Consider the following 57,671-nt stretch of genomic DNA (forward strand, 5'->3'; position numbering starts at 1 on the left):
TGGGTTGCCATATTGATCTCTGGCATTTCTGCCAACATAAGCGGCGCTATATTTCCTGATGTAGTAGAACCTACTTTTGTCACTTGTGGAAATTCGGCGAGCTCCATCAAATGAAAAATATGATCACTATTCTCGTGAAACTTATCTGTATGCAATTCATCGTTTACCCATAGATATATCAAAATAGAGCATGTTAATGCAGTGGATAGTCCAATGATATTTATAAAAAAAGATGCTTTGTATCTTTTAATACTTCTTATATACAAAATGAAATGATGTCTCAACATAGCTGTAATTTTTTGATTGATAATGAGTTATTCTGTACGTAAACTTTTTATAGGGTTCTGTAATACCGCTGAAATTATTTTGCTGCTCACTGAAAAAAGCACTATAAATAAAGCCAGCATTCCTGCTATAATGAAATAGGTAAATTTGATTCCCTCATGATATGCAAAAACATGTATCACTTTGTTGGCGATGAAATAAACCGTAACAAGCCCTAGTGTTGTAGCGATACTAAATAATATCATGTACTCTTTAAGCAGTATTAGAAAAATGTTTTCTACATTGGCTCCCAATACTTTTCGTATGGCGATCATTTTTTGCTGTGTCTTTAATGAAAAAGAGACCAGGCTATACAGCCCAAGTACTGCCAATAGGATGGCCAACACCGAGAAAAAAATAAAAATATTGATGGTACCTTTTAATGAATTCAAATAATTACTATCAAATTCATCATCCAAAAATCTAAACTCTATAGGGTTTTCGGGAAAATTGTTGTTAAAAAGTGTATTGACTAATGCTTGGGTTTCTGCCCTTTTATCTGAAGCTACTTTTATGGTTACATATGAGCTACCAGAACTTTTATCCATAGAAAGGATCATAGGTGGGATTTTCTTAAATGCCGTATAATCGTTAAAATCCTTTACCACACCGATTACTTTTAAACGACCATTATCAATTTCTTTACCTAAGGCATTTTTCCATCCGAACAATTCTAGAGCTGTTTGATTTATAATGCAAGCACTTTGGATATCTGTAGCATAATCTTCAGAAAAACCTCTTCCTTCTGTTAGTGTCATTTGATAGGTATTCAAAAAATCGTAATCTACTCTATGTAACCTAATCATAGCCTTTCCGTTAGTTGTATTTCCTTCCCAATCCATACTCTGATTACTTCCTCCGCCGAATGGAGCAGAATCTGATATAGAATAATTAAGAACATTAGGATTTTGTAGTAATTGCTCTCCTATAGTATTAAGTACTTCTCTGTTTTCATCATTTGTAATTTCTACATGTGACACCAATAAATCCTCTTTTACAAACCCAATATCTCTTTGTTCTATATATTTAAACTGTTCTATAATAAGTATTGAAGTAAATACCAATGGTATTACTAAAACTAACTGAAAAACAACTAAGGCTTTTCTTAAACCTGCACGACGTTTTATTGATGAATTACCTTGAAGAAAAGAGGAGATTTTTAAAGATGAAAGAAAGAAAACCGGGTATAAACCAGCCAAAATACCTATTAGAAGCGTTCCAAGGGAAGCATATACAAAAAACGGCCAATCTTGACTAAAAATAATCGATAAATTCTTTCCCACAATTTTATTAAAGAGTGGAAGAAATAATACTACCAAACCAATAGCAAGAATAAAAGAAATAGATACCATAACTAAGGACTCAGTAATAAACTGATATCTTAAATGACTTTTTGTACTCCCCATCACCTTCTTAATTCCTATTTCTAATTCCCTTTTCATGACCTGGGCGGTAGATGAATTTATGTAATTTAGCAGAGTGATTAAGACTGTGAAAATTACAACAGCAAGAAAAAGATACAAGACTGTAATCTCACTTCTATTGCCCCCACCTCCTCTTACCTTAGAAGTTTTCATATAAATATCGTTAACAGGTCTTAGACTAAGCAATTCCTCAATCCCATCTTCTAGTGTAAGATGATCTGCTAAAACTCCTTTTATTTTTTCTGATACATTATCAATTCTTGCATTACGATCCAACCGAACATAAACAGATGCATTATTTGCATTCCATCCTGCATCAAGCGTATTTTTTGTTATAGTTTCATACGAACTAAAAGAAAGTAGATAGTCAATCTTTAAGTGAGAATTATCCGGATAGTCAGTAAATATGCCCGTAACTATACAGTCATATTTTTTATCAATACGTACTGTTTTTCCAATAATATTATTCTCTGGAGAAAGCTTCTTGGCTAATGATTCTGACAATACTATACTCATCGGGTTTTCTAAAGCACTGTACTGATCACCTTTTACGAGTTTTAGTGTAAATAGTTTAAAAAAATTATGATCTGCAAACAATCCATTTTTCTCATGATACATTGCATCATTAATACTTAGATAATTTGCTGTAGTTCTTATACTGGTAGCATTAGTGATTTCTGGAATAGAACTTTTTAATTCACTTGATAATGCGTAAGGCGAACTATCCCAAATATCACTTTGGATACTACTTACATATGTTCTTTCTACTCTAAAAAGCTTATCATAATCATTATGAAATACATCATAACTATTCTCATGGCTGATATAAAAAAGCATCAAAATCACAGCCGATAAACCAATAGTAAGCCCACCGATATTTACAACAGAATACCCTTTGTTTCTTTTTATATTTCGCCAGGCGATTTTGATATAGTTTTTAAACATAATTATTCTTTTTTGATATTTTACTCCGTTCGTAAGCTTTTTACGGGGTTGACTATAGCGGCCTTAATGCTTTGATAACTTACTGTCAATATCGAAATACAAACAGCAAGAAAAGCTGCTATAACAAATACCCACCAACTAATTTCTATTCGATATGAAAAATCTTCTAACCATTTACGCATAGCAAACCATCCTAAGGGAAGAGATATCAGTATTGCTATCCCAACAAGTTTCAGGAAATCAATGGTAAGTTTATATGTAATATGACTTACACTAGCTCCCAATACTTTTCTCACACCTATCTCTTTGGTTCGTTTTTCTGCATTAAATGCCGCCAGACCAAATAACCCAAGGCAAGCAATTAAGATAGATAGAATGGTAAATATGATAAAAATTCGACCTAACCGTTGTTCTGCCCGATAGGTCGTATTGAAAGATTCATCCATAAAATAATAATTAAAAGGCTGACCTGGAGATATTCTGTTCCAGATTGTTTCAATTTGTGCTATGGTATTAGAGAAATCTCCTGCATTTAGTTTTACTGCCATTGATCCAAAACTATTATTCAGAGAAAGTCCTAACGCATCAATATCCCTTCTTAAAGATTCATAATGAAAATCTTTAACAACCCCAATTACTGTTCTAAATACGACCTCATCTTCTCCATAATCAGATGATAATCTCATCCCCAATGCTTTTTCTGGGGTCACCCCCAAGATTGCCACTGCAGATTCGTTTAAGATCATGGCTGTTGAATCTGTACTAAATTGTCGATTAAAATCACGGCCTGCAATAATTTCTAAGTTTAGAGTTGACACATAGTCAAAATCAACATCCCAATCATTCATATTGATTGCTTTTTCATGATCATCTTTTAATCCTTCTCGATAAAATGTACTATTCCCTCGAAATGAAGGTGTTGGTAAAAATCCGCTAATCGAGGTACTTCTTACCTGACTTAATTGCTGTACCTCTTCTTTAAAAGATGCTATTTCATTTTCGGTAACATACACATCATCTATAATTAAAACCTGATCTTTTGTAAATCCTAAATCCTTGTTTTGAATAAATTTTAATTGCTGAAAAACAACTAGAGTACTTACAATCAAAAAGATAGAAATAGCAAACTGAAAAACAACAAGAGAATTTCTGATTTTTCCTCCTCCAATATTATTTTCTGCTATACCTTTCATTGCCTGAATAGGTTTAAATTTTGACATAAAAAATGCAGGATAACTCCCCGAAAAAAGACTTAATAACATTACTGAAGCCAGTAAAATCAACCAGAAAAAAGGATTGGTAAATGGTATAGAAATTTCTTTCCCTGCAAGTTCGTTAAAAAAAGGAAGTGCTACAGAAGCTACTATAATAGCTAATACTAATGATATAAAAGAAATTAAACCAGATTCTATTAGAAACTGCCTAATGAGCTCTGATTTGTTAGAACCTAAGGTTTTGCGAACTCCTACTTCTTTTGCTCGTTTTAGAGAATGAGCAGTAGACAGATTCATAAAATTAACACTTGCCAGAATGATTAGAAATAATGCAATAAAAGAAAGGATATAAACATTTTGAACATCGCTATTTACACTTAATTCTGGATATCTGTTAGAATATAGATGAATATCCGTTAGGGCTATAGTACTAAAATTAAGATAGTTTCCAGACGCCAAAAACTGTTCTTCTGTTATCCCTGGTGCATAATTTTGAACACCCGGAATTACGTAGGTACCTAATGCAGATTCTAAAAAAGTATCAAAATCTTTAATATCTGATCCCGATCTCAGTTTAATAAAAGTTGGATAATTATGGTTTCCCCATTCGGTAGAAAAAGAATCTTCATTTCCCGCCATTGCAATAAAAATATTGTGGTTTCTAATAAAAGAGTTCTCTGGCATATCATCTATAACTCCTACCACTGTATAGGTATCCCTATTATCTAATATCATATTTTGCCCTAAAGCTTCGCTTATCCCAAAGTGTTTTTCTGCTGCTGTTTTGGTTAGGATCAAAGTATTAGGTTCTTTTAGAGCTGTCTTGGGGTTTCCTACCAACAAATCAAGACCAAACATCTCGAAAAAAGTAGTATCCACATAAGTTATTCCAACCTCTTTAACATTTAACTCGGCATCACTTTTTCTTACAAACATACTCCCCAAATTCCTAAATCGCGTAGCTACTTCTATCTGTGGATAATCTCTTTTCATCGCTTGGGCCATTGGAGCTGACACCTCTGAATATTCTTCGGCATTTCCTCCAAACTTCACATCTACATTTATCCTATAAATGCGATCAGCATCTGCGAACATTTTATCAAAACTTAATTCATCGTAGATATATAAACAAATAAGTAATCCTCCAGCCATACCAATGGCAAGTCCAAATGTGTTTAGGAAAGTAAAAAAAGGTTGTTTTTTAAGACTCCTCCATGCTATTTTTAAATGATTTTTAAACATAACCTTTGTTTTTTGATTGATACCGAAACAAGTTCAGTATAAGTTGATGAATTATTCTGTTCGTAAGCTTTTTATAGGGTTTACTATCGCTGCTTTTATAGCTTGATAACTTACTGTTATAAGTGCTATTACAAGAGCTAAAATTCCCGCTAAAACAAATGTCCACCACGAAATGTTTACTCTATAATCAAAATCTTCTAACCAATTATTCATGAAATACCAGGAAATAGGCACCGCCAAAATGATAGAAATTAAAACCAGTTTTATGAAATCTATCGAAAGAAGTGTAGTAATACTCCTAACCGATGCCCCTAAAACTTTTCTAATCCCGATCTCTTTAATTCGATTTTCTGCCATGTAACTGGCAAGACCAAATAGCCCTAAACAAGAGATAAAAATGGTAAGCAATGTAAACATGCTTACAAGTTGACCTGTTCTTTTTTCGCTATCAAACTTTCTAGCATATTCCTGATCGACAAATTGGTATTCAAAGGGGTACTCAGGATTATACTTCTTAAAAACAGTTTCTACCTCGGCAAGGCTTTCTGAAGTATTACTGGTTGTATTAAGTTTTATATGGATTACATTAAAACCTGCTTTAGCACCTTCTATAACCATTGGTTGAATTCTTTGGAAAGGAGAATCTAATACAAAATCCTTTGTTACTCCTACAACATGCCATTCTATTCCATTATCCTTAATAATCTGGCCAATGGGTTCATCAAAATTCATGAGTGCTACTGCAGATTCATTAATGAGCGCTGCGGTAGAATCTGTTGGATATTTGTTTAAATCAAAATCACGTCCTGCAACAAGTTCAATACCAAGTGTCTCTTTTATATTTTCATCCGCAGCAAATCTTTGAACAATGCGCTTATTTTCTTTATCTTTTCCCATCCACTCAAAATTCCAGGTATTACTCCAACCCTCTGTCACAGGCGAACTGGTTCTTGTTATAGAAGTAACAGCATTAGATGCCATAAGTTCCTCCTTAATAAGCGAATAGTTTTTTTCTGCATCCCCTTGAATTATTGAGTAAATCAAGTTGTTTTTTGCATAACCTGTTTGTCTATCTTGTACCTTTTTCAACTGTTGCATAACAATAATGCTCGAAGTGATTAATATAATGGCCGCAGAAAATTGAAGGACTACCAAAACTTTTCTTGGTGTAACCCCCATTTTTGACTTTGCAAAAGTTCCCTTTAATACCGAAGAAGGCTTAAATCTAGAAAGAAACAATGCAGGGTAACTACCCGCTAGAAGACCTGTAAAAACTATTACTACTATAGTTGATCCCCAAAACCAAATATTAGTCAAATCCAATGATAATGGCTTTTCTACTAATGTGCTAAAATGAGGTAAGGCTATTAAAACCATAATAAAAGCAAATACTGCTGCAATGAATGATATCAGTACGGATTCTCCTAAAAACTGGCTTACAAGGGTTAATCTTCTCGCTCCTACAACTTTACGAACACCTACTTCTTTTGCTCGTTTTTCACTACGAGCTGTACTTAAATTCATAAAGTTGATACAAGCTATTATCAAAATAATAGCAGCTATAATCCCAAACATTCGAATGATATCGATTCTACCTCCTATTTCTTCACCATTTTCAAAATTTGAATACAACCAGGAACGCGTAAATGGATACAAATAAGTAACCATTTCTGGAGAATCTTTATCATATACTTTTCTTAAGTTTTTAATTTTTTTAGAGAATGAGTTGTAGTCTACTCCTTCTTTGAGCATCACATAGGTAGCAATAGAATTATTACCCCAATATTTATCGTCTGAGCCTCGTTGTTTTAAATAGGCCCAAGGCATTAAAAAATCAAATTCAAAATCTGTATTTGAAGGTAAATCCTTTAAAATACCTGTGATCATAAAACTATCTGCATTATCTACCTTAACGGTTTTACCCACTGCTTCTTCATCCCCAAATATCTTTTTAGCAAAAGATTCTGTAATAACCACCGAATTAACCCCCTCCAAAACGGTTTCTAAACTACCTTCTACTAGCGGAAAACTAAATATTTTTAAGAAATCGGGATCAACAATTTTACCTGTACTCTTTATTCTTTTATCATCTTTTGCAAATAAAAATTCAGAGTCCCAATTTACTCTTGCAATGTGTTCTACATCGGGATAATCTTTTTGTATGGCAGATGCCATAACTTTAGGTGTAGAATTCCAGGTCCATATTTCACCGCCCACAGGATATTGATTATATACTTGATAGGTACGATCTTTATGTTCATGAAATTGGTCAATACCTATTTCAAAATTGATCCAGATGACAATAAGCGCTGTAACAGCCAAACCAATGGATAGTCCAACAATATTTAATACCGAGAAACTCTTATTTCTGAGTAAATTTCGCCAAGCAATTTTTAGATAATTTTTTAACATGATTCTCGTTTTTTCTATACATTCATTATTCTGTACGTAAACTTTTTACGGGGTTCGTTAAAGATGCTTTGATCGATTGAAAACTCACAGTTACCAAGGTAATTCCGACCACAGTAATTCCTACAAGTACAAAAATCCACCAACTAATACCTGTGCTATAGGCAAATCCCTGTAACCATTCGTTCATAGCCCACCAAGCTAATGGAAAAGCTAACAGAATGGCGATCAAAACCAGTTTTATAAAATCTTTTGAAACCATTCCCACAATATTAATCACACTTGCTCCCATTACTTTTCTGATACCAATTTCTGAAGTACGTCTTGCAACCGTCAAAGTTGCTAATCCAAACAGCCCCATACAGGCAATAAAAATAGCCAGTAGAGAAGCAATATTTACGATCGATTTTGAGCGCATCTCGTTTTTATATTGGGTAGATAGCGCTTCATCCAAAAAAGAATATTCGAATTCTTGAGATGGATTGATCTTTTCCCAAGTATCTTTCAAAACGGCGATACCAGTAGTCATATTTTGGGTATTCAGTCGTACTGAAATTCTTGGTTGTGAATTATATTTCGAACTTGCATTCTCAATGGTCTCTAAAACAGGGCTTGGATTTATAGTGAGCATTAATGGCTCAATGCTATGATTGAGTGATTTAAAATTAAAATCCTTCATAACACCTAAAATTTTTATCTTGAATTTATCATAGGAGTTTCCCACAGGATTTTGGAGTCCGAATGCCTTAACAAAAGTTTCGTTGACCAATACACCATTTTGAGCGTCACTAGCATTCCCTTCTTGAAAATCCCTGCCTTCCTTAATTTGAATATTATATGTTTTCAAAAAGTCATGATCTACCGCATTAAAATTAAATTCACGGTATGAATTTTTACTATCGGTAAACCCTAATTCGGCCCATCCATTTTCGATGAAACTAAATATTGACCTTGAAGCTTCGGTAACTACGGGTTGCTTTCTAAGTTCAGCAATGTATAAGTCACCAAAGGTATCAGCCTGTTCTCCCGACATGTTGGTAGGCACTACTACTATTGTATCTTTTTGATATCCGAGATCTTTATTGACCAAATAGTCTATCTGTCTCCCTATTACCAAGGTACCAATAAGCATCACTATAGAGGTAACAAATTGAACTACTACTAAACTTTTCCCAAACAACCCCATAGAAGTTCCTTTTCCCATTTTTCGTCTTAAAACTTCCATTGGATTAAATTTTGAAAGTACTATAGATGGATAAATCCCAGCAATAAGAGCAATAAAAAGGACGAGACCAGATGCTATACCTAAGAAACTGATATTGAATGATAAATTCAATTGTTTATTTGTAAGGTCATTAAAGGTATTTAGAAGTATAAAAGAAAGAAGTATACCGACGAGTACGGCTATCAAAGTAACTAATAAGGCCTCTCCCCAAAACTGCCGTATAATTTGCTTGCGAAATGCACCTAGAACCTTACGTACTCCAACTTCAGTTGCTCTTGAAAATGAACGTCCTATCGCTAAAGTCACAAAGTTAATACAAGCTAAAAGCAGTACCAGAAAAGCGATACACCCCATTACATAAGAGTACTTTGGATTAGAAATAGGTTCAAACCCTGGTGGTAAAGAAGTATCCAAATGTATTTCAGTAAGTGGTTGTAAATTTAGAAAGAATGTATTCTCCTTATAATTATCATCTAGGTATTGTTTGATTATCGTCGGAAATTTGGCTTCTAATTGGGTAACAGATTGACCTTCTTGTAATAATAGGTAAGACTCTACAGATACATTGAACCAGCTTTCTCTTGCTCTTTCACTAAAAAACAAAGCTTCATTTTCTAAGGAAACAAGAATTTCGAATTGAATACTTGATTCTTCAGGAGGATTGGCTACTACAGCAGAAATTTCGAAAAACTTAATCTCTTCATTAAATTCTAAAGCCAGGGATTTTCCAATAGGATTCTCATCACCAAAGTATTTTTTTGCAGAAGATTCGCTTAATACCATAGTATTAGCCGTTGCAAAAGGATTCGCAGTGTTACCTTTTAAAATATTGAAATCAAACAGTTGAAAAAAGCTAGGGTCTACCGCTCGTATCGATTCGTTAAATTCATTATTGTTTCCTTTTACCAAACTATTGAATCGAAATACCCGACTTCCCTCTTCAATTTCGGGAAAATTAGTTTTAAGAACTTCTACCATTGACACTGGTGTTGTAGTATTTACAAAATCTTCTTTTGGTCCATAGTTCTCATATTGCCATACCCTATAAATTCTATCCGCTTTTGAATGAAAGTGATCATAACTAAATTCATTTTCTACAAAGAGTGCTATTAATATAAAACAGCATACTCCAACAGATAATCCAGCTATATTAATGATGGTATACCCTTTATTTTTTACTAGATTTCTCCAGGCTATTTTGACATAATTTTTAAACATAACTGTTTGTTTTTTGACTTTGATACTAAAACAAGTTCAGCACGAGTTGATGTATTATTCTGTACGCAAACTTTTTAAAGGCTTGATTAAAGCCGCTCCAATAGATTGATAGCTAATTGTGAATATTGCGATAAGTAAAGCTATGATAGCTCCTTCTACAAATAATTCCCATCCAATGCTCATCCGATAAGCAAAATCTTCTAACCACCTAGACATCATATACCAGGCAATAGGAATCGAAATAAGTACCGCGACAAAAATTAGTTTTAAAAAATTTATAGTGAGTAGTTTATAAATACTCCTGAAACTGGCGCCTAAAACCACACGAATACTTATTTCCTTTTTTCGTTGTTCTACCATAAATGCAGATAAAGCAAAAAGACCTAAACATGCTACTAATATGGCTAGAAAGGCAAAGGCATTAAAAATCTTACCTATACGTTGTACATCCTCATGCATAAGAGCAAAATCCTGATCTAAAAAAGTATATCTGAAAGATTGATTTGGAACTTTCGTTTGCCAGACAGCAGCAATTGACGATAAAGCACTATCAATCTGTGCCGAGCTTAATTTAACAGAAATAATACCTTGACTATTTCCAACAGCCATGACTAGCGGAGTGATATCTTCTTTTAAATTGTTTAAATGAAAATCTTCTACCACACCTATAATAGTCTTGGGTCTTCCATTTGTAATTATTTTTCCAATGGGGTCTTTTAAACCTAATTTGGTAACCAATGTTTGATTTATAATGACATTCTCGATTGAATCCGATGCAAAATCAAGAGAGAAATCTCTTCCTTCCTTTAATTTAATTCCCAAAGTTTTGAGATAGTCATGGTCTACTCTCCAAATTTGTCCACCAATAGTTGTTTCTCTCTTACCATCTTCCCAAAACTGATTAGTATTTCTTTTCGTTCCTTCTATAGGCAGATATTCACTTATAGTTACATGCTTTACTTCTGGAAGTTGTAAAAGTTGATCTTTAAAATTTTCTACCTCATCACCCAAGGTACTTGTACCCTTTACGACAAGCACCTGATCTTTGCTATACCCTAATTCTTTATTTAGGATGAAATCCATTTGTTGATGGATAACCAAAGTCGAAATAATTAATACTATAGAGGTTGTGAATTGAAATATAACCAGTCCGCTTCGCAATTTTCCACTTTTACTTCCTATACTTAAAGACCCTTTTAAAACTTGAATTGGTTTAAATGAAGATAAATAGTATGCCGGGTATAATCCAGCTAAAAAACCAATAAACAATGAAGAAGCCACCATTATTAAGATAAACCACCATTGATCCCAGGGAATAAATAGACTTTTTGAAGCAACAGAATTAAACATAGGTAAAAGCAGCCACGCCAACCCGATACCGATCACAAAAGAACCTAAACTAAAAAGAATAGACTCTACCAAAAATTGTGAAACCAGATTGTGTCTAAATGCACCTATTGTTTTACGCAAGCCAACTTCTTTTGCTCGATTTGCAGATTTAGCGGTAGAAAGGTTAATGAAATTAATACATGCTAGTATTAGAATAAATCCGGCGATTGCAGCAAAAAGCCATGTAAAGCGAATATCACTATGCTTTAAACCATCTTGAATACCTCTTGACCTTAAGTGTATTTCATGAACAGGTTGTAATTTATATTGTAATGATTTTAAATATTTAATATCGTCAGCATTTCCATTTTCCTGCTCTATAGGTATAAGATACTTCTCTACTACTGAAAGAAGTTTTTGCTCCAATTGTTGAGCATTGGTCTGATCATTTATCTTAATATAAGTGTAATAATTAGTTGCTCTCCAATTTTCGTTCTCACCGGGATAAAAATCTCTCCCTTCCATTGTTATGATAAAATCATAATCGAAATGTGATTTTGCTGAAGTATTTTTCATTACTCCAGTAATCTTATACGGTTTATTGGTATCGTTATCTAAAATTAAAGTATTACCTACTGCATTTCCATTTGGAAAATACTTATCTGCCTTATCTTGCGAAATAACAATAGTAGCTGGTTCTGAAAGTGCATTTTCTATCTTTCCTTCTACAAACGGAATTTCAAATAATTCTAACAGTTCCTGATCTGCAAATATGAAGTTACTTTCAAAATAATTTTGTATCTCCCCTTCTATACGAAGTTGCTTATTTCCGGCACCAAAAAGTTCACTGGTTAAATACCTACCTGATTTTTCTATTTCGGGGAAATCTGTTTTCAACGCCTTAGCAAAAGGTGCTTGAAACCAAGTTACTCTTTCTTTATCTCCATCATATACCCCCTCAGAATAAACTCTAAATACGTTATCTTTTTCAACAATATGTTGATCATAACTCAACTCATCTTGTATAAACAATGCAATCAAAGCACAAGCAGCAATACCTATAGCTAAACCTCCTATTTTTATAAAAGTGAAGAGTTTTTCATTTTTTATAGTCCTCCATGCTATTTTTAAATAATTCTTAAACATAACTGTTTGTTTTTTGATTGATTCTGAAACAAGTTCAGAACAAATTGGTGTATTATTCTGTACGTAAACTTTTTATTGGATTAACGGTAGCTGCTTTTATTGCCTGATAACTAATAGTAACCATGGTAATGGCAATAATTGCCCCTATGGCCAATACAAAGACCCACCAATCGATAGTGACTCTATATTTATAATTTTGAAGCCAGTTATTCATCGCATACCAAGCCAGTGGTGTAGCTACTATTCCTGCAATAAAGATTAGCTTTAAGAAATCTTGAGTGAACAACAATAAAATATCTCCAACTTTACCCCCAAGAACCTTTCTGATACCAATTTCTTTCCTACGTTGAGCAACGAAAAAAGAAATCAATCCGTACAGCCCTAAACAGCTAATAAATATGGCTAATCCAGAAAATAATTTTGACATAGATAAAAAGCGCTGTTCTTCTTCATATTGTCTTGCTACACGCTCATCCAGAAAATTAAATTCATATATATATTTAGAAAAGACTTCTTTCCAACGTTGTTCAATTCCAGTCAATGCCGCATCTGCATTTTGACTGTCTATTTTGATTGCTATTTCATTAAACGCATTTGATTGAGGAGCGATAAAAACAGGACTAATTCCTTCATGAAAGTTTTGATCATGAAAATTCGCTATCACCCCTACTATTGAGGCTTTAATATCACCACCATTAAGTTCTATGTGTTTGCCTATAAGCTCTTCTGATGATGCGAGGCCTAATTTTTGCGCAACCATCTCATTCACCACTACTTCGGTGATAGAGTCACGAACATAAAAATTACGACCTGCTATCAACTCAAGATTAAAAGTGTTTATATAATTTTCATCTGCTAATTTTGCAGAGATAGAAAATTCTTCATACTCAGCTTTGTTATTATATCGAATACCTGTAATCCAGTTACTGTCTGTTCCTCCCGGACTTGTTAGGCAAGCTGAAGTATTTTTAACTCCAGAGATTTTCCCGATACGTTCTAGTAAACCATTTAACTTAATACGTTCTATGTTTTCGGGGATATCTACCATAACAATGGCATCTTTATCAAATCCTAAATCTGCATTAATCGCGTAGCTAATTTGTTTTCCTATAATTACAGTAGCTACAATTAAAACAATAGAAATTGCAAATTGTACAGTTACCAAAACTTTACGGGTCATTTTACCTCCAGTATCCTTTTGAGTTAACTTTCCTTTAAGCGCTAATGTTGGAAGAATTCTGGCTAATAAAATACCTGGATAACTTCCTGCAAAAAGAGAAACAAAAATCAATAACCCCAGTACAAAACCAATGACCTTAACATCGAGTAAGGATATTACAGAAAGGTTAAGTGTAAATAAGCCATTAAAAGATGGTAAAACAGCTATGACAATGATTAAACTAAAAATCAGTGCAAACAAACTGATAATAAATGTTTCTGAAATGAACTGCCAAAAAAGATGCTGTTTGAAACTGCCTAATACTTTTCTGATTCCGATTTCCTTAGAACGAGTAAAAGCCTGAGCCGCAGAAATGTTGATAAAGTTGATACAAGCTATTGTAATGATAAAAAATCCTATTAATGTAAAAATCCATAATAGACTTACATTAACTCCTCCGTACTTATTATCAAAATGAATATCATCGAGTGATTGAAGTTTATATCGATGAACATTTTTACTGGTTGGACGATGCTTATCAACTAATTGAATCAAGTTTTTCTCAATCTCGGCAATATTTTGATTTGGATGAAGTAAAGCAAAACACATCAAACTACTATTAATCCCTCCCCAAGATTCACTATAAACAAAACGATCATAGTGTTTTAGAGTTTCGTAAGAGAGAAATATGTCTCCTTGAATCACGGTATTTTCTGGTAAATCTTTAAGTACTCCAATAATCTGAATCGTTTCTTTGTTTCGAACTACTACTGTTTTTCCTAAAGGATTTTCATCACCGAACATTTTTTTTGAGAATCTTTCTGTAATGTATGCTGTATTGGGTTGGTCTAAAGTTTGATCTCCTAGTTGTTCAAGCAATGGGAAATTTAATATTTCAAAAAAAACAGGTTCTGTAAAAGCAACATTCTCCTGAAAGCGTTGTGATGTTTTATTGCCTGTACCATTAATCTGCCAGCCTTCTCTAGTAAAAATTTTTGTTACTTTTTCTGCATAATCATAATCAGTTTTAAAACCTTTTGCAAACCCTGGTGGTACAGCTGCATCATAGCCAACCTCATCACGATGTTCTTCTGTTACTACCCTGTAAATTCGATCAGAATTGTTATGAAAATTATCGAACTGTAAATGATGATTTACAAATAGAAAAATCAAAATAGCACAGCTAAATCCAAGTGATAATCCTAAAATGTTAATGCTGGCAAATACTTTTCGTTTTTTAAGATTTCTCCATGCTATTTTTAAATGATTTTTAAACATAACTGTTCTTTTTTGATTTTCAGAATTTGATTGATACTGAAACAAGTTCAGTAGGAGTTGATGAATTCTTAGTTCATTTTTTGAATGGTTGCTTCTCCTAAAACTATTCCTTTATTAACTGTAGGGTTTCCGTTGTAGGCTACGGTTGTTTCTCCAAAAGCAGTAACTTTTAATCTATCAGACACATTTACTCTAAAATGACTTTCGCCATAGGCGGTAATCTTTGTATTTTCATTACTCATACCCAAAGTATTTATTTCTCCTTCGCCATAAACTGTATATTTCTGGTTATTTGCTACTCCTTCTTTAATCTCTAAATAGCTTTCTCCATAAATAGATACTTGTAATGAATTTAATTTTACAGCATTCATTGTCATTTTACCTTCTCCGTACATTTTTAATCTAAAGTCATCTCTTTCTATTGGGCTTTCACATGTAATTATCTCTTCTCCACGAATCGAAAGCTCTTTAAGTTGAGTATATGTAACCGTAGCTGTTATCATGGTACCTTTATAAATAGGCACTTTTCTTTTCCATCCATTTTCTTTTATTGTAATGTGCTTAGTTGTCATTTTAGCATCATCCAAATAGATACGAAGTGTTCTTCCTATGACTTCTATATTGATTTTATCTTCTGGTAAACGAGCATTATCTATGGTAACTTTTTCACTATTACCTTCTTTAAAATGTACTTGAATATGTGGACTAACAATTACATTATCAAAGTGATCTACACTAATTGTTTTTGATTGACTATATCCAGTCATCATAGAAATAACTGAAATTAGCAGGGCTGCGAGATATAAAGATATTTTTGCCATGAGTTTAATTTTTAAGTGTGTTTTACTATATATTATGCGTTAACTTCGAACGGTTTATTTTGACTTTCTGTAACAATTTGCCCATCAAATAAATTAATCACTCGGTGAGCATAATGAGAATCTCTATCAGAGTGTGTTACCATAACAATTGTGGTACCTTCCTGGTTGAGTTCTGTAAGCAGGTTCATTACTTCGATTCCGTTTTTAGAATCCAAATTCCCTGTAGGTTCATCGGCTAAGATTAGTTTGGCATTTGTTACTACGGCTCTTGCAATAGCCACACGCTGTTGTTGTCCTCCTGATAGTTGCTGCGGAAAATGCTTCTCTCGATGTGCAATTTTCATTCGCTCGAGCACTTTTTTTACTTTTTGTTCGCGCTCGCTTTTTTTCATATTGAGATAAATCAATGGAAGTTCTACATTTTCAAAAACCGTGAGTTCATCGATCAGATTAAAGCTCTGAAATACGAATCCCAGGTTTCCTTTTCTGATTTTGGTACGTTGATTTTCTTTTAACCCCCCTACTTCTTGATCGTTGAAGTAATAATACCCTTCATTTGGGTTATCCAACATCCCGATAATATTAAGTAAAGTAGATTTTCCACAACCCGATGGCCCCATAATAGCAACAAATTCTCCTCCTTCAACTTTTAGGTTTACACTATTTAAGGCAAGAGTTTCTACTTCTTCTGTTCTAAAACTCTTTTTTAAGTTTTCTATCTTAATCATTTTTTGATTGATTTATTTTAATACTATTTTTTCAGCGTCACCAAAACTATCATAGTTAGATGTGATTACTTTTTCTCCTGCTTCTAATCCTTCGAGTAATTCATAATATCTCGAATTTTGTTTTCCGATTCTAATTGATCTTTTCCAGGCTACTTCTCCAGAAGCATCTACTACAAAAATCCATTGCCCTCCTGTACTCTGAAAAAAGCTTCCTTTGGGCAAAAGAAGGGCATCATTAGATGCTCCTAATTGTAGTTTGATATTATAGCTCTGTCCTGTTCGTATCGTCTCAGGTTTTTGATCTGCAAAAACAAGATCAACTTTAAATTTTCCATTACGTACCTCTGGGTATACTTTTCTAAGACGTAGTTGGTATTCTTTACCATTTCGATCCAAAACAGCCGTCAGGTCTCTTTTTACTCTATCAATATAATGCTCATCAATATCAGCTTCTATTTTGTAGTCTGTTAATACATTTATTTGCCCAATTCGTTCTCCTTGTCTGATATTTTGTCCAATTTCTGCATCTAAAAATCCTAATTGTCCATCAGCGGGAGCTCTTACATTTAAATGATCGATTCGTTCATACACCATCGATAGTGTTTTTTTCATACGTGCCAAGTCACCATCTAATTCGCTAAGTGATGTATTGCGTAACACCTTATCTTGTTCTGTTTGGATTTTGATAATATCATATTGTTTCTGCGAGAGTTCATAATTCTCTTTTGATGTTAGATACTCTTCTCTAGAAATCAACTCATCCTCAAACAACGCTTTATTTTGTTCGTAGTTTCTTTTTAGTTTCTGTAATTCATATTGCGAATTCACCAGGTCTTTACGACCTTCTACTTGTCTCGAGTCAAATGTAAGTTTGGTAGATCGCAAATCATTTTGTTTTAGAGCAAGATTGTTTTCACTAGCTAATATTTGCTCATAAAGTCCTCTATTCTCTAAAGTTAATATGATATCTCCTTTTTTGACCATCGCACCTTCTTCGATCATTTTTTCTGTTACTCGTCCCCCTTCATAAGCATCCATATAAATTGTACTTATTGGTGCTACCGATCCATTAATTGTAATATAATCATCAAATTTTCCGAAAGAAACCTCGGTAATCGATAACTTTTCTTTTTCTGTTCTAAAAGTTGCTGCTGAGTTACCAAATACCATTTTCCATCCTACAAAAAATAGAATTACACCAATAACAATATATCCATAATGTTTAGGTCTTAATCCTTTTTTCTTTTCAATCTTTATATCCATTTTATTGTGTTCTATTTATGTTAAATACAGGTAATCCTTTATAAAAATCTAAGGTACTTTCATTTACTTTTAAGCGCAATTGTACCTGTAAGTTTTCATTCTGCGAATTTGCCAATACATTTTTGGATTGGTTAAGTTCTATAGCGCTAATCAATCCTTTTTCATATCGTTTTTGTGCAATGTCAAAGGCTAATATTTGTGCTTTCATTCTTTGTGAACTCTGCTGATATTCTGTTTCTAAGGCAGTACCCTCCTGAACAAGTTGCTGAATAAGTTGATATAGCTCCTGTTTCTGAATTTCAAAAGTATTTTCTGCACGCATTACAGCTACTTTTTGTTGTTTTACACGTGAGCGATTAGACCAACCATTACTAATAGGTATCGTAATCGAGACACCAAAAAACTGCGCTGCATTATCTTTTATTTGAGTATTGAAAGGAATAACCTCTCCTGTATCGTCATTTATACCATTATCAACATATCTGGATCCATACCCCGCAAACAACGATAAAGAAGGATACAGATTTCCTCTTTCGACAGCCAACTGTCTTTTGGCTGCTTTTGCTCTTAGCTCCTGTGCTTTTATTATAGGAATAAAGCTCTCTGCTTTGGCAAAAATAGAATCCTTATCTTTTTGGAGATCAACCTCATTTTCATTGGTTTCTATAGTAGAGGACAAAATAGAAATGTCTGTAGTACCTTTTAGATTCATTTCCTGAATCAAGGACAGTTTTGCTGCTATAATATTATTCTCGTTTTGAGTTACTAATAATTGATCTGCTAATAGTGCTGATTCTGCTTCATAGACATCAGCTTTTGCCTTTTGTCCTATCTCAACTTGTTTTTTTACTAAGTCATAATTATTTTGTGAGACTTTTTCTTGTTCCTTAGAAATCGTTAACAAACCTTCCATAAACTGGATATCATAAAAAGCAGACATGACTCTAAATGCTAACAAGTATTTTTGTTGAAGAGTCTCTTCATTAGTCGCACTATATAAAAGCTTTGTAGCCTTTATCGTATTTACTTTTTGAAACCCTCGAAACAAATCAATTTGAGCATTTAATTGATATGCGTTTGAAACAAATTCGTTATTCTCAAAAATGTTAGTGTTAGGGTTTGGAGATCGACCAAAGTTTTTAATGTAATCTGCACTCGCATTAATACTCGGCAACAAATTTCTTATCGACTGTCTATACGTTTCTTTATTCGCATCCTGATTGTATTTAAAATCGTTAAGCTGTAAATTATGCTCTATTGCATACTTTACACAATCATCTAATGACCATAATTCTTGCGAATACATCGTATTTGATATTAAAATCAAGAGAAAATATAAGATTTTGTTTCTATAATTTATCATGTATAAACACTTAAATAACTTTTTGATGCCAATCCTATATCCTAATCTCGTGCCAAAAACACAAAAACTTATAAATCAAGTGGTTATGTATAAAAATACAATATTACTATTTTTAAAATGTAAAATTATTATACAAATAGTGTCTAATAATTTTACACCTTTGTCCAAGTCCTATTTCAAATTTGTAGTTTTACTTCGTTAAGTTAAATATGCTAACTATGCAGGATGCAAAAATTTTAATCATTGATGACAACAAGAGTCTTCTAAGTGCTTTAGAAATTCTTTTGCAATTTGAATACAAACACATCGAAACGATTTCTAACCCAAATCAAATTCCTTCTTTACCTAATTTAAGTGATTTTGATATCGCTTTGTTAGACATGAATTTTTCTGCAGGAGTTAATACTGGCAATGAAGGATTATTTTGGCTTAAAGAGATTAAAAAAAAAGCTCCCCTCACTTCGGTAATTATGATGACCGCATATGGAGCAATTGATTTGGCAGTAAGAGCATTAAAAGAAGGGGCTACTGATTTTATATTGAAACCCTGGAATAATGAGAAGTTACTTGCTACTATAAAATCAGCATATTTACTGCGTAAATCTCTTAAAGAAGTACAAGAATTAAAACAAAAAGAAAGCCATTTAAAACAGGTTATTAATCAGGATGGCAACTATATTATAGGAAATTCCAAAGCGCTAACATCTGTATTAAATCTCGTTCGTAAAGTCGCTAAAACAGATGTAAATGTCTTGATTACGGGAGAAAATGGAACTGGTAAAGAATTGATCGCACGCGAATTGCATAGAATGTCCTCTCGCAAAAATGAGGTTTTCATCGGTGTTGATATGGGGTCTATATCAGAGACATTATTTGAAAGCGAACTTTTTGGTCATACCAAAGGTGCCTTTACAGACGCCAAAGAAGATCGAGCCGGAAAGTTTGAGGCTGCAGATAATGGATCTTTATTTCTTGATGAAATAGGAAACTTATCTTTACAAACTCAGGCAAAACTACTATCTGCAATACAAAATAGAACTATTGTAAGAGTAGGATCAAATAAGTCTATTCCTGTAAATATACGTTTGGTTTGTGCTACCAATTGCAATCTTAATCAGATGGTCGAAGAAGGAATTTTTAGAGAGGATTTATTATACCGAATCAACACTATCCATATAGAAGTACCTCCGTTAAGAGAGCGAGATAAAGATATTCTCGTATTAGCAGATTTTTATTTAAAAAAATACGCGACAAAATATGGCAAACCATCCCTTAGGATAAATACTTCTGCCGAAGAAAAATTATTAGGTTATCGTTGGCCGGGAAACGTACGTGAACTACAACATACTATTGAAAGAGCTGTCATCCTATGTGAAGGAAATGTCTTGAAACCTACTGATTTCTTATTGAGTACTACTATTGGAATTTCTTTGGACAAGGGTCCAGAAACACTTGATGAAATGGAGCAATTAATGATTGCAAAAGCACTTGATAAGCATAACGGAAATTATAGCGCTGCAGCCAGTGAGTTAGGCATCTCAAGACAGACACTATATAACAAAATTAAAAAATCAGAGAAGTAATGGTAAGTCGCAGGTTTTATCTACAACTAGTTTCAAGGATAGTGGCTATTTCTTTTACCGGATTAATATTAGCCTTTATTTTCTTACAGGAATTGTATGTACTATCTGCTCTTATTATTCTTTTTCTCGTTTTACAAACCATATTCTTAATCAAAAACCTAAATCATAACAATCGTAAAATAGCTTACTTTTTTAATTCTATCAAAAATGAAGATTTCACTCTACGATTCCCAGAAAATGGTGCTCCAAAATCATTTAATGAATTAAATAAAAGCTTAAATACTCTTAATGAAGTAATACAAAAAATATATCTAAAAAATCAAACACAAGAACAATACTATCAGGAAATATTAAAACACGCAGAAACTGGTATTTTAACATGTAATGATAATGGGCATATTCTTTTTAGTAACCCTAAGGTCGAAAAATTACTTAATTATACTCCTTTAAATCATGTAAAACAACTAGAGCAGGTTGACAAAAAATTATATGAACTCTTTAGTACTATTGAACCATTTGAACGTAAACTTTTTCAGCTTACCAATGAACGTGAAACTATAGAACTTGCTATTAAATCTTCTAAAATCATTTTAAACGGAAAGGTTCTAAAATTAATTACCATTCAGGATATTCATAGCGAACTTGATAAAAAGGAAACAGATTCATGGATAAAACTTATTCGAGTATTGACTCACGAGATTATGAATTCTGTGACCCCTATTACTTCTATCTCAGAATCAATTTTACGGTATTATAAAGATGAAAATGGGATAATCCCTGCCATTCAGGTAGATGAAAATAAGATACAAAATACTGCCAAAGGACTTGAAGTAATTAAAAATCAAGGAAATGATTTAATGAGTTTTGTACAATCATATCGTAGCTTTTTAAATGTACCGATTCCTGATAAAAAGATAATCAAGGTTGATGAGTTATTAGAAAAAGTAAGCGTCTTAATTAGTCAGGAAATCGGTTTTGATACTATTTCTTTTAGTATATATAAAAACGCTGATGATCTTGAGATTTATGCTGATGAAAAACAAATCACTCAAATACTTGTAAATCTTTCTAAAAACGCTATTCAATCATTAACTGGGACAAATGAAGCTACCCTACAATTCATTTTAGGCATCACTTCTGATAGAGAAAAATATATCACTGTTAAGGATAATGGCCCTGGGATTCCTCAAGATATTATGGATCAAATATTTGTTCCTTTCTTCACTACAAAACAAGATGGTACGGGTATCGGTCTTAGTCTTTCTAAACAAATTATGCATTTACATGGAGGAAATCTAATCGCTCGTTCTATTCCAAATAGCGAGACTTCATTTACCTTGTTTTTTAAATAAAAAATACGATCATTTTACCTTATCCAATCGTAGTGTTTTAATCAAAGCATCAAAATAAAGGTCTTCCTGCTCAGGGACAATAATAACTTTATACGCTGTATTTTTTATGACATAATGTGATGAAGTTTCTGGATCTAATGTATGAGAATGAAGGTTAACAATTTTCTGGATAAAATCATTGATTAAAAGTACTTCATCATAACTTACCTCTCGTCGAAATGTAGGCTTATCACTTTTATACACTAAATAATCATTTCTAAAACTTAATGACTCTTGTCTACCATCTAAACGATTAAATTGAAAAGTAAAATCTTTTGAAGCAAATATAGTGTTGATATGTTCTACAGTAGGTTCTACGCTACGTGCACAGCTTATTGTGCATATCAAAAATAGAAGTAGTATAATTCTCGGCATTCCTAATCTTTTTTTAGTTAGTCGAAAGATTACTATTAAATACACATAAAAATACCGTAATTAGACATCAGTTTGTCTAAATACGGTATATAATATTATGATTTATCGTTAAAAACGACCAGGCACTTGTATTATTTTGAAGCTAATCGTTTTACAGAACCTTCAAAATCGATATCTTCCAGATTACTAATTAGTAATCCAATCCCTCCAGATTTTGAAGAAATTATATATTCTGTTTGAAATTTTCTGTCTTTTTTATACGCTTTTAAATATTTTAATTTTACAACTTTAGAAGTTGGCGTAAAGAAAAATCGACCATGAATTCTTTTGTATTTCACTTCTTGAATATTGGCTTCATCTTGTAATTGATCACTAAGCGATTGCACGACTCTAGCGGCTCTATGCTCATCAAATTGATAGAAGTCACAAGTATAAATAAATACGTAATTCTCTACATTTGTATCGTCAATAAAAAGTTCAAAATCTACTTTTTTATCTTCTACTTTTTTTAATTCCTGTAAAGCAACCGTTTTAAATTTAGGTTTGTCTTTTAAAGAATCTAATCTTGTTCTAAATTCTTCTGGTGTAGCTTTTACATAATCGCTTGTAAGAACAATCGTATTATTCTTAAATTCGATCTTATTTTTTGAAAATTTAGAGAACCCCTCCTTTTTTTCAGGAATTAGTTCACACCCTACTAAAAGTAGTGCGGTAATCGTCAATAGTAGAAATTTTTTCATAAGGCATTTGTGTTAAATTGTCTAACATGTATCTTAAGGGCATAAGTAATTGTCTTGCAAGATAATAAAAAAAAATCAATTTACGACCATTCAACCGGATTTTTGAGCACTTTAACCAATTTTTCCTCTTCACTTTCCGGTTTCGGCACATGATCATATCGCCATTGTACATGTGGCGGAAGACTCATCAAAATACTCTCTATCCTCCCATTAGTCCTAAGTCCGAACAATGTTCCTTTATCATGAACCAGGTTAAATTCTACATATCTACCACGTCTGATTTCTTGCCAATCTCTTTGTTCTGGAGTGTAAGATATTTCTTTTCTTTTTTCGACAATTGGTATATATGCGTCTAAAAAACTGTTACCTACCTCAGTTACAAAATCATACCAGTTTTCTATTGACATTTCATCATTTGCTTTACAATAGTCAAAAAATAACCCACCTATACCTCTTCCTTCTTCTCGATGTGCATTATAAAAATACTCATCACATTTCTTTTTATAAGTAGTATAAAAATCTGGGTTATGCAGATCACAAGATCTTTTGCAAACTTGATGAAAATGCTTAGCATCTTCTTCAAATAGATAATATGGTGTTAGATCCTGGCCTCCTCCAAACCAACTATCCACTATAGCCCCTGTTTTATCATACATTTCAAAGTATCTCCAATTAGCATGTACTGTAGGCACCATAGGGTTCTTAGGATGTAAGACTAGTGAGAGGCCACAGGCAAAAAAGTCTACATCACCTACATTAAAATAACTTTGCATGGCCTTTGGCAAAGCACCGTGTACACCAGAGATATTAACTCCTCCTTTTTCGAATACATTTCCATTTTCTATGACACGTGTTCTACCTCCTCCTCCTTCTGGCCTTTCCCAAAGATCTTCTTTAAATTTAACTTTACCATCAATGTGTTCTAACTTAGAGGTAATGGTATCCTGAAGTTCTTGTATATATTGATAAAATTTTTCTCTCATTCGTAAAATTAGTTTTATACTATTCTCACCACTGTGAAAATCTATTCTTTAATTTCTTTAGGTTTTTCTGAGGTATTATCTTTTATTGCTATCAGTTTCTTTTCTTCTAAAATCTTAACAGTTTCTGTGGAGGCTGCTACTACAGAAATAGGTAAGGTGATGATAAATCCTAATATTGGTATAAAGAGCATCAATACAAATACGATTCCGTTACCGATAGCTACTCCTCTGTTTTTTCTTACAAACTGAATGCTTTCTTTGTAGTTAAAATGGCGCTCCATAGTATAATCCATATTACCAAACCCTACATAATAGGCTTGTATTAGAAAGATCAATATGGTAAATACAATTCCTATCACAGGTATAAAACTTAGAATAACCAGTGGAATCATAAACAATAATTCTTTGGATAAGTTTCGTAGGTTAATCCGAATACCCCTTAATAGTTGTTGTCTAAAAGAAGTCTCACGATGTACATGTTCTGTTTGGCCTAAAAGGTGGTTTTCTACCTTTTCTGAAACAGGACTCATAAATGGGGCAGATAATGCCATTACTATATGCTTGTATAATATCAACCCTAAAACTAATATCAAAAAGCCTCCTAAGTATGTGCTAATGGTTGCAAAAGTCTCTGCTCCCCATTCCCATACCCAAATTTGTGATATGAACGCACCAAGATTATCTGAAAAGAAGTATGCCAGTGCTACAAAAGATAATCCTGTAACAACACTAATTAAGATAGGAATTGCAAAATATTTCCATAACCCAAGTTGTGAAATGAGTTTAAATGTTCCAAAATAAGCTTTGATTCCGTTGAAAATGTTCTTGAACATAAATAACTATTTTTGATACTGAAATAAATCCAGTACAGATTGATCATTTACTTTTATAAGTACACTTTTAGTAAATTTTGTTTCAATATTCACTAAATGCTTTATTAATCTTCCGAAAGATAAACCAAATCCTTTTTATGATCTAGTATACTATCTATCTCAATTATTTTTTTAGCATTTTTTGTGTTTTCTTTTAAAACGGCTATCATTTCTTCTTCAGAATTATCAATCATAGCATAGAAAATAGCTCTTCCAATTTCATTATTATGTAAATCCATTGCAGTTTCTAATGGATCATTAGGCGCCAGTTTTTCGTGTAGATCAGTTATTTTTTTGGCCCAGATTATAGATTTTTCTCTGCTTTTTGTAACCCTGAACGTTCTCTGACATATCAACAGGTTCCATAGCCCATGTCGAAAAGCGTTTGCTTTTCCGTTTTTATGATGCTTTTTTTGATATAGTAAATCACAAACCTTTATGGTTTGCCTAGTCGCTTTTAATGTTGGATAAATCAATAAAGGTTGTAAAATTAATATGCGTGCAAGTCTAAAAATTTGACGAATACTTAATCCTCTTATTACATTCCAGACATTCATACCTACATCCCATACTCCTTTACAGCATCTACAAATGCTTGTGCGTTTTCTACAGGTATATTAGGTAAAATTCCGTGCCCCAAATTAGCTATATATTTATCTTTACCAAAGGCATCAATCATCTGTTTCACCATCTTTTTGATATCGGCTGGTGGAGATAATAATCTAGAAGGATCAAAATTACCCTGTAATGTGATATTACCACCTGTAAGATATCGTGCATTACGGGCAGAACAGGTCCAGTCTACTCCCAATGCCGAGGCTCCAGAGTTTGCCATTTCCTGTAAAGCAAACCAGCATCCTTTTCCAAAAACAATAACTTCGGTTTCATCTTTTAATGCATCTACAATTTGTTGAATATATTTCCAGGAGAACTCCTGATAATCTACAGGAGATAACATCCCTCCCCAACTATCAAATATTTGCACTGCATTTACTCCAGCAGCCACTTTTGCTTTTAGATATGCTATTGTTGTATCTGTAATCTTTTGTAATAATTGATGCGCTGCCTTTGGTTGTGCAAAACAAAGTTCTTTGGCTTTATCAAAATTCTTAGACCCTTGACCTTGCACTGCATAACATAAGATTGTCCATGGTGAACCCGCAAAACCGATTAAAGGAACACGATTGTCAAGTTGCTCTTTAGTAAGTTTAATAGCGTCCATAACATATCCAAGTTCTTCATACACATCAGGGACAACAACTTGCTCTACATCTTTTAAAGATCGAATAGGATTTGGCAACCAAGGTCCAATACCGTCTTTCATCTCAACTTCAATATTCATAGCTTGAGGAATCACCAAAATATCACTAAACAAAATAGCTGCATCAGGGCCAATAATATCAATAGGTTGTACTGTTATTTCAGAAGCCAATTCTGGAGTTCTACAACGAGTAAAAAAATCATATTTTGCTTTTAAAGCTCTAAACTCTGGCAGGTATCTCCCTGCCTGACGCATCATCCATACTGGTGGTCGTTCTACCGTTTCTCCTTTTAATGCTCTTAGAAATAGATCGTTTTTTAGCTGTGTCATCTTATATATGTTATCCTAAATTAATAGGCTATTTTGTTTTTATATTTTTAAATAGATTCTGGCTGGAGTCTATACTGAGCGTAGACGAAGTGCCAGAAGAATAATTCATTTATTATTAAAATATTTTACAGCTTGAACTATCACATTCTCTACTGTAGGTTTATTTGCTATAATAATATCATTTGTATATTTTTTAGCTTCTGAAGCAGTTGTACTTCCTATACAAAAGGAAATACTCTCTCCAATACTGTTTTCTGAAACGTAACTTTGAATTCCAGAAGGGCTAAAAAATAGAATCCCATCAAATGAACGGTTAAATTTAATAGCTGTTTGATGTGTCTTATATACTATCTGTTCATCCAGATGTACATTATTTTGGTTCAAATATTCTGGTAACTCATCTCTTCTCAAATTTCCACAGAAAAACAAAAAAGATTCACTTTTATACTTTTTTACAATGATTTCGGCTAATTCTATTGCATTTTGAGCAGTTTCTACCACATTTTGTCCATTTCCTTCTAAAAGCTTTTTGGTCGTTGCACCGACACAAAAACAATTCTGAATATTGATTTTAGCATTTTGAATTGCTTTTACTGCATTTTTGCTCGTAAAAATTGCATTTTGAATTTGCTGTTTGATTTCAACATTCAAAAGTTCGATCTGTATAGGGTCATATTCTACAAAACGAACTCCTGCATTAAGTAATAACTCTTTTTGAGGTGTGGTTAGTTTTTTTGCAGATAATATGGTTGCTGAGATATTCAATCTATTTCATTTCTGCTTTTATCTCCTTCATTAATTCTCTTCCTCCATTATTCAATATTTCCTGCGCGCACTTTTTACCAAAGTCTTGTTTATCACCAATATCAACCTGCTTGATCACTTCAATTTTGCGACTTCCATCAAGGCTAAACAAAGCTCCTGTAAAATCAATTGTTTCTTTCTTCATTACTGCCAATGCTCCAATGGGCGCTGTACATCCTCCTTCTAATTCTCTTAGAAACTCGCGCTCTATATGTACACAAATTTCAGAAGTACTATGATTCAATTTTGATAATGCTTCTCTACAATATGTATCTTCTTCTTTTGCAACTGCTAGCATCGCTCCTTGTGCTGGTGCCGGAATCATCCAATTTAAATCGATAAAATGTTCCGGTTTTAGATTAATGCGTTCTAACCCGGCAGCTGCAAATATAGCTCCGTTCCAATCACTATCGGTAAGCTTCTGCATCCTTGTATTTACATTTCCTCTTAAATCAACAACGGTATGTTTATTATATTTATGAAGCCATTGTGCTTTACGTCTAAGACTACCTGTGGCAATGACACCATCTTTTTGTAGAAAATCTAACCCTTTATGTACCAGAATATCATTTACATTTGCTCGTTCCAAAACGGCACCTTCGACAATTCCTTTGGGCAACGCTGTCGGAACATCCTTCATAGAATGTACTGCAATATCAACATCACCATTTAACATGGCTACATCTAACGTTTTTGTAAAAATTCCTGTAATTCCTAATTCGTAAAGTGGTTTATCCAAAACGATATCACCCATCGATTTTACTGCAACAATTTTGGTTTCATACCCTAAATCTTCAAGATATTTTTGTACTGTGTTAGCTTGCCAAAGTGCTAATTCACTATCCCTTGTACCTATACGAATTGTTTTAGCCAAGACTATTTATTTTGATGTAGTTGGAAAACTTTTTGAATCAGTTCTATGCTCTCATCTGCCGAAGTATGTTCGTTCTTGAGATGATTTGCAAAATGATTGGTGATTTTTTGAATAATTCGATTACTCACTATATCTGCATGTTCCTCATCAAAATCTGAATATTTCTTTCGCTGCAAATTAATCTCTGCTTCTTTTAACGTAATCAGTTTATTCTTTAGTGCTTTGATGGTAGGAGCAAATTTTCTAGTCTCTAACCAGCTATCAAATTCTGCTTTTATTTCCTCGATAATGCTTTCTGCTTGAGGGATGTGTTCTTTTCTTCTACGTAATGTCCTATCTGTCATTTTTGATAAATCATCCAGATGTACTAATGTTACATTTGGTAATTCTGTTACATCAAGAGCTACATTGCGAGGGATTGATAAGTCAAGAATTAATAATGGCTTATCAGAATGAATTAACTGTTTAGATATTGTAGGCTTTTGAGCTCCTGTTGCTACAATAAGAACGTCAGAATTCTTAATTTCTGACTGAATATTAGCATATTCTTTTACCAAAAGATTAAACTTACCTGCTATTTTCTCTGCTTTATCTTTGGTTCTGTTAATAAGAACAATATGCTCATTTTTGGTATGTTTAACCAAGTTTTCGCAAGTGTTTCTCCCTATTTTACCCGTGCCAAAAAGTAATAAATTCTTATCAGATACATGAGGAACTCTAGCAAGAATATATTGTACTGCTGCAAAACTCACTGAGGTTGCACCGCTAGAAATTTCAGTTTCATTTTTAATGCGTTTACTAGCCTGAATAACCGCATTGACCAAACGCTCCATGAAAGGATTCACCATATTCTCCTTTTTGGATTGTTTAAAACCATTTTTTATTTGACTAATAATTTCAAAGTCACCAAGAATCTGGCTATCCAAGCCAGTTCCTACTTTAAAAAGGTGTGAAACGGCGGCAGTATTTTTATGAACATACGCTACTTTCTCAAATTCTTCGACAGTACCATGTGTATGTTCACAAAGTAATTTAATTAACTGAAAAGGATGTTCTGCAAAACCATATAATTCTGTCCTATTGCAGGTAGAAATTACAACTAAAGAAGGAATTCCTTCATTGTTGGCTTGTCTAAGAATATTGTTTTTAGCCTCATCATTGATACTAAAGTTACCCCTAACTTCGGCATCAGCTTTTTTATAACTGAGGCCAATTGCATAAAAATATTTTCCTATAGCTCGCATTTGGGGCTCCATGTAAATCCTATTCCTTAATTTATTGAGAACAAAACTAATTTACAAATGCATTATAAAGTAACGCTAGAAGAACAATAAGTAACGGAAAATGGTATTTTTGACATTTTTTATATCAAAAACTCCCGAAAACCCTTATTTTTGTTATGATTATGTAAAACTCATAGCGATAGTTTAGATTAATTCTAAATTAAAAAAATTAGTAATTATGGAAATTGAATTGAAAAATAACGCTCCAGGGATTTTGGAAGAAACTCAGATTGAAGATGGTTTTCATATTCTAAAATTTCAGAACGAAACCAATGATGATCAGTGTGTTATAAGAGAAATCAACAGTAGTTATATTCAATTTCATTTCTGTGTAAAAGGGGCTGTAAAATTTAATTTTAACAATGGTAGTTATGCCATCAGTTTAACTGAAGAGAATTCACTTTTACTTTACAATCCTCAACGCGATTTACCAATGAATCTCGAAATGGAAAATGATTCCTGGTTAATTACAGTTCTTATTTCTATAAAAAAGTTTCACTCTTTATTTTCCAGAGAAGCAGACTATATTCCGTTTCTTGGAGAAGGTAATCGCGATAAAAAATATTATACCGATGCAATAATTTCTCCTGCGATGGCTGTAGTTTTAAATCAAATCATGAATTATAGCCTACATAAATCTATTAAACTATTATATTTTAAAGGAAAAGCTTACGAATTACTAAGTCTTTACTTTAACAGGCCAGAAAATGCAGATATAGAACAGTGTCCTTTCTTAGTAGATGAAGAAAATGTATTAAAGATTCGAAAAGCCAAAGAGATCATTATCGCTCGTATGGCAGAACCCCCTACATTACAAGAATTATCCAACGAAATTGGACTTTCATTAAAAAAACTTAAAGATGGTTTCAAACAAATCTATGGCGAACCAGTATATACATTCTTATTTGACTACAAAATGGAAGTCGCCAGACAACTATTAGCTTCAGGAAGTCATAATGTAAATGAAGTTGGACTAAAAGTAGGCTACAGTACGGCAAGTCATTTCATTGCCGCGTTTAAAAAGAAATTCGGCACTACTCCAAAAAAATATGTAATGAGCCTAAACTAATATTGTCATTACTAATTAGATATTACTCTTTAGGAATCCCAACACCTTTTTGTAAGGATACTATAGAATCATACATCCCCTGATCATCATCAGAGGCATCAGCCAAAACCGATACAAAATCAAATTGTTCTAGAAGTTCCAAAACAAAAGATAATTTCTCTTTTTCGACATCCACAATTATTCGTTTCATGTGTTTTTTTATTTTGTTTGTTAACCATCACATGGAAACTTTAACAATTAAAATAAACATTTAGTACACAACACTAGATATTATTTTAATTGAGTCGGTTTCATCTTTGCTTTTTAATCATTTAAAAATACTAAAAATAAAATTACTCGACTTTCAGTTTGTTACAATTTAACGTAATTATAAATTCTTCATACGTATCTTTACATTAATCTATTAAATTTCAAAGCTCTATATGCCTTCTTCTCCTAATTTAAAAGAAATCCTACAAGAGTTTTATACAGATAACAATTTTGGTGAAGATGGTAATGCCTACAATAAAATTGCATGGTTCGACTTCAAAGTGATAAAAATACCTCTTCCAAATCCAAAAGGAAGACAAGAAATACTCTATATACATGATCTTCATCATTTACTACATAATAAATCTACAAAATGGAGTGACGAAGTGTTTATAACTGGATGGGAAATCTCTACTGGATTAGGAACTCATTATATGGCTTGGGTATTTTCTTTTACAGCTTTTTTTATTGGAGTATTCACGTATCCAAAACAATTATTCCTTGGATTTAGTAAAGGTGCTAGTACAAAAGGAATTATTAGCCTCAATCTCAGCAAAAAAGATCTTCTTTCTTTATCTCTGGAAGAACTAAAATCTAAAACCCTAATTGACATTCATCATAATACAAAACCTTCTTTTTCATTAGTACTTAGGTTCTCTATATTTGTATTGATAAGTCTTATCATCTTTTTATTACCAATCCTCCTAATAGTTCGTATTTTTGTTTTCTGAAAAAGAAATACTATGAGTAAAGGAGTTCTCCTCGTTAATCTTGGGTCACCAGACAGTACTGACCCAAAAGATGTGAAAAAATACCTTGGTGAGTTTTTAATGGACCCCAGAGTAATTGATGTTCCTCTTTGGGCACGAACCTTACTGGTAAAAGGAATAATTCTAAATACCAGACCAAAAAAATCTGCCGCAGCATATAAAAAAATATGGTGGAAAGAAGGTTCTCCTCTTATCGTATTATCTGAAAGATTGCAAAAAAAAGTCGCCGATCGCACGTCTGTCCCGATAGGTTTGGCTATGCGTTATGGAGCAATGAGTATCAAAAAAGGATTGCAAGAATTGCATGATAAAGGTGTTAATGAAGTTATGATAGTACCTTTATACCCTCAGTTTGCAATGGCTACCACTGAGACTATTCTGGTACTGGCAGAAGAGTTACGGGCAGAGCATTTCCCCAATATGAAAATTACGGATGTTCCTGCTTTTTATAACAAACCTGAGTATATCGAAGTCCTTTCTGGCAGCATTAAAGAACATCTAGAAGGTATTGAATATGAACATCTTTTATTTAGCTATCACGGAGTACCCGAAAGGCATATAAGAAAGAGTGATATTAGTAATGGGAACTGTAAAATGGATGGAAAATGTTGCTTTAAAAAAGGATCAAAGCAACACGAGTTCTGTTATCGTCATCAATGTGAGATGACAACGGTGCAAGTAGCTAAAAAACTAGGACTTAAAAACGGAACTTATTCTACTTCATTTCAATCTCGTTTAGGTTTTGATCCATGGTTAAAACCTTATACCGATCGTACCATCGAACGAATGGGAAAAGAAGGTATTAAAAAAATGGCTATTGTAACTCCTGCTTTTGTTTCAGACTGCTTAGAAACATTAGAAGAAATTGCGATGGAAGGAGAAGAAATATTTCACGAAGTTGGAGGTAAAGAATTTACTACTATTCCTTGTCTTAATGATCGGGATGATTGGGCAGAAGTTGTAGCTAACTGGATTAATGAGTGGGTTTCAGTAAAAACCCAACTTGTATAATGGCAAAAGTCTCCTCTGAAGCCCTAGGAAATGAACCTATTGGAAAATTGCTTATCAAACAAGCTGTTCCTGCTTCTATTGGAATATTAGTAATGTCTCTTAATATTCTTATCGATTCTATTTTTGTAGGGAATTGGATAGGCTCTATTGCATTTGCTTCTATCAATGTTGTACTGCCTGTATCTTTTTTTATCGGAGCAATAGGCATGTCTATTGGCGTAGGAGGTTCTAGTATTATTTCACGTGCTTTAGGAGCAGACACTAGAGAAAAAGCTTTAAGAACCTTCGGAAATCAGATTTCTCTGGGATTTCTATTTATGGTTTCCCTAGTAGTTCTGGGACTAATCTTTGTTGACGACATTATTCCAAGATTTGGAGGGAAAGGTGATATTTTTGAACCTGCAAAGATTTATTATACCATCCTTTTATATGGAGTCCCTATTCTTGGATTTGCAATGATGGGTAATACTGTGATCAGAGCAGAAGGCAAACCAAAATTTGCGATGACTGCAATGATTATCCCGACGATCAGTAATTTACTTCTAGATTACATTCTTATAAAAGTATTAGATATGGGAATGCATGGAGCAGCTTGGGCAACCACAGGTTCGTACTTAGCATGTTTCTTATACATTTTTTGGTTTTTTTCTTCAAAAAACTCCGAGCTTAAGATTAGTTTTCGTCACCTTAAGTTACAAAAGGATATTGTTTCTGAAATTGCCAAACTAGGAGGAGTAACGCTCTCTAGACAAGCTGTAGTAAGTGTCACCTATTTATTGATGAATAATATCTTGTTTGATATAGGACAAGAAGGTCTAGTAGCCGTATATGCTATCATTGGGAGAATGCTTATGTTTGCTTTATTCCCTGTTTTTGGAGTTACCCAAGGGTTTTTACCTATTGCAGGGTATAATTATGGTGCTCAACAATACCAGCGTGTACGTGAAACTATAAATACTGCAATTACTTATGCAGCAATTGTAGCAACATTAGTTTTTATTGGGTTAATGATCTTTCCATCAGAAATTACTTCTTTATTTTTGAGTAACGATCCTAATTTAGCCCCTAAAGAATTAGCATTAAATCAATTTGTTTTATCTCATACTTCAACGCCCATGCGGTGGGTTTTTGCAGCTACCCCAATTATAGCCCTTCAGCTTATCGGTGCTGCTTATTTTCAGGCAGCGGGAAAAGCAATTCCGGCTTTACTACTTACACTATCCAGGCAAGGATTCTTTTTTGTCCCTTTGATTCTTATACTTCCAAAATTTTATGGGGAGCTCGGAGTTTGGATCTCCTTCCCCGTTGCAGATATACTATCCACAATTGTTACCGGGTATTTTTTAAACCGAGAAATACGAACAAAGCTTTCAGTTACAAAAACTACCTGATTTCTATCTGCATTTTATTCAACCCTTTGTCAATTAAATAGTCATAAAATTCATTTTGAGCTCCAACTTTGGCATGATGCAACAAAGTAAAACCATGAGGTCCTTTAGCAAAAATCAAATCTGGATACATTTCCAAAATCGGCTTTACCAATTCTATCTTGCCAAGCATTATTAACACAAAAAGGTTAACCCTGGCTCCTTGAGAGATTAAATATTCTGCAACCTCTTTATTGCCTACATGGCCAGCTCCTTCAATAGCTTCTTCAAAATCTCCATTTCCCCAATCATAACGACTATATATTAAATTGGGTTGTTCTGCCAACATTTCTTTTACTTTTTTAATATCCCCGTGACCTGCCGACACAAATTCTTTTACCAGTTTAACATCGACTGGATCTGGATTTTGTATAGATTCTGAGTAGATTAAATGTGGAGTTGCAGTTGCTAAAGCAATCCCTCCCAATGAGTTTCTAATAAATGTTTTTCTGTCCATCTGGTTTTTGTTTTAGTTCGTTTTTGTTGCAGCTTTACTAATAATCTTCCACTCTCCTTCAATTTTTTTTAGCAAAAAAATATCTACATATCGTATGTCTTTTCCTTTAGCCTTAATTTCGGCTTTTGCCATCGCAATATCATTTTCTTGATCTATAGATAATATTTTTCCAATTCGTCCATTAAATTTGCCTTCTTCTTTCTTTTCAAACCAAGATGCATACTCTTGTATAGGTACGATCCATAGTTTTTTGTCTTTATGCGTGAGGAACAAATTTGCTTCTGCATAAAAAGCCTGTTTAATAGATTCTGTTTTATTATATGAAGTCCCTTCAAGATACGCATTGATTGTAGTTCTAATTTGATCTTCTTCATTGGTTTCAAAAGAAGTTTTACCCAAAGGATATATTGGTTCTAAAACCTTACGATCTCTCACGACACCATTAGCGTCCTGATAAAGTAAGTATGAACCTCCCCATAACATTTCTGGAAATTTAAATATTTGAGTAGTCATTTCAGAAAAAGATCTTACGGATACTCCTGTTTTAGGATTAGATATCTTTTCTATAGCCTCTGAAATAGAAAACCACTCTGCTTGCTTCATATCTGATGGTGTTTTCAATATACCTCCATTCATCTTTGCAGAATAATGACTACGATATGATACTTCATTCTTAAATTCATATTTATATGTAAAAAGTCCCTTTAGTTGATGTTCTGATATTTTTAATCCAAATTTGGAAGCTAAACTATCAAGTGATTCTTTAATAGATTGTCTTGTATTATTCCTTATCCCTGGTGTAGACCACCCATATTCATTATTTTGTAATAAGACTTCATTGTTTTCATTAAAAATCAATAGACGTTGAACAGTATAATTGTCAATTTTATTTTTTTCTTGTGCTAAGGAAACCTGCACAATTAATAGTAATATAAAAGCTATTTTTTTCATTTCTAAATTTTAGTTACACACAAATTTGATTGGAAATCATTCATGAATAGTGACACTATTCTTTATCCGTACTATCTTACCCTGATCTTCATCGGTCAACATATAGAGTTTTCCATTTGGGCTTTGCGCTATTTTTCTTGAGCGCACTCTATCATCAACAAATAATTCTTCTGCACTTTTTATACTTTTATTTTCTATTCTAAATCGCCAAAGGCTACCTCCAGATAGTCCTGGAACCAATAAATCATTTTTCCATTCTAGAAATTCATCTCCCGTATAAAACATAAGTCCGGTTGGAGCCACGGTATGTTTCCAGTACCAAACAGGATCTGTAAAGGACGCTCCTTCAAGTCTGGGAGGAACATAATCCCGACTTCGATAACCACCAGTAGTAATGATTGGCCATCCATAATTTGCTCCCGGAGTTAACAAGTTGATTTCGTCACCCTGACGAGTACCATGTTCGCTAAACCAAATATTTCCAGTTTCTGGTTGTACTGTTATTCCTTGTGCTGCTCTAATTCCCGCTGCATAAATACCCGGAATAGCTGTTGCACCAAAATCTGGATTATCCTTTGGGATACTTCCATCAGAATTTATTCTATAGATTTTACCTCGTTTGTCTGTTACATCCTGAGCAATTGGTATTTTGGGTTCATCAATTTCTTTAAACAATCGCTCTCCCATTGTAATGTATAGCTTATGATCAGGACCAAATGTCATTCCTCCTCCGTAGTGAAAATATTCTCTTGTAAAAGGTCCAGCTTCTAGTAAGGTTTTAATATTGATTAAAGAGTCATTCTCCAGTACAGCACGAACCACTTTGGTAGCACTTCCTTTGCCTTTTTGTTTGGCTGCATAAGAAAGGTAAATATGTTTGTTACTATTGAAATCTGGATCTAATACCACTTCAAAAATACCCGAATTATCTCCTCTGTACACTACTCTTAGACTATCAGTAAGGTCTTTGGGAAATCCTTTTATGATTTCTTTCTTCTTAGAAATTAAATTTACTTTTAAAAGACCTCCATCTTTTTCGGATACTAAAACTTCATCTTCTGATAAAAAAGCAATACTCCATGGATGATTAAGACTATCAATTATAGTTTCTTTTACAGGAGATGTTTTTGAAGAAATAGTCTGAATAGGTTTTTCGACTTTACTACAACTTAGTGTTCCTAAAAGCAATAAGAGGATTACTCTGTTCATGTTTTTTGATTTTGAATTCTGACCGCAAAATCCAAAAGATGCTACTAAAAACCTTTAAAAATCATGATCTTTAAAACGAAAAAGATCTTAAACCGTACTAAATTGATTTTTGTACTGTGAAGGAGTGCGTCCAGTTTCAGATTTAAAAGCCAAATTGAAAGAAGTTACATTACCAAAGCCACAATCATATGCAATAGTAGCCATTTTCTCTAATGCATAATTGGGGTTAATCAGTAAAGTCTTGGCTTTTTCTATTCGATAATGATTTACAAATTCTGAAAAGTTTTTTTGCTCATTTTCATTAATCACCTGAGATAATTCTCTGGTAGTAACCGATAGTTTATCTGCTATGGTTTGTAGTGAAATCCTTGGATTCAGATACACTTCCCGATCTTCAAACATCTCCTTTACTTGCTGAAGTAATTTTTTTGAAGCAGTACGATCAATCGTTGATTTGCTATATTTTTCTAATGCAAAAACATGTCTTTTTAATAATAAATAGGAAAAACCATAAACCAATATAGAATAAAGAATAGCTCCTCCAATATAAAAAGGGATGAATCCTATAAAATTACTTAGATAAAAACACCAGATAAGACAAGCTCCGATTACAATCGTACGATACCATTTTAAAAGTTGAGGATTAGCGACTTTCCTTCTTTTATAAATGTAAGTCCAAGATAAAATAAGATAAATGGCCAGATGAAAGACTACCAATCCATAACTTAAGTAGGATTCGAAATTTTTGACATTGGGAATCAATTTACTGCATAGAACAAAAAGTACAAACGGAATCAGGTGTAGATAATGTAGCTTTGAAAAAACGGCATTTTTGTTTAGAAGTGCTTTTCCATAAAACCATAAAAACGGACCAGACAATAAAATTCCTGAAATACCAAGATTGCGATACCAGGGATCAAGAACCATATAATTATTAAAAACCGATTTGGTAATTCTTATGGTTAATCCCAATAATACAAATGCCAGAAATGTATTGGCTTTTCTGTTTCCTTTTTTAAGGGTAAACAAATAAAAACACAAGAATAGAGCTTGGGCTAAACCCAAACAGCTTAAAACAAGTATAAAACCATCTTTGACCATATTTCAAAATTAGGAATGATCTTATAAGGTAAGGTTAAAATTACGTGAAAATCTTTTGGAATAATTTTTAATTCCAGACTTTAGTGCCCCATCAAATCTACTTATTACAATTTTTCTAAAAAGTGCTAAGAGTATGTTTAAAAAGAATATGAATTGAAAATGAATAGTTTGAGGTTTTGATGAAGTTTCAAATGCTGAGCATATCGAGATATTTGAAGTTTTTGAAACAAAATCATAGTTTTCAAAATAGTAGTTTTCAAGAAATAAGGTTTTTAAACATACTCTAAGGTATTTTTCAACTAAAACACAACTCACATGTACTCACATTTTACTAAAGCAATTTGTATTCTGTTTTTTGCTTTTGGAAGTATTTTCACAATCAATTCTCAATCTTATAATCAAGAGCTATATGATGCGCTGGAGTATAGACTAATTGGACCTTTTCGAGGCGGACGTAGTGCTGCTGTAACCGGAGTTTCGGGAAAACCCAATTTATTCTATTTTGGCGCTACTGGTGGTGGAGTATGGAAAACTACCGATGGTGGTCGTACATGGTCAAATATTTCTGATGGTTTCTTTGGAGGGTCTATTGGATCGATCGCTGTATCCAAAAGTGACCCAAATGTAATTTATGTAGGTGGTGGAGAAAAAACGTTGCGTGGTAATGTATCCTCTGGATACGGGGTTTGGAAAAGTGTTGACGCAGGAAAAACATGGGTACAAGCTGGTTTACCTAATAGTAGACATATTCCTAGAATAAGTATACATCCTACTAATCCAGATATCGTATATGCCGCGGCTTTAGGAAATATATATAAACCTACAGAGGATCGAGGAGTATATAAAAGTAATGACGGTGGTAAAACATGGAATAAAGTACTATTCGCAAATCAAGATGCGGGTGCTGTAGATTTAACATTAGATCCTAATAATCCAAGGATTCTATATGCTTCTACCTGGAACGCCAGAAGAACACCATATAGTTTAAGCTCTGGAGGAAATGGTTCTGCGTTGTGGAAAAGTACGGATAGTGGAAAAACATGGAACGAGATTTCGAAAAATAAAGGATTCGCCAAAGATACCCTAGGCATCATGGGAATAACGGTTTCGCCGGTAAATAGCGAACGTGTTTGGGCCATAGTAGAAAATAAAGAAAAAGGTGGTGTGTATCGCAGTGATGATGGTGGTGATACATGGAAACAATTGAATAGTAGTAGAAGCTTACGTCAACGTGCCTGGTACTATAGCCGTATCTATGCCGACCCACAGGATATAGATGTGGTGTATGTGGTAAACGTTTCTTATCACAAGAGTAAAGATGGTGGTAAAAATTTTAGTAGTTATCGCGCGCCACATGGAGATCATCATGATCTTTGGATTGCTCCAGAAAATCCAAAACGTATGGTTATAGGTGATGATGGTGGTGCACAAATTACTTACGACGGAGGAGAAACCTGGAGTACTTATCATAACCAACCAACTTCTCAATTTTATAGAGTTACCACAGATAATAGCTTTCCGTATAGAATTTACGCAGCACAACAAGATAATTCTACAATAAGAATCAAGCATAGAAGCACAGGTCGATCTATATCAGAAAATGACTGGGAAAGAACAGCTGGCGGAGAATCAGCTCATATCGCAGTTGACCCCAAAGATAATGACGTTGTATATGGCGGAAGCTATGATGGATTTCTGACACGCATAAACCACAGAACAGAAACCGTTCGATCTGTTAGCGTATGGCCAGACAATCCTATGGGACACGGAGCAGAAGATATGAAGTATCGTTTCCAATGGAACTTCCCGATATTATTCTCAAAGCATAATCCAAACAAATTATATACGTTTTCTAATCGTGTGCATGTCACTGAAAACGAAGGACAAAGCTGGAAAGTAATCAGTCCAGATCTTACCAGAAATGATCCTGACAAGCAAAAATCATCTGGAGGGCCCATTACACAAGACAATACTTCTGTAGAATATTATTGTACAATATTTGCTGCTGCAGAAAGTCCAATCAAAGAAGGGTTGCTTTGGGTTGGAAGTGATGACGGATTGATTCATATAAGTCAAGATGGAGGTGCTACATGGAATAATGTTACACCAAAGGGAATGCCCGAATGGATGATGATCAATAGTATTGAGCCTAGTGCTTTTGCTGAAGGAACCTGTTATATTGCAGGAACCAAATATAAATCTGGTGACTTTGCCCCATATCTCTATAAAACTACAGATTATGGGAAATCATGGACCAAAATTACTAATGGAATCAAAAGCGAGCATTTTACCCGCGTACTTCGTGAAGACCCTAAACAAAAAGGATTACTGTATGCTGGTACCGAAACCGGTATGTATATCTCTTTTAATGACGGAGCAGCATGGCAATCTTTACAGCTTAATTTACCAATTGTTCCCATTACTGATTTAACGATCAAAGATAACAATCTGATTGTGGCTACTCAAGGAAGAAGCCTTTGGATTATAGATGATCTTACTGTATTACATCAATTAAATAATACGATAAAGACTCAAAATCACATTTTATACAAGCCAAAAGATTCGTATCGAATGAGTGGCGGAAGTATTAAAGACTCTAAAACAGAAGGTACCAATCATCCTGCAGGAGTGATGACCTATTTCTATCTTAAAAATTATGATAAAGAAAAAGATACCATCTCGTTGACTTATTTTAATACTAAAAATGACACCATAAAATCCTTTAGTACAAAAGCAAAAGAGAAAAAAAATCAATTAAAAATAGAGGAAAAAGGAGCTCAAATGTTTGCTTGGAATATGAGAGGGGATGGAGCAGAAAAATTAGATGGTATGATCTTATGGTGGGCTAATCTTAATGGGCCAAAAGCCGTTCCTGGCAATTATAAAGTTAGCCTTACTATAAATGGCAAAGAAGCATCAAGAAAATCTTTTACCATTTTAGCTGATCCCAGAGCAGAGTCTACTGTGCAACAAATGCAGTCTCAATTTGATTTCATCACCAGTGTAAACAAAACTGTAGACAGAGCTCATAAATCTATAAAGAAAATCAAAAAAATAAATAAGCAACTAAAAGCATTTGCAACGCAGTATAAGGATAATGAATCAACAAAAGATTTGGTAAAAAAGGCTTCAGAATTACAAAAACAATTTGGTGAGATCGAAAAAGCTTTATATCAAACAAAGAATAAAAGTAATCAAGATCCATTAAATTTTCCTATTAAGCTGACCAATAAGCTTGGTCATCTTAATTCGTTAGTTGGTATGGGAGATTTTGGACCTACAGAACAGGATATCGCTGTAAAAAATGAACTTACCAAAAAGATTGATGAGCAATTGAGCGCTTTTGACAAATTAATTTCTGAAGAAATTAAAAGTTTTAATACAGAGTTCAATACCTTGCAACTTAATTATCTTTTTGTAGAAAAATAAATGCTCGAATATTATAATTACATAAAATCCCTGCACCTCATCTTTGTGATTACATGGTTTGCAGGGTTATTTTATATACCCAGACTATTTGTATATCAGATCGAGGCTTCGCAAAAACCATCTCCTGATAAAGAAATTCTGGGAAATCAACTTAAGCTAATGGCCAAACGTCTTTGGTTTATCATCACATGGCCTTCTTCTATCTTAGCCACTTTATTTGCAATTTGGTTACTGGTTTTAATGCCTGGCTGGCTAGAACAACCATGGATGCATGTTAAGTTAGGTTTTGTGGTATTACTCATCCTTTATCATCTTAAATGTCATCATATCTACAAACAGCTTCAAAATGATATCATAAAATGGTCTTCTAATCAAATGCGAATGTGGAATGAGGGCTCTACAATTATACTTTTTTCAGTAATTTTTCTCGTCGTTGTCAGAGATGCTGTTAACTGGATTTATGGCGTCATCTCAATCATATCTCTATCTATATTACTTATGATGGGAATCAAACTTTACAAAAGAATCAGGGATAAAAACCCTGAGGCTTAGTACAAATTAAAACTGCGTTAGGGATAGAAGTGGCATCCTTTTTTTCTTGTCATACTGAGCTTGTCGAAGTATACAAGCAAAAAAAGATAAAACGAATAGCCTGGCCCGAACACCCAAGAAAATAATCAAAGTAAAATCGCAAGTATCTTGAATTTTATTCCACAAACATATCAGACCAAATCAGGAAAATCTATATTGATTCGAGAAGCTACTCCAGAAGATGCCCAAAAGTTATTAGAACTTAAACTTCAATATCTTAAAGAAACAGATACTATACCCTTATTCGATTATGAATACACTAATACCATAGAAGAAGAAGGAGCATTAATTCAACGCCTAAAAAAGAATCCTAATTGCTTACTACTTATTGCAGAGAATAATGGAAATATAATCGGAAACATTGATCTTACAGGCAGTTGGAGAAAAAAAATGGAGCATACTGCCATGATTGGTATGGGTATACATACAGCATGGCAAAATCAAGGAATTGGTACTTTATTGATCCAAAATGTATTGACATGGTCAACACAAAATACCCTATTAAAACTACTCTGGTTAGAAGTTTATGCTACGAATCTTCCTGGTATTAGATTATATAAGAAAATGGGATTCAAGGAATCTGGATTTATTGAGAATTTCTTTCTTGAAGAGGAAAAATATGTAGATAAGGTTACAATGATTGTTAATCTTTGAGGTTACTTTTTCTCAAGATGTGATAACAAAAAGACTGCCTAATTATTTTTAGACAGCCTCTTAATTTATAAGTGCATTACTTATTTTATCTACATAACCTGTTACTTCTATTGCTATACATTCTTCTTACAGCCCTACGATCGTTTACAGAAACATTGTTTGCATTAAAAACCACACTAGGATTTGATCCAGAAGTCATAATCGAACTAGTATCATTATTAGGTGTTCCAGGCACCTGTGTTCCAAAAAACCCTTGTTCTGCATGAAGAAACCCGATATTATGTCCAATTTCATGAGTTAATATATTACCCCATTCTCTAGCCGTTACTGGATCTCCATCAATACTAGGTTCATTAAGATTCAAAATAATCAAACCTCCTTCTACTCCATTGGTAGGAAACTCTCCTAGACCCCAACCACCTATTTCACCAGGTCTTGCCAAACGGACGAGAATATCAGGATTAGAGGTAACTTCTACTAATCGAAGCGTTGTATTATTCACCCTATTCCACAAGTTAATACCTCTTTGAAATCCTCTTCCTGCTGCATTATTACCCAAAGCATTCTGAATACGAATATTACCTGCTCTGTTACAATTAACAATACCAAAAAAAGCTTGTTTTTGGTAGTTATCTTCTTTTAGTGTTTCTTCGGTGAAGAAAATATCTCCATCTACAATATATCCTCCTTTAGTGGATGTAACGGATGTTTTATCCATATCAAATCCCATACTCTGTAATTTTGATAAAATTTCGGAAGATATATCCTGTTGAGTAATTGTACTGTCTTGTTGAACATCATTGTCAACATCACTAGAACATCTTGTCATACCAATAGCAATAACTATCAGCATAGCTAATTTAAAAGTTTTCATAATTTGTATATATTTAAGTTGAATGTTGAAATTATTAAAACACTGATACTAAAACAACTAAATTGTTACATATTTAACATTTTAGACTAATTTGTATTTAATTCTTGATTCTTAGTTAAGCGAAAAAATAATGATGGTCAGGTGTATAAAATTTGGTTTTATGTGTTAGGGTGTCGTTGTTAAGACTTTTCATTATCTTCGTGCAACTTTTTAGCATAATTCTATGATCAAATCCATGACAGGCTTTGGGAAGTCGGTTCTACAACTTCCTACAAAAAAAATCACTATAGAGGTTAAATCACTCAACAGCAAAAACCTAGACCTTAATGCTCGAATTCCTTCACAATACCGTGAAAAGGAACTCCAGATGAGAAATACCATAGCAAAAACTTTGGTTAGAGGTAAAGTTGATTTTGGATTATATGTAGAAGCTACTGGTGAAGAAACATCAAATAAAGTTAACGAGGCTATTGTAAAAGAGTACATCAGGCAACTATCCAATGTACATCAAGGTGATACTACAGAATTGTTAAAAATGGCTGTTCGAATGCCAGATGCCTTAAAAACTGAACGTGAACAAATTAATGAAGAGGAATTTAAAGCCATAACCGATGCTCTTAATACAGCACTTGTAGAAATAGAATCCTATAGAAATGATGAGGGAAAAGCATTAGAAAAAGATTTTAACCTTCGTATCAAAAACATAGGTGAATTACTAGAAAAGGTAATACAAATTGATCCGGAACGTATGACTGCCGTAAGAGAAAAATTACAAAAAGCTGTTTCTGATCTAAAAGAAGAGGTAGATCAAAATCGTTTTGAGCAAGAATTGATTTATTATCTTGAAAAATTCGATATTACTGAAGAAAAAGTGAGATTAGCAAATCATTTAGAATACTTTGCTACCACATTAAATTCTGCCGATTCTAATGGTAAAAAACTAGGGTTTATAACTCAGGAAATAGGTCGTGAGATCAATACTATTGGTAGTAAATCTAACTACGCACCTATGCAACAATTGGTGGTTCAGATGAAAGATGAACTCGAAAAAATTAAAGAACAATTGCTAAATGTATTGTAAATGAGCCAAGGTAAACTTATTGTACTTTCGGCACCCTCTGGAAGTGGAAAAACTACTTTAGTTAAATATTTACTTAATCAAGAGGAATTAAATCTTGGATTTTCAATTTCTGCTGCTTCCCGAGAACCTCGTGGAGCTGAAATTCATGGGAAAGATTATTATTTTTTATCCTTAAGAGAATTCAAAAACAAAATCAAAGCTGATGAATTTCTAGAATGGGAAGAAGTCTATCGGGATAACTTTTACGGAACTTTAAAAACCGAAGTGCAGCGACTTTGGGATAGTGGTAAACATGTAATTTTTGATATTGATGTCGTTGGTGGTTTAGATATCAAAAGAATCTATCCAGATCGTACTTTAGCAATTTTTGTAAAGCCTCCAAGTATTGAAGAACTCAAAATTCGTCTTAAAAAACGTAAAACAGAATCTGAAGATAAGATCAATATGAGGGTCGCTAAAGCCTCTACAGAAATGGCAACTGCTCCACAATTTGATGCTATAGTTACCAATGATGATCTTGAAAAAGCAAAAGAAGAAGTCTCTCAATTAGTGAGAAAGTTTCTTTTGAAGTAATTTACAATAAACTAAACTGATGCTCTTCAAAAAGTGAATAAAAGAAGAGCTTTTTCAATGAAGAATATAGGATTATATTTCGGGACATTTAACCCTATTCATATAGGTCATTTAGCCATTGCTAATCACATGGCTGAATTCTCTGATCTCGATGAAATCTGGATGGTAGTGACTCCTCATAATCCACATAAAAAGAAAAGTTCCTTACTGGATAATCATCATCGTTATGAGATGGTATATCGTGCTACTGAGTTATATCCAAAACTAAAACCCAGCGATATCGAATTTGGTTTACCTCAACCTAATTATACGGTATATACTCTAGCTCATTTGCAGGAAAAATACCCAGAAGATCAATTTCATCTCATTATGGGTGAAGATAATTTAAAGAGTTTTCATAAATGGAAAAATTATGATGTCATCCTAGAAAATCATAACATCTATATATATCCTCGTATTGCAGAAGGGAATGTAGAATCTCAATTTAAGGATCATCCAAAAATTCAACGTATTAAAGCTCCTATTATGGAGATTTCTTCTACATTTATACGTAACTCTATTGCAAATAATAAAAATGTAAAACCGTTACTTCCCATTTCTGTATGGGAATATATCGATGAAATGAATTTTTATAAATAAATCGTTATAAGCTATTTATAGACGAACCTCCTCCCATAGTCTCTTTTATTCTTTTCATAAGTCGATGTACTCTACCACTACCTCCCGCTATAATCCCAGCTGTAAGAACAATATCAATAGATTGAATAATCGTAATTTGAATACTTGACAATTCTGTCTCTGGGCCATTAAATACTATTCCAGCCATAAGTCGTAACCCAGAAAAAGAAAGAATTAACCCTATCGCAAATGCAATAATCGTTGTTCTTCTTTGTCTTTTTAATCCTCTTGTCATTAGAAACTCCTCTAATTCTTTTTTTTCTTTCATCATTTTTGCCACTTCTGCAGACTCAGGTTTTTCTTCGGTAGATTCTGGATCTGTCAATGCGGCAACATCAATTGGATTATTTAAACGCTCCAGAAACTTGTTAATATCAGTAATACGATCTTTACATTGTATTTTTACTTTCTGATTAGGGTCATCAACAAAGATCTCAATAAACTGTTCTACAACCAGCATAATTACCGATATATAACCAAGCATGGCCATTACATTTCCTGGAGTCAAATGAGAAAGATCAATAGCCGGCAACTGTTCCTCAAAATAGATAAAACTTCCAATAGCAAGTATGATGAGAATTATTGCTATTGGGTTCCTATATAATGCTTTCATCGTCTTAAAAGTATATAGATAAAAATACAAAATCTATAGTTGACCGTTTACATTTATGAAGAAAAACAAATAATATTACTTGAAGCAAAAAAAGCACAACTCTTAAAAGTTGTGCTTTTTATTCATTATCTGTATATACTTTTAGACCTTATACTATGCTTTTTTCCATACCCGATCTTTAAAAACATCATCAACAGCTGTATTAAAAATATGATTAAAATAGTTACTCATTGTCTTAATACCCACCGCCGTGATAACACCAAGAATATGTTTTTCGGTATAACCAGCACTTAGAAAACTATCAATATCTGTTTGTAAGGGTAATCCTCTTGTTGAAGTAACGATTTTTGTAAACAAACTTAAAGCCTTCAATTTATCATCTGGTATTTCAGCATTATCACGAATTGCATTGGTTACTTCTGCAGGCACATTGGTCATATGATCTCCTACAAAACTATGTGCTGCCATACAGTATTCACAGCCGTTTTCAAAGGCAACAGACAGCAATACAACCTCTTGTTCTTGCGGAGTAAAACCAGAATTTGCCCTAAATGAATTATACCCTGCAACATAACTATCTAATAACGCAGGGTTATTTGCCATACCTAAGTACATGTTGGGAATAAAACCTAGTTTTTTTTCTGTATTCTCCAGTATTTTACTCGAAACTCCATCTGCATTTTCGATTGTTTTTGGTTCTAAAGTCATTGTTTTTAATGTGTTCATGGTACTAAAAAATTTAAATTAATATTTCTAAGCAATTGCTTAGTTTTGATATAAAAAAAACTTACACGTTTTTGAATGTAACTTCAATAAAGTCATCCAACTGTTTTGCATTAAACATTTTTGATGCTACAGATAACCCTTGTAATGCTACCATAAGATAATTTGCCTGTTTATCTATTGTAACCTTATCCTTTTGAGAATTAAAGCTTAATTTATTTATAAAAGACTCCCTAACATTCGTAGCAAATTTTACAATTTCTGACATAATTAATGTATCTGCATTCTCCCCGAGTTCATTTACTGTATTAGTAAGCAAGCATCCTTTATTGCTATTATTATCTTTTGAAAATTCAATAAAATTATAGAAATATTGTTTTATTCCTTCTACTCCATCAGAGTTATCTAATCTATCAATGAGTTCAAATTGTGCTTTTTTCTTATAACATTTTATACTTTCTAAAAATACTCCTTGTTTATTACCAAAACTAGCATAGACAGAAAATTGGTTAATCCCCATCTCTTTCTCCAACATTCGCACAGAAGTAGTCTCATAGCCATTTCTCCAAAAAAGCTGCATCGCTTTTTCTATTACTTCTTCTTCCTTATATTCTTTTCTTCTTGCCAAAAACCTATTTTATGATTCAAAACTAATCAATTGCTTAGAAATAAAAAAATAATTCCACAACTAAAAACCAATAGTATCTTTTCTTGTATCTTAAAAGTACAAACCCCTACAGATAAAATCTATAGGGGTCATATGTTTATTATCTTAATAAACTAACTACTTCCCAGGAAAGTCTGCTTTACGTTTTTCAAGAAAAGCTGTAGTTCCTTCTTTAAAGTCTTCGGTACCAAAACAGTTACCAAACTGTTCGATTTCCATTTTAAATCCATTCACTCCATCTTCGTATGCGGCATTTACCGATTTGATCGCTGCACCAATAGCCACAGAAGAGTTTCTCATAATTTTTCCTGCCAGTTTTTCGGCTAATGGTATTAATTCTTCCTTACTGGTAACATGATTAACCAAACCATACTGTGATGCTTGATTAGCATCAATCATTCCTGCTGTCATGATCATTTCCATAGCTCTACCTTTACCAACCAATTGTGGTAATCGCTGCGTACCGCCGTATCCCGGGATCACTCCTAAAGAAACCTCTGGTAGTCCCATTTTTGCATTGTCGCTGGCTATTCTAAAATGCGCAGCCATTGCTAATTCTAATCCACCTCCTAACGCAAAACCATTGACAGCTGCAATTACGGGTGTAGAAAGATTCGCAACAAAGTCAAACAATACTTCCTGACCTTTTTCTGCCAGTTTTCCTCCTTCGGCAACAGAAAAATCAGCAAATTCACTGATATCTGCTCCGGCTACAAAAGCTTTTTCTCCACTTCCGGTAACAATAATAACTTTGGTATCAGCATCAAGATCAGCTACTCTAAAAGCAGCATGTAATTCTTGTATTGTTTCTTTATTAAGTGCATTTAATTTTGATGGACGATTTATTGTAATCCTTGTAATTCCTTTGTTTTGAGATGTGAGAATATTAGTGTACATAAAAAGTTATTTTCTTTCTCGCATTTACGAGACTATAATTGTTGTATAAATTAAATTATTTCAAAATTTACCGTTGTGAGAGGCTTTTTGATTTACTCCTTGGGAAACCTGACTTTAAAAACAGTTCCTTTTTCTTCCCGAGAGGTAAAGGTAATACTTCCATTATAGGTTTCCACAATATTTTTTACCATTCCTAAACCTAATCCCATTCCGCTTGTCTTTGTTGTAAACTTGGGTTCAAAAACCTTCTTTTTATTTTCTTCATTAATTCCGATTCCATTATCTGCAACAGTAATTACCACATCATTTCCGTCGGTAAAAACATCTACAATAATTTTTGGAGTACGATCTTCTGGAATTGCCTGTATTCCATTTTTTACCAAATTGGTAACTACTCGTATAAGTTGGGTTCTATCGAATTCTGCTATGATTTTTTCTTTTTCTGAAGGGAAAACAATATATCCTTCGTTAAATATATCTAATGCCAATCCTACAATCTTTACTACATCCAGAGTTTCACTTTTTTGAGCAGGCATCTGCGCAAAATTAGAAAATGCAGAAGCTATAGAACTCATTGTATCTATCTGTTGAATTAAGGTATCGCTATATTCCTGTATTTTCTGATCAATATTAGGATCATTAGCATCAAATTTTCGTTGAAAACTCTGAACAGTTAACCGCATCGGTGTTAATGGGTTTTTGATTTCATGCGCTACTTGTTTTGCCATTTCCCTCCATGCTGCTTCTCTTTCGCTTTTAGCCAACATGACAGCACTTTCTTCTAACTCATCAATCATGCTATTATACGCATTCACCAAAGAGTAGATTTCATCACTTGCATCTCCAATTTCGATTCTCTTATTTCGTTTATCAAGCCGGGTTTGATCAATCGTTTCAGAAATTGTTTTCAATGATCTTGTAATATATTTAGACAGAAAATAGGCTAATGCAATTGCAATCAAAAGCATTAATAAATATACTTGCCCTAAACGCTTTAAAAATTCAAACAACTCTCTCGTAATCAAATCATTATCTTCTAAATAAGGAAGATTAAGTATTGCTAATGGTTTTGCTTTACGATCAGTAATATAAGTATAGGAAGTCAAAAATTTCCCCTCATTCCTCTCAGACTCCACCAGGTATCTCTTATCAAATTGAGAAGAAAGTGTATCTATAATCAATGAGTTTAATTGCACTGTGTCTTTTATAAAAGCTGCTTCTGACTTGATCAATAACTTACCAGAAAGACTATAGATATTAATTGGCAATGAATGTTCTTCTGAAATCTGATAAATACGATTCTTTTCTCTAAAAATAAGGGTTATATTATCTTCTTCTACAGGATATGTTGTACTCTTTAAAACATTATCAATAGCAATTTGTATTCGTTCTTCTTTTCTTTCTAAACGTTCCCTGTGATATTCTTCTGCCTCTTCTTTATATTGATAAACAGTAACAGCTGCAATCAATATTGAAGCTAGAAAAATCAATAAAGTCATCGAGATAAAAATTCGTGTACGAAGAGAAAGTCTTAGTAGCCTCATATTATTTTTTGAACCATAAAGATAGCAAATATCGCACCAAAATAGTTGTAAAAAGAAATCTCAAAAAGCTTCGAATTTCCTAAATTTACCTAGCTTTTACTTTATGGACAATTCTACATTACTTTCTGTGCAAAATCTTTGCGTCTCTTTTTTGTCAGAAGACAAAGAAAATCAAGTTCTATTTGATCTATCTTTTAGTATTCAAAAAAACGAGATCTTAGGAGTTGTGGGAGAATCTGGTAGTGGTAAATCGGTAGCATCTCTTGCCATCCTTGGTTTGCTCCCAAATAAAATCTCGAATATCACCAAAGGAGACATTAATTATGATGGCAAATCTCTAACTGGTCTTAATCAAAAAGAATATAGATCAATTCGTGGTAATGAGATAGCTATGATTTTTCAGGAGCCTATGAGCTCTTTGAATCCATCTATGAAATGTGGAAAACAGGTTGCCGAAATCCTACATCAACATACTGACTTATCCAAAACCGAGATAAAAGCCGAGGTCCTTTCTTTGTTTCATAAGGTAAAACTTCCTGACCCTGTTCGTGCTTATACTTCATACCCTCATCAATTAAGTGGGGGTCAAAAGCAACGAATTATGATTGCTATGGCGATTGCGTGTAAACCAAAACTACTAATTGCTGATGAGCCAACCACAGCACTTGATGTTACTGTACAAAAAGAAATTATTGAGTTGCTTAAAAGCTTACAGGCAGAATACAAAATGAGTGTTCTATTTATTTCACATGATCTATCTCTGGTTTCAGAAATAGCAGATCACGTTCTTGTTATGTATCAAGGGAAAATGGTAGAATACAATACGACACACAATATATTTCATAATCCCGAAAAAGAATATACCAAAGCGCTAATTAATGCAAGACCTCCTATGGATATCAGGTTTAGAAAACTACCAACTATAGCCGATTTTCTTGATGATGGTGATAAAGACCGGGAAGTGATTACTAAAGAAAAGCGAGCTCAAAATCATCAAAACTTATATAGCAATCCACCTTTATTAGAAGTTCTTAATGTTGAAAAAAGTTACTTTTCTAAAGTAGGGTTATTTGGCAAAGCAGAGTTTAAAGCCGTGGATGATGTAAGTTTTAAACTATATGAAGGCGAAACCCTGGGGCTTGTAGGAGAATCAGGCTGTGGAAAATCAACTTTGGGAAATACCATTTTACAATTAGACAGAGCAAATAAAGGTCAAATTATTTATAAAGGTGACGATATTACACGATTATCAGGCTCTGCAATAAGGTCTCTTCGAAAAGAAATCCAACTTATATTTCAGGATCCTTTTGCATCTCTTAATCCAAGAATTACCGTAGGAAAAGCTATCATGGAGCCTATGCAAGCTCATAAGTTATATCAGAATGATGCAGAAAGAAAAGAAAAAGTATTAGAATTGCTAAACCGAGTAAGCCTTAGCGAGGAACATTTTAACCGTTACCCACATGAATTTAGCGGAGGACAAAGACAACGCATCGGTATTGCCCGAACCATAGCTTTACAGCCCAAGCTCATTATATGTGATGAATCTGTAAGTGCACTGGATATATCTGTACAAGCCCAGGTACTTAACCTATTAAATGAATTAAAAGATAATTTTGGGTTTACGTATATTTTTATTTCTCATGATCTTGCTGTGGTAAAATACATGTCTGACCAATTATTGGTAATGAATAGTGGTAAAATAGAAGAGCAAGGAGATGCAGATACAATATATGAAAACCCACAAAAAGAATATACTAAAAAGTTAATACAGGCAATTCCTAAAAGCAGGTAGATACAATTTCATATAACATCATAACCAAAGTAAAAATAGAGACTCCTTCTGCTCTATAAAATTTCTTCTAAATTAAGACTCAACGATACACGTAACTTTTCTCGTATTGGGTTCTCTTCTTCTGATAGCCCTAATAAACTAGCAACGTCTAAATCAACATATTTTCCTTTGAAACCAGCGCCAATTGAGACAAAAGAATCTGTTAGTCGATTTATACCATGAGAATAACCACTTCTTGCTATTAATTTTTCTTTATATGCAAACTCTAAACCCAATGCTATTACTGAGCCTTCTAAACCAAAACCAAGGTTTTCTCCATTAGTATTCTCAACATATGAATCAAGTAATGTTTTATACTCTGTAGTAATCCCAAGTATTTTTTCCTGGTTAAAAATAAAGTCAAAACCTGTTCCTATACTTAGAGTAGAAGGAGCATAAATTTCAATAGGTTTATTGTCATTTAAAGACCTCCCTCTTAAATTGGAAAAATGAAACCCTGCTCTCCATCTACCATTAAATTTCTTGTATGCTATTTCATTTCCATAATAGAATCCTGAAACATCGATACCATATAGACTTGATACATCACTAAACTCATCTAAAAGAAGAACTTTATCCTCTAATAAAATGAAACGCCCCCCAACCGACATTGCAAACGTATCACTCAATCTTAGCGAATAAGAACCATCTATAGATAATTCTAGAGCGGCTTGAATAGTTCTAGTTCTGAATGCCACAAATTTACTGATTTCATAAGCATAACCTCGAAAACCTAAGCCATAGGCACTGCGGGTATCGAGTTTATTATAAAAACTTAGATTTAATTGATTAAGCTCATTAAACTCTTGGTTATTTCCAAGAACTTGAGTAATTCCTATTTCACATGCTTTATCAGAAAACACATGTTTTGCAGGATTCCAAAATTGAGAAAAAGCATCGGTAGATGTTCCTACCCCAACATCACCTTGACCAGCCGCCCTACCATCTGTTACAATACCAATAAAACCATCTCTTACTGTGGTCACATTATTCTGTTGAGCAGACAGACAGCCGAAACATATTAAAGTGAATATGAAAACATTTCTCATAATTTTAGTTACGTTACGTCGTATAGCAGTTTACCGCTCTAGGTAAACAACGCCATAGATACCGTCTAATTGTTTAGCAATTCAAAAGCACGTTCTATTCCGCTATCTTTTTCTTCTTGAAAATCTATAGTTGACAAAAATGGCACTCGATTTTCTTGATTTTCAGGTCCAATTCCAATAGCTTCAAATACTTCTCCTTGTGCATCACTATATATTTCGTTTGATAATCCTATTTCTGCTCCATTAGGCAATACATGCGTAAGAATAGTAGAAAAAGCGCCATTTGTATTCTCTCCTACTAGGGTTACATACGGTAAATCTTTCATGCATAATGTAAAAAGTTCTGCTGCACTTATGGTAAAAGGGCTTGTAAGCAATACAATATCTCCAGTGAATTGAAAATCCCCGCGTGGCCCAACAGAAAAGGGTTTATTTTCTGTAAAACCATCACCTAATCTAGCTTTTTTATAATATGAAACTCGCTCCTGATCCATAAAACGGGATACCATATTTAAAGCTACAGTATCATATCCTCCATCGTTAAAACGCATATCGAGAATTAGTTTAGAAACCCCAGATTCCTTAAGGTCATTCATTATCGTATCTAAAACAGTATTTAATGTAGATAATTCATTATTAAAATTTGTTCCATATCCTTCCATGGCCGAAACAAGAATATACCCAACATCATCATTAATCAACCCCCATATAATCTTCTCTCTCTCATCTATTTCAAAATCTCCTCCTAAATATTTTGATACTATTGTTATCGCTTTTTGATTGAAAAGAGCATCATAATCGTCCCCATTCTCTATGATAAGATCTCCACTTAGGTTAGCATTTAATCTTTCATATAATTTAGGATTTCCTGATTCAATTTGAATAGCATTATTTTCATCTGTAATACTTACATGGCCATCTTCCAATAAAAAGACTAACTCTTCTAAAGTATCATAAAAATTTTCTGCTGTTATTTGATCTCGTAAACCTTCATATTGAGACCAATCAATATTTCTTGTTTCAAAAAAAGCATAATAATCATTAAAGATGTTCCAGAAATGATCAAAATTTACTTGAGGGTCTTCTGTGTCAGAAATTTGATCAGGTAGGCAGTTTGGATTCTGATTTGGTAATCGAACAAATTTTATTTCAGAATCTGATAATTCTGAAGAGGCAACAAGTTCATTTTCGCTGATAAGATCAAAGTCAAATCCAAAGAAATCCTGAAGAACAAAATCATCGTTTTGAATTGAGCAACCAGCAGCATTTGTGTTGTAAAACACATCATTTCCATCGGTAAATTCAAAAACCCAACCTTTATCTGCTATTGACCAAAATCCATTGGTTGAATCTTGTGGCGTAGCAGGCATGTCATCATCAGATTGACAAGCGGTAAAAATTAATAAAATGAGTATTAGCAAACACGCATTAACATACTTTATTGTTTCTGTTTTTATGTTGATATATGAATTCATCATAGTTTTATTTTTGAAATTATTATAGTTGAAAATTGTAACGTTTGATCGTCTATTCAAAAAACACTTGATCCAAAGAAAACGGTATTCTGTGCTATTTAAAGATTATGAAAATTGTTAAAAACGATATCCAATATTGCCATCTATTCTTTTATTTTTATCAGCCGTTTTTTTAGATTGTAATACCAACGAGGTTCTAATGCTATTACAGGTTTAATATTTGATGTATTAAGACCTCCAAAACATATTTCACTTCGTAATGCAATTTGATTTGATAATTTTAATTCATTGTGCGCCCATATACCTAATAATCCTGTTTGAATACCAAAACTGATTTTTCTACCGATATGTCTTTTTCATTTTGAGAAAACCCTAAATAAGAACTCATTGCTAAAAAGGAAGCAAAAACTATTTTAGTCATTATTATGTTTTTTTGATTAACCGAAGTAAAAGTATCTGAATCAAAAAAATAAAAATGCAATTTTAGAATTGTAGAAGTCCTAATACGGGATAATTATATAAATTAGGACTGTTTTTAAAGCTTCCTGTAAGCACCAGGCGATACTCCTTCACTGGTTTTGAAAGTACTATAAAAAACACTTTTAGATTTAAAACCGGCCTCCATACCAATCGCCTCAACAGAATATTTATTAAATACTGGATTTTGCAATAGGTTTTTAGCCGCTTCAATTCGATATTCATTCACAAATTGAATCACACTTTTGTTAAGCTCTTGATTTATAATTTGTGATAAATATCTTTCGCTAGTTTCTAATCGATTTGACAGGTCTGATCTACTCAAAAGAGGGTTTTTATACAGTTCCTCTTCATCCATCAGCTCATATAATTGACTAATAATTTTGGAAACTTTAATTTCGTTTATTTTCTTTTTTGTCTTAGTACTATTTGTCGTTTTTGAAACTAAATATTGGTGTATTTCGTCTTTTTGTACTACTAATTGTAGTCTGAACACTCCGTAATACAACACCCACCACGATAAAAAAGAAAGCAGTACCCATAGAAAACTTGTAGCATATTCTGAATCGAATACATAGAATTCTATAGTAGACAACAGCCACATAATAATAATGTATATCATAAAAAGGTTTAATCTTAACAACCAACGCTTTTTATCTTCTGAAATAATCTTAGAACCTTTTATTAATTTCCTCCCCCAAAAGATCAAAAAAACATTATAGAAAAATGATCCATTATCCATAATATGCAATTGCAGATCAACAAAATCTGAATTATAGAAGTTAAAAATAGTATCTAAATAAAGAATAGTTTCTATAATCAAAGCGCCAATAAAAGGAAGATAAAGCCATTTATACCAGCTTTGTTTAAGGTACTTATGTTCAATTTGAATTAGAAAATAGGTAAATAGAGTAACTCCTACCAGGTACTCCAATACAGGATTGTTTAAAAATTCTAAAACCGTATCTTCTATGTTAAACCACCCTAACAAAGTCAAACTTGTTAGCAAGAACAATGACAGAGAGAGATAGTTATTTGCACGATTTTTATAAAAAGGAGTGGTGACCAATGAGATACTGATAAAATATCCTATAATTCCACTGGCAAGAATTGCAAAACCTAATAGTATAGTATTCAATATTTGAAAAAATTAATTTAGCTTGATGTATTGTTAATGTTAGTTGGTCTAAAAAACTCGTTTTATTTATAGGATAAATATAAGTTGATTTGCTAGTTTTTTTATACATCAATTACCTTATTAGGTATTTGAACTATACTGAATTAAGGTTATTTTGATACTTTTAGAAACTATTCTCTATCTGAACTTCATAAATTTTTAAGCGTCGTAATCATCTAATCGGTCGAAATAAAAAAACATTGCAAATAAAAAAACCTGTTAAGCTACGTAAGTCTAACAGGTTTAATTCATCGCGACTTGGGGAGGTTGCGACTGATTAACAACAAAAAATCACATCAACAAAAATACTTTCTTCGCAACATACATACAATTAGAAATCAATTCCATTGTGGGTCTAACTGATCTCTGTATACGATTAATACGCTTTTTCATAATAGGGGAAACTTGTGTGGGTTAATAATTTATTTTAATCTCAAAAAACAATGTTAATAGGGGGCATTCTTTTTTAAGGGGACACTAATATGCAAATTATTTTCAATAATAGCGTTTAAATACGTAATAAATCGACAAAATACCCAAAATTTTAACATTTAAGGTTGTGAAGCTTGTTTTTACAGGTTAAAGTAAAGGTTTAAGACAATAGAAAAACCATTGAAAGTGTAGTATTTTTCTTTCAAAGAAGGGAAATTTGGTACTGTTTTATACCAAACGTTTCTTTTATTAATTTATTATCCGTAAACCTTTAATTATTATTCGTTAGGATATCAAAAGAATTAGATTAAATCAATCCAATATCATTTCAGGAATATCTCCTTTAATTATGAGATTTCCTTCGGTTGCATTTTTAATATCTTCAACAGAAACTCCAGGGGCTCTTTCTAAAAGTGTAAAACCGTCATTGGTCACTTCAAGAAAACCCAAATTAGTAACTATTTTTTTAACACAACCAACTCCTGTAAGAGGAAGCGAGCATCTTTTAAGTAATTTAGATTCTCCTGCCCTATTGGTATGCATCATGGCTACAATAATGTTCTCTGCACTTGCGACTAGATCCATTGCTCCTCCCATTCCTTTTACCATTTTACCAGGGATTTTCCAATTTGCAATATCTCCGTTTTCAGCAACTTCCATTGCTCCCAGGATGGTCAGATCTACATGCTGACCTCTAATCATACTAAAACTCATAGCCGAATCAAAAAATGATGCGCCAGGCATAGTAGTAATGGTTTGTTTTCCAGCATTAATGACATCTGCATCTTCCTCTCCCTCAAATGGAAAAGGTCCCATTCCTAAAACTCCGTTCTCACTCTGAAACTCGACTTCAATACCTTGTGGTATATAATTTGCCACCAGCGTTGGTATACCGATTCCTAAATTAACAAAATATTTGTCTTTAAGCTCTTTAGCGATACGTTTTGCTATTCCGTTTTTATCAAGCATATCTATTTTCTTCTAATCTTATATGAATTAAAATCACTTGTTGATTTACCTTCCTGAATCCACATTAATATAGGTAATGATATTACCAAAGATCCTATCAGTCCAA

General features: G+C 33.2%; 49 protein-coding genes (2 of these 49 running past the window's edge). 13 read left to right on the forward strand and 36 right to left on the reverse strand.

Annotation, left to right across the window (positions count from 1 at the left end; all coding sequences use genetic code 11):
- The 11 genes from DK442_RS11405 to DK442_RS11455 form a co-directional block, all read right to left on the reverse strand.
- Nucleotides 1-287, reverse strand: the 5' end (the start) of a protein-coding gene (locus DK442_RS11405) for an ABC transporter permease (RefSeq protein WP_109436010.1). The gene continues 2,080 nt to the left of window position 1, outside the view; 287 of the gene's 2,367 nt are visible here — the first part of the coding sequence; the start codon lies at nt 285-287; the stop codon falls past the left edge of the window.
- Between the two features lie 27 nt (nt 288-314).
- A complete protein-coding gene (locus DK442_RS11410; RefSeq protein ID WP_109436011.1) occupies nt 315-2,693 on the reverse strand; it encodes an ABC transporter permease in 2,379 nt (792 codons plus the stop codon).
- 20 nt (nt 2,694-2,713) lie between these two features.
- On the reverse strand, nt 2,714-5,149 hold the full coding sequence (locus tag DK442_RS11415) for an FtsX-like permease family protein (protein WP_109436012.1): 2,436 nt from the start codon (nt 5,147-5,149) through the stop codon (nt 2,714-2,716).
- A gap of 51 nt (nt 5,150-5,200) precedes the next feature.
- Complete coding sequence (locus DK442_RS11420; protein WP_109436013.1) at nt 5,201-7,561, reverse strand: ABC transporter permease; 2,361 nt, start codon at nt 7,559-7,561, stop codon at nt 5,201-5,203.
- 25 nt (nt 7,562-7,586) lie between these two features.
- Complete coding sequence (locus DK442_RS11425) at nt 7,587-10,001, reverse strand: ABC transporter permease (RefSeq protein ID WP_109436014.1); 2,415 nt, start codon at nt 9,999-10,001, stop codon at nt 7,587-7,589.
- Between the two features lie 54 nt (nt 10,002-10,055).
- Complete coding sequence (locus DK442_RS11430) at nt 10,056-12,476, reverse strand: ABC transporter permease (protein ID WP_109436015.1); 2,421 nt, start codon at nt 12,474-12,476, stop codon at nt 10,056-10,058.
- Between the two features lie 52 nt (nt 12,477-12,528).
- Nucleotides 12,529-14,913 (reverse strand): ABC transporter permease, encoded by a 2,385-nt coding sequence (locus DK442_RS11435; protein ID WP_109436016.1) that lies wholly within the window; start codon nt 14,911-14,913, stop codon nt 12,529-12,531.
- 68 nt (nt 14,914-14,981) lie between these two features.
- Nucleotides 14,982-15,734: a head GIN domain-containing protein gene (locus DK442_RS11440; protein ID WP_235010944.1), complete on the reverse strand. Its 753-nt coding sequence runs from the start codon at nt 15,732-15,734 to the stop codon at nt 14,982-14,984.
- A 32-nt stretch (nt 15,735-15,766) separates the two neighbouring features.
- The gene (locus DK442_RS11445; RefSeq protein WP_109436018.1) at nt 15,767-16,462 is read right to left on the reverse strand and encodes an ABC transporter ATP-binding protein; all 696 of its coding nucleotides are present in this window, start codon (nt 16,460-16,462) and stop codon (nt 15,767-15,769) included.
- 12 nt (nt 16,463-16,474) lie between these two features.
- The gene (locus DK442_RS11450; RefSeq protein WP_109436019.1) at nt 16,475-17,725 is read right to left on the reverse strand and encodes an efflux RND transporter periplasmic adaptor subunit; all 1,251 of its coding nucleotides are present in this window, start codon (nt 17,723-17,725) and stop codon (nt 16,475-16,477) included.
- A 1-nt stretch (nt 17,726) separates the two neighbouring features.
- Entirely contained in the window at nt 17,727-19,031 is a 1,305-nt protein-coding gene (locus DK442_RS11455; RefSeq protein ID WP_235010945.1) for a TolC family protein, read from the reverse strand.
- Between the two features lie 275 nt (nt 19,032-19,306).
- Here DK442_RS11455 and DK442_RS11460 point away from each other — a divergent pair, with 275 nt between their 5' ends.
- Entirely contained in the window at nt 19,307-20,671 is a 1,365-nt protein-coding gene (locus DK442_RS11460; protein ID WP_109436021.1) for a sigma-54 dependent transcriptional regulator, read from the forward strand.
- A complete protein-coding gene (locus DK442_RS11465) occupies nt 20,671-22,023 on the forward strand; it encodes a PAS domain-containing sensor histidine kinase (RefSeq protein ID WP_109436022.1) in 1,353 nt (450 codons plus the stop codon). Before DK442_RS11460 ends, DK442_RS11465 begins: the two co-directional genes overlap by 1 nt.
- Nucleotides 22,024-22,032: 9 nt before the next feature.
- On the opposite strand, the gene DK442_RS11470 is transcribed toward DK442_RS11465, so the two are convergent.
- The 9 genes from DK442_RS11470 to hemA form a co-directional block, all read right to left on the reverse strand.
- A complete protein-coding gene (locus tag DK442_RS11470; RefSeq protein WP_109436023.1) occupies nt 22,033-22,437 on the reverse strand; it encodes a hypothetical protein in 405 nt (134 codons plus the stop codon).
- A gap of 131 nt (nt 22,438-22,568) precedes the next feature.
- Entirely contained in the window at nt 22,569-23,177 is a 609-nt protein-coding gene (locus DK442_RS11475; RefSeq protein ID WP_109436024.1) for a hypothetical protein, read from the reverse strand.
- A gap of 80 nt (nt 23,178-23,257) precedes the next feature.
- Nucleotides 23,258-24,160 carry an oxygen-dependent coproporphyrinogen oxidase gene (hemF, locus tag DK442_RS11480; RefSeq protein WP_109436025.1) on the reverse strand — a complete coding sequence of 301 codons (903 nt, stop codon included), beginning with the start codon at nt 24,158-24,160 and terminating at the stop codon, nt 23,258-23,260.
- A 41-nt stretch (nt 24,161-24,201) separates the two neighbouring features.
- Nucleotides 24,202-24,993 (reverse strand): EI24 domain-containing protein, encoded by a 792-nt coding sequence (locus DK442_RS11485; protein ID WP_109436026.1) that lies wholly within the window; start codon nt 24,991-24,993, stop codon nt 24,202-24,204.
- 104 nt (nt 24,994-25,097) lie between these two features.
- Nucleotides 25,098-25,589 (reverse strand): hypothetical protein, encoded by a 492-nt coding sequence (locus DK442_RS11490; RefSeq protein WP_109436027.1) that lies wholly within the window; start codon nt 25,587-25,589, stop codon nt 25,098-25,100.
- Nucleotides 25,590-25,591: 2 nt separating this feature from the next.
- Nucleotides 25,592-26,623: a uroporphyrinogen decarboxylase gene (gene hemE / locus DK442_RS11495; protein WP_109436028.1), complete on the reverse strand. Its 1,032-nt coding sequence runs from the start codon at nt 26,621-26,623 to the stop codon at nt 25,592-25,594.
- 105 nt (nt 26,624-26,728) lie between these two features.
- Nucleotides 26,729-27,388: a uroporphyrinogen-III synthase gene (locus DK442_RS11500; protein ID WP_235010946.1), complete on the reverse strand. Its 660-nt coding sequence runs from the start codon at nt 27,386-27,388 to the stop codon at nt 26,729-26,731.
- A gap of 1 nt (nt 27,389) precedes the next feature.
- On the reverse strand, nt 27,390-28,301 hold the full coding sequence (gene hemC / locus DK442_RS11505) for a hydroxymethylbilane synthase (protein WP_109436029.1): 912 nt from the start codon (nt 28,299-28,301) through the stop codon (nt 27,390-27,392).
- A gap of 2 nt (nt 28,302-28,303) precedes the next feature.
- Nucleotides 28,304-29,557, reverse strand: coding sequence for a glutamyl-tRNA reductase (gene hemA / locus DK442_RS11510; protein ID WP_109436030.1), 1,254 nt, complete (start codon nt 29,555-29,557; stop codon nt 28,304-28,306).
- Between the two features lie 205 nt (nt 29,558-29,762).
- On the opposite strand from hemA, the gene DK442_RS11515 reads away from it, so the two are divergent.
- Complete coding sequence (locus DK442_RS11515) at nt 29,763-30,653, forward strand: AraC family transcriptional regulator (RefSeq protein WP_109436031.1); 891 nt, start codon at nt 29,763-29,765, stop codon at nt 30,651-30,653.
- A gap of 22 nt (nt 30,654-30,675) precedes the next feature.
- On the opposite strand, the gene DK442_RS28210 is transcribed toward DK442_RS11515, so the two are convergent.
- On the reverse strand, nt 30,676-30,843 hold the full coding sequence (locus tag DK442_RS28210; protein ID WP_160114135.1) for a hypothetical protein: 168 nt from the start codon (nt 30,841-30,843) through the stop codon (nt 30,676-30,678).
- A gap of 232 nt (nt 30,844-31,075) precedes the next feature.
- Here DK442_RS28210 and DK442_RS11520 point away from each other — a divergent pair, with 232 nt between their 5' ends.
- Genes DK442_RS11520 through DK442_RS11530 form a run of 3 tightly spaced genes read left to right on the forward strand, consistent with a single transcriptional unit; the run spans nt 31,076 to nt 34,074 of the window.
- Entirely contained in the window at nt 31,076-31,633 is a 558-nt protein-coding gene (locus DK442_RS11520; protein WP_109436032.1) for a hypothetical protein, read from the forward strand.
- A 12-nt stretch (nt 31,634-31,645) separates the two neighbouring features.
- Nucleotides 31,646-32,683: a ferrochelatase gene (gene hemH / locus DK442_RS11525; RefSeq protein ID WP_109436033.1), complete on the forward strand. Its 1,038-nt coding sequence runs from the start codon at nt 31,646-31,648 to the stop codon at nt 32,681-32,683.
- On the forward strand, nt 32,683-34,074 hold the full coding sequence (locus DK442_RS11530; RefSeq protein WP_109436034.1) for an MATE family efflux transporter: 1,392 nt from the start codon (nt 32,683-32,685) through the stop codon (nt 34,072-34,074). The genes hemH and DK442_RS11530 overlap by 1 nt, the downstream gene beginning before the upstream one ends.
- Here the strand turns inward: DK442_RS11530 and DK442_RS11535 are convergent.
- From DK442_RS11535 to DK442_RS11550, 4 genes are all read right to left on the reverse strand, one after another.
- On the reverse strand, nt 34,067-34,567 hold the full coding sequence (locus DK442_RS11535) for an ankyrin repeat domain-containing protein (protein WP_160114136.1): 501 nt from the start codon (nt 34,565-34,567) through the stop codon (nt 34,067-34,069). The genes DK442_RS11530 and DK442_RS11535 overlap by 8 nt on opposite strands.
- Before the next feature lie 12 nt (nt 34,568-34,579).
- On the reverse strand, nt 34,580-35,518 hold the full coding sequence (locus DK442_RS11540; RefSeq protein WP_109436036.1) for a nuclear transport factor 2 family protein: 939 nt from the start codon (nt 35,516-35,518) through the stop codon (nt 34,580-34,582).
- A 36-nt stretch (nt 35,519-35,554) separates the two neighbouring features.
- Nucleotides 35,555-36,727 (reverse strand): PQQ-dependent sugar dehydrogenase, encoded by a 1,173-nt coding sequence (locus DK442_RS11545; RefSeq protein ID WP_109436037.1) that lies wholly within the window; start codon nt 36,725-36,727, stop codon nt 35,555-35,557.
- Nucleotides 36,728-36,814: 87 nt separating this feature from the next.
- Entirely contained in the window at nt 36,815-37,756 is a 942-nt protein-coding gene (locus DK442_RS11550) for an AraC family transcriptional regulator (protein ID WP_160114137.1), read from the reverse strand.
- Nucleotides 37,757-38,143: 387 nt separating this feature from the next.
- On the opposite strand from DK442_RS11550, the gene DK442_RS11560 reads away from it, so the two are divergent.
- From DK442_RS11560 to DK442_RS11570, 3 genes are all read left to right on the forward strand, one after another.
- Entirely contained in the window at nt 38,144-41,257 is a 3,114-nt protein-coding gene (locus DK442_RS11560) for a glycosyl hydrolase (protein WP_109436040.1), read from the forward strand.
- Nucleotides 41,258-41,809, forward strand: a complete 552-nt coding sequence (locus DK442_RS11565; RefSeq protein WP_109436041.1) for a CopD family protein — start codon at nt 41,258-41,260, stop codon at nt 41,807-41,809.
- A 147-nt stretch (nt 41,810-41,956) separates the two neighbouring features.
- Nucleotides 41,957-42,502: a GNAT family N-acetyltransferase gene (locus DK442_RS11570; RefSeq protein WP_160114138.1), complete on the forward strand. Its 546-nt coding sequence runs from the start codon at nt 41,957-41,959 to the stop codon at nt 42,500-42,502.
- 85 nt (nt 42,503-42,587) lie between these two features.
- Here DK442_RS11570 and DK442_RS11575 read toward each other — a convergent pair whose 3' ends face one another.
- On the reverse strand, nt 42,588-43,376 hold the full coding sequence (locus DK442_RS11575; protein WP_109436043.1) for a hypothetical protein: 789 nt from the start codon (nt 43,374-43,376) through the stop codon (nt 42,588-42,590).
- A gap of 223 nt (nt 43,377-43,599) precedes the next feature.
- Between DK442_RS11575 and DK442_RS11580 the strand changes: the two genes are divergently transcribed.
- The 3 genes from DK442_RS11580 to nadD are packed head-to-tail and all read left to right on the forward strand — an operon-like array spanning nt 43,600 to nt 45,669.
- The gene (locus DK442_RS11580) at nt 43,600-44,457 is read left to right on the forward strand and encodes a YicC/YloC family endoribonuclease (protein ID WP_109436044.1); all 858 of its coding nucleotides are present in this window, start codon (nt 43,600-43,602) and stop codon (nt 44,455-44,457) included.
- On the forward strand, nt 44,458-45,030 hold the full coding sequence (gene gmk / locus DK442_RS11585; RefSeq protein ID WP_109436045.1) for a guanylate kinase: 573 nt from the start codon (nt 44,458-44,460) through the stop codon (nt 45,028-45,030).
- A gap of 57 nt (nt 45,031-45,087) precedes the next feature.
- Nucleotides 45,088-45,669, forward strand: coding sequence for a nicotinate (nicotinamide) nucleotide adenylyltransferase (nadD, locus tag DK442_RS11590; protein WP_109436046.1), 582 nt, complete (start codon nt 45,088-45,090; stop codon nt 45,667-45,669).
- Nucleotides 45,670-45,673: 4 nt separating this feature from the next.
- Here the strand turns inward: nadD and DK442_RS11595 are convergent, their stop codons facing one another.
- From DK442_RS11595 to DK442_RS11615, 5 genes are all read right to left on the reverse strand, one after another.
- Nucleotides 45,674-46,321, reverse strand: coding sequence for a hypothetical protein (locus tag DK442_RS11595; protein WP_109436047.1), 648 nt, complete (start codon nt 46,319-46,321; stop codon nt 45,674-45,676).
- A gap of 153 nt (nt 46,322-46,474) precedes the next feature.
- On the reverse strand, nt 46,475-47,047 hold the full coding sequence (locus tag DK442_RS11600) for a carboxymuconolactone decarboxylase family protein (RefSeq protein ID WP_235010947.1): 573 nt from the start codon (nt 47,045-47,047) through the stop codon (nt 46,475-46,477).
- A gap of 61 nt (nt 47,048-47,108) precedes the next feature.
- Nucleotides 47,109-47,672 (reverse strand): TetR/AcrR family transcriptional regulator, encoded by a 564-nt coding sequence (locus tag DK442_RS11605; RefSeq protein WP_109436049.1) that lies wholly within the window; start codon nt 47,670-47,672, stop codon nt 47,109-47,111.
- A gap of 156 nt (nt 47,673-47,828) precedes the next feature.
- On the reverse strand, nt 47,829-48,608 hold the full coding sequence (locus tag DK442_RS11610) for an enoyl-CoA hydratase/isomerase family protein (RefSeq protein WP_109436050.1): 780 nt from the start codon (nt 48,606-48,608) through the stop codon (nt 47,829-47,831).
- A gap of 92 nt (nt 48,609-48,700) precedes the next feature.
- Nucleotides 48,701-50,152 (reverse strand): PAS domain-containing sensor histidine kinase, encoded by a 1,452-nt coding sequence (locus DK442_RS11615; protein ID WP_109436051.1) that lies wholly within the window; start codon nt 50,150-50,152, stop codon nt 48,701-48,703.
- A 103-nt stretch (nt 50,153-50,255) separates the two neighbouring features.
- Between DK442_RS11615 and DK442_RS11620 the strand changes: the two genes are divergently transcribed.
- Nucleotides 50,256-51,947: an ABC transporter ATP-binding protein gene (locus DK442_RS11620; RefSeq protein WP_109436052.1), complete on the forward strand. Its 1,692-nt coding sequence runs from the start codon at nt 50,256-50,258 to the stop codon at nt 51,945-51,947.
- Between the two features lie 53 nt (nt 51,948-52,000).
- On the opposite strand, the gene DK442_RS11625 is transcribed toward DK442_RS11620, so the two are convergent.
- The 5 genes from DK442_RS11625 to DK442_RS11645 form a co-directional block, all read right to left on the reverse strand.
- Nucleotides 52,001-53,035: a PorV/PorQ family protein gene (locus DK442_RS11625; protein WP_235010948.1), complete on the reverse strand. Its 1,035-nt coding sequence runs from the start codon at nt 53,033-53,035 to the stop codon at nt 52,001-52,003.
- Between the two features lie 65 nt (nt 53,036-53,100).
- Nucleotides 53,101-54,513 (reverse strand): S41 family peptidase, encoded by a 1,413-nt coding sequence (locus DK442_RS11630; protein ID WP_109436054.1) that lies wholly within the window; start codon nt 54,511-54,513, stop codon nt 53,101-53,103.
- A 532-nt stretch (nt 54,514-55,045) separates the two neighbouring features.
- Nucleotides 55,046-56,125: an AraC family transcriptional regulator gene (locus DK442_RS11635; RefSeq protein ID WP_109436055.1), complete on the reverse strand. Its 1,080-nt coding sequence runs from the start codon at nt 56,123-56,125 to the stop codon at nt 55,046-55,048.
- 783 nt (nt 56,126-56,908) lie between these two features.
- Nucleotides 56,909-57,565, reverse strand: a complete 657-nt coding sequence (locus DK442_RS11640; RefSeq protein ID WP_109436056.1) for a CoA transferase subunit B — start codon at nt 57,563-57,565, stop codon at nt 56,909-56,911.
- A 2-nt stretch (nt 57,566-57,567) separates the two neighbouring features.
- Nucleotides 57,568-57,671, reverse strand: partial view of a hypothetical protein gene (locus tag DK442_RS11645; RefSeq protein ID WP_109436057.1) — the final stretch only. 235 nt of this gene lie beyond the right edge of the window; 104 of the gene's 339 nt are visible here — the last part of the coding sequence; the start codon falls outside the window, past its right edge; its stop codon occupies nt 57,568-57,570.

It is taken from the genome of Aquimarina sp. AU119 (assembly GCF_900312735.1).
Lineage (GTDB): Bacteria > Bacteroidota > Bacteroidia > Flavobacteriales > Flavobacteriaceae > Aquimarina > Aquimarina algiphila.

Bases quoted from the DNA above. Each gene is read 5' to 3' on its own strand.
- DK442_RS11410 (WP_109436011.1), bottom strand. From the start codon at position 2,693: ATGTTTAAAAACTATATCAAAATCGCCTGGCGAAATATAAAAAGAAAC.
- DK442_RS11415 (WP_109436012.1), bottom strand. From the start codon at position 5,149: ATGTTTAAAAATCATTTAAAAATAGCATGGAGGAGTCTTAAAAAACAA.
- DK442_RS11420 (WP_109436013.1), bottom strand. From the start codon at position 7,561: ATGTTAAAAAATTATCTAAAAATTGCTTGGCGAAATTTACTCAGAAAT.
- DK442_RS11425 (WP_109436014.1), bottom strand. From the start codon at position 10,001: ATGTTTAAAAATTATGTCAAAATAGCCTGGAGAAATCTAGTAAAAAAT.
- DK442_RS11430 (WP_109436015.1), bottom strand. From the start codon at position 12,476: ATGTTTAAGAATTATTTAAAAATAGCATGGAGGACTATAAAAAATGAA.
- DK442_RS11435 (WP_109436016.1), bottom strand. From the start codon at position 14,913: ATGTTTAAAAATCATTTAAAAATAGCATGGAGAAATCTTAAAAAACGA.
- DK442_RS11440 (WP_235010944.1), bottom strand. From the start codon at position 15,734: ATGGCAAAAATATCTTTATATCTCGCAGCCCTGCTAATTTCAGTTATT.
- DK442_RS11445 (WP_109436018.1), bottom strand. From the start codon at position 16,462: ATGATTAAGATAGAAAACTTAAAAAAGAGTTTTAGAACAGAAGAAGTA.
- DK442_RS11450 (WP_109436019.1), bottom strand. From the start codon at position 17,725: ATGGATATAAAGATTGAAAAGAAAAAAGGATTAAGACCTAAACATTAT.
- DK442_RS11455 (WP_235010945.1), bottom strand. From the start codon at position 19,031: ATGTATTCGCAAGAATTATGGTCATTAGATGATTGTGTAAAGTATGCA.
- DK442_RS11460 (WP_109436021.1), top strand. From the start codon at position 19,307: ATGCAGGATGCAAAAATTTTAATCATTGATGACAACAAGAGTCTTCTA.
- DK442_RS11465 (WP_109436022.1), top strand. From the start codon at position 20,671: ATGGTAAGTCGCAGGTTTTATCTACAACTAGTTTCAAGGATAGTGGCT.
- DK442_RS11470 (WP_109436023.1), bottom strand. From the start codon at position 22,437: ATGCCGAGAATTATACTACTTCTATTTTTGATATGCACAATAAGCTGT.
- DK442_RS11475 (WP_109436024.1), bottom strand. From the start codon at position 23,177: ATGAAAAAATTTCTACTATTGACGATTACCGCACTACTTTTAGTAGGG.
- hemF (WP_109436025.1), bottom strand. From the start codon at position 24,160: ATGAGAGAAAAATTTTATCAATATATACAAGAACTTCAGGATACCATT.
- DK442_RS11485 (WP_109436026.1), bottom strand. From the start codon at position 24,993: ATGTTCAAGAACATTTTCAACGGAATCAAAGCTTATTTTGGAACATTT.
- DK442_RS11490 (WP_109436027.1), bottom strand. From the start codon at position 25,589: ATGAATGTCTGGAATGTAATAAGAGGATTAAGTATTCGTCAAATTTTT.
- hemE (WP_109436028.1), bottom strand. From the start codon at position 26,623: ATGACACAGCTAAAAAACGATCTATTTCTAAGAGCATTAAAAGGAGAA.
- hemA (WP_109436030.1), bottom strand. From the start codon at position 29,557: ATGGAGCCCCAAATGCGAGCTATAGGAAAATATTTTTATGCAATTGGC.
- DK442_RS11515 (WP_109436031.1), top strand. From the start codon at position 29,763: ATGGAAATTGAATTGAAAAATAACGCTCCAGGGATTTTGGAAGAAACT.
- DK442_RS28210 (WP_160114135.1), bottom strand. From the start codon at position 30,843: ATGAAACGAATAATTGTGGATGTCGAAAAAGAGAAATTATCTTTTGTT.
- DK442_RS11520 (WP_109436032.1), top strand. From the start codon at position 31,076: ATGCCTTCTTCTCCTAATTTAAAAGAAATCCTACAAGAGTTTTATACA.
- hemH (WP_109436033.1), top strand. From the start codon at position 31,646: ATGAGTAAAGGAGTTCTCCTCGTTAATCTTGGGTCACCAGACAGTACT.
- DK442_RS11530 (WP_109436034.1), top strand. From the start codon at position 32,683: ATGGCAAAAGTCTCCTCTGAAGCCCTAGGAAATGAACCTATTGGAAAA.
- DK442_RS11535 (WP_160114136.1), bottom strand. From the start codon at position 34,567: ATGGACAGAAAAACATTTATTAGAAACTCATTGGGAGGGATTGCTTTA.
- DK442_RS11540 (WP_109436036.1), bottom strand. From the start codon at position 35,518: ATGAAAAAAATAGCTTTTATATTACTATTAATTGTGCAGGTTTCCTTA.
- DK442_RS11545 (WP_109436037.1), bottom strand. From the start codon at position 36,727: ATGAACAGAGTAATCCTCTTATTGCTTTTAGGAACACTAAGTTGTAGT.
- DK442_RS11560 (WP_109436040.1), top strand. From the start codon at position 38,144: ATGTACTCACATTTTACTAAAGCAATTTGTATTCTGTTTTTTGCTTTT.
- DK442_RS11565 (WP_109436041.1), top strand. From the start codon at position 41,258: ATGCTCGAATATTATAATTACATAAAATCCCTGCACCTCATCTTTGTG.
- DK442_RS11575 (WP_109436043.1), bottom strand. From the start codon at position 43,376: ATGAAAACTTTTAAATTAGCTATGCTGATAGTTATTGCTATTGGTATG.
- DK442_RS11580 (WP_109436044.1), top strand. From the start codon at position 43,600: ATGATCAAATCCATGACAGGCTTTGGGAAGTCGGTTCTACAACTTCCT.
- gmk (WP_109436045.1), top strand. From the start codon at position 44,458: ATGAGCCAAGGTAAACTTATTGTACTTTCGGCACCCTCTGGAAGTGGA.
- nadD (WP_109436046.1), top strand. From the start codon at position 45,088: ATGAAGAATATAGGATTATATTTCGGGACATTTAACCCTATTCATATA.
- DK442_RS11595 (WP_109436047.1), bottom strand. From the start codon at position 46,321: ATGAAAGCATTATATAGGAACCCAATAGCAATAATTCTCATCATACTT.
- DK442_RS11600 (WP_235010947.1), bottom strand. From the start codon at position 47,047: ATGAACACATTAAAAACAATGACTTTAGAACCAAAAACAATCGAAAAT.
- DK442_RS11610 (WP_109436050.1), bottom strand. From the start codon at position 48,608: ATGTACACTAATATTCTCACATCTCAAAACAAAGGAATTACAAGGATT.
- DK442_RS11615 (WP_109436051.1), bottom strand. From the start codon at position 50,152: ATGAGGCTACTAAGACTTTCTCTTCGTACACGAATTTTTATCTCGATG.
- DK442_RS11620 (WP_109436052.1), top strand. From the start codon at position 50,256: ATGGACAATTCTACATTACTTTCTGTGCAAAATCTTTGCGTCTCTTTT.
- DK442_RS11625 (WP_235010948.1), bottom strand. From the start codon at position 53,035: ATGAGAAATGTTTTCATATTCACTTTAATATGTTTCGGCTGTCTGTCT.
- DK442_RS11630 (WP_109436054.1), bottom strand. From the start codon at position 54,513: ATGATGAATTCATATATCAACATAAAAACAGAAACAATAAAGTATGTT.
- DK442_RS11640 (WP_109436056.1), bottom strand. From the start codon at position 57,565: ATGCTTGATAAAAACGGAATAGCAAAACGTATCGCTAAAGAGCTTAAA.